Raw genomic sequence first — 57,671 nt, forward strand, 5'->3', positions numbered from 1 at the left:
ATGATAGGAATAAGGGCGTTTCTAAGAGCATGCGCGAACACGATCTTATTTCCTGAAAGTCCCTTTGATTCAGCAAGGAGCATATAGTCTGATCCTAAAACTTCGATCATCTCTGCTCTTGTAAATCGTGCAATTGAAGCCATGGTAAACATGGAAAGTGATACGGAAGGTAATACGCTTGATCCCAGAACATCCTTTGCTGAAAAGAGCATTGGAAACCAGTCAAGCTTGAATCCAAACTGATATGAAAGTGCCAGGGCAAATACATAGGATGGAACCGATACACCAATAACCGAGATTATTGTTGCAAGTGTATCCCAGACGGTATCTCTTTTGAACGCTGCAAGAAGCCCCAGCAAAAGACCTATAAGCGCCCCGATAGATACTGCAGCAAATCCAACACCGATTGATATAGGAAGTCTTGATGCGATGAGCTGTGTGATAGGAGTATTCTTGGAAATCTTGTAGCTGACGCCAAGGTCTCCTTTGAACATATTGATAACATAATGGAAAAACTGAATAACGATTGGTTTATCCAGACCATACTTAGCATACAGAGCAGCTCTTTGTGATTCATTTAGCTTCTCATCATTAAATGGTGAGCCTGGCATAAGCTGCATCAGTATAAAAAGAATAAGTGTGATTGCCAGCAAAGTGAAAATTGCTGTGATAACTCGTTTTAATACATATTTTTTCATAGCTACCCCAAAAGATAAAAGCGCGAGGAAAAAGTAATGAATCACCACCCATCCTCGCGCAGCAATTTTTATAGTTTTTAGTTCTTAGATGCGTCCTTATAAACTCTGTTAAGCGCTACTGGATGGAACTCAATTCCTGAAACGCTTGTTGAAATAAGCTCAGCATTGCACTGTGTGTAAAGAGGGAAAATAACGGCCTCATCCATAACAATCTGCTCTGCATCATAGAGTGCTGACCAACGAGCACTTGCATCCATTGCTGTCTCACCTGTTGTGCATTCAGCAATGATCGCATCGTAGTCCTTGTTGCTCCAGAAACCATAGTTGTTAGAGTTGTTTGTTACCCACATTCCAAGGTATGTCATAGGATCTGCATAGTCAGGTCCCCAACGTGTAAGGCCAAGTTCAAATTCGCCTTCCTGCATACGCTGAACTCTTTCCTTCTTTGGCATCTGTTGAAGCTCAACAGTAAGTCCTGGAAGAGTTGTCTCAAGCTGTTCCTTAACAACCTGTGCTACCTTGATAGGAGCATCGTCTGCATCGTGGATCATTGTGATAGTAACTTCTGTTACGCCAAGTTCTTCAAGTCCTTTGTTCCAATACTCTACAGCTGCATCTGCATCGTATCTGCAAACCTCTTTAAACTTCTCCTGATCAGCTGAGAAATCTGATCCGTCTGGGCCTGCAGCAAAGTCCATAGGAACTGCTGTGTAAGTAGGTGCTGAACCGTCCTTAAGGACATCTGTTGTGATAGCTTCACGGTTAAGAGCCATTGTGATAGCGTAACGAATATTTACGTTCTGAAGCTCTTTTACTTCCTGAATATTAGGGCTGATATACCAGAGATATCCAGCACCGATTGCCTTGAATGCAGGATCATCTTTGACCTGATCAACCTGCTCACCATTTACAAGAGTAGTATCAAGATCACCACTCTGATAGCTCATAAGAGCCTGCTGTGAATCCTGGATAACCTGATAGTTAAGACCTGGAAGTTTAACTCTATCTGCATCGTAGTAGTCAGGGTTCTTGGTAAGGTGAATTGTTGTAGCTGCTGGCTGATAGTCATCAAGTACAAATGCACCGTTTGAAAGAGTTGTCTCTGGGCTGGTAGCATATGTATCTGCACAACTCTCAAAGAAGGCCTGGTTTACTGGATAGAATGTTGGGAAATACATAAGGCTAAGGAAATAGCTTACTGGTACATTAAGCTTAACTTCAAGAGTCTTGTCATCAACGGCTGTTACACCAAGTTCGCTCTTATCCTTTGTTCCGTCGATGATATCCTGGGCATTTACGATCTGTCCGATATCACTGAGCATATATGAATACTCAGAAGCAACTTCTGGATCAACTGCTCTCTGCCATGCAAATACGAAATCTGCTGCAGTTACAGGCTCACCATTGCTCCAGTTTGCATCCTCACGAATGTGGAATGTATATGTAAGTCCATCCTCTGAAACATCAATGCTCTCTGCAAGAGCATTTACTGCCTGGCCATCTGCATCCATCTGCATAAGACCATCTGTGTAGTCAGCAATAACTTCAAAAGATGTACCATCTGTAGCCTGCTGTGGATCAAGTGACTCAACAGGTGTCTCAAGCATAACGTTGAGATCCTCTCCTGAACTCTCACCTGCATCGGCTGTTGTAGCTTCTTCAGCCTGAGCTGAATCTGTCTCTTCTGCAGTTGTATCTTTCTGCTCTGATACGCCGCTAACTGCAGAGCTTCCGCATCCAATCATGCTAAGCGCAAGAGCTGAAGCAAGCATGATCGATAAAAACTTTTTCTTCATTTTTATTCCTCCTCCATACTTTAATACATGTATACAATTGATATTTATTACTCATATTAAGTGCGTTTTGGGGCAAATGTCAACAAAAACTTTATCACTTTAAATAATTTATGCGTTGGCGCGTTTAATTAATAAAGCTGTTTGCTTCTTCTTTCCTTTTCTTTCTCCGGATCAGGGATTGGAATTGAGGCTAAAAGCGCCTTTGTGTAAGCATGCTCGTGCTCTGTGGCTTTTTGCTTGGGTAAATAATACATGAGAAGAGTCTTTAGCAAAATTATCTATAATTTATCGCCTGTAATAAGAAGAAGTAATGGACCCAGTACCCCCGTCCCCAGATCCACATAACAAAAAAGGACATCCCAAAGGATGTCCTATCAGTAGAGCGATAGACGGGGCTCGAACCCGCGGTCTCGACCTTGGCAAGGTCGCGCGTTACCAACTACGCCACTATCGCATATATGTGGCCGTCACAACTGTGACAACGAATTGATTTTAGAATAAATTTAGTATATTGTCAACATGTATTTACAAAAATGTGGTATATTATCTTGCGTTGGCAAATAATGATTGTACTAAGTTATCGAGAGGAATTAGATTTGGATATAAAGATTTCTGATGCAAAAGCATTTCTAAAAAGAGGACAAGGAAGAGAACTCAAGGCAGGCGGCCTTTGGGTTTATGATAATGAGATAGAAAGAGTCGAAGGCTCTTTTGAAAATGGAGATATCATCGAGCTTCATGATTTCGACGGATATTTCATGGGATACGGATTTATCAACACAGTATCCAAGATCAGGATAAGGATGATGTCCCGCAAACAGGATCACCCTGTAACCAAGGAGCTTATTGAGAAAAGAATCCGTGATGCCTGGGAGTACAGAAAGGCTGTCATGGCTACAAATGAGCCAATTGAGCAGCTGTCTTGCAGACTCATCTTTGGAGAAGCTGATTTTCTTCCAGGGATAACAATTGATAAGTTCTCAGATGTTCTGGTAATCGAGTCACTTGCTCTTGGAACAGACAGAATGAAAGAGCTGATCATTGACCTTTGCAAAAAAGTTCTCCTTGAAGATGGCGTCAAGATCCGCGGTGTGTATGAGCGAAGTGATGCAAAGGTAAGAGAGCTTGAAGGGTTAGAGAGAGTAAAAGGCTTTATTGGAGAGCCATTTGATACAAAGGTTATTATTACTGAGAACGGTGTTAAGTACTATGTTGATGTAGAAAATGGCCAGAAGACGGGATTTTTCCTGGATCAAAAGAATAATAGAAAGGCCATAGCTTCTTTTTGTAAGGGCAAAAAAGTTCTGGACTGCTTCACACATACTGGCTCATTTGCTCTTAACTGCGCGGCAGCAGGAGCAAGTTCAGTTCTAGGCGTTGATGCATCTGACCTTGGTTGCAAGCAGGCAGAAGAAAATGCTAGACTTAACGGCCTTGAGAGTGTAGCAACCTTTCAGTGCGCTGATGTATTTGAACTTCTTCCTGACCTTGAGAAAAAGGGGGAGAAGTTTGACGTAGTTATCCTTGATCCGCCTGCATTTACTAAATCCAGAGCTTCGATCAAGAAGGCTACTACAGGATATAAAGAAATCAACATGCGCGGTATGAAGCTAGTCAAGGATGGCGGATATCTTGCAACATGTTCATGCTCACACTTTATGGATGAAGAACTGTTCCTTAAGACTATTCAGGATGCTGCAAGAGATGCGCACAAGAGACTCAAGCAGGTTGAATTCAGACAGCAGGCTGCAGACCATCCAATCCTCGTTGGCGGTGCTGCGTCATATTACCTTAAGTTCGTGATCTATCAGGTTTGCGACGAGATATAAAAATATTAAAACCTCAGATGGTAACATCTGAGGTTTTGTTTTTCTAAAGCTTATGCATTTTTCATGATGCCTCTCATGGAGAGTCTGTCTATATCTCTAAAGTAAAATAGTCTTGTTATAGCCATTGAAAGAACTAATCCCAGTAATACCAGCAGGTATCCGATTCCAATAGCTACATTGATGTCCTGAGCTCCAAAAAAGTCCAAAAAGAGATATTTGGATTGAGAGCAGCCAATAAGCGGGATCACAATAATAACAAAGACTATTGTAGATAAAACAAATCCTTTATAGCACGCTGCTGAATATACAAGAAGTAAAAGAACAAGTAAACCAAGAGCATAGATGTATTTTACCTGCATGGCATATTCATCTACTACTGACATAGGGCTATCAATGCGTGAAAGATACGCGTGATAGAGTGCCAGTAATGTGTATACTATGAGAGAATAAGGGGTTGTGACCAAAAATGGAAAATAGGTCAGAGTCTTTTTCTTGATGGGTGAAGACTTGATAAGACCAGATTCGTTCGCTCCATAAAATAGCTCCATCATTGATATTGCAGGTATAAAGACATATACGCCACCCGTTACTGTTGCGCCTGTTGAGGCAACATCTAAAACGACTCCAAGTATAAAAAATATACTAGCTAAGATTATCTGCATCTTAAACTTTGGGCTAAGTGTCATAAGTTTAAAGGCTTTTTTATAATCATTTATCATGGTATTTTTCCTCCATAAAACTTCTGTCATATCTATAAAGTGTATATTTGATCATGACTCCCGTACTGAAAACAGCCAGTACAAACACTATTGGAAGCCAGTTCATTGGATCAGCCTCCCCCTGGCAGTATCTGTAAAACAGAGCAAGACTCACGATCACTCCAGCTATAGACATAAGTATTCCTGAAAAGCCTGTGTATGCTGCAAAGGTTGTTATGTTCCTTCCAATCAGGATAACAGTGGTTATAGAGGCATATACAAAGAGAATGCATACTAACGTCAAGATCCAGTCCATGGAAGTTAATTCTACCTGCAACATTTTCATAGTAATTGCATTGCAGACAATATAGATAAATACTATCTGAACAAATCTTCTGATCTGGTCGGCGATAATAGCCCATTTGATAGCATCTCTACCTTTTATTGAATTTTTGAAAATTCCTAATGGATAGTCCTTGGTGGTCAAGCCATTGAATGAATAGTAATCAGCATACATTCCTACAAACATCATTAATACAGCAAGATTAGAAACATTCAATACGTCGATGAGGGACTGCATCCAAATGTGTAAAAGAACTACGACTATCGGAACGACAATGAACATCACGATATTGTAAATGTCTCCATGAAAGAGACAATGTTTTCTGTATAATTCCTTCATTGATCATATCTCCTATTATTTGATTGCTGTAAGCTTGGTGTTGGCTCTCATTATTCCAACTGCAAGCTGTGACAACGTAGGTGTTTCTGTTATGAGATCAAGACCAGCCAGCTTATCAAGATTTTCTGAAAGACAAAGACCTTCAAATCCAAAGCTGCTTGATGTCATATCGTAAAAGAAAGGCTTAGCAGTTTCTTCATCTGCTTTATCACCCTTAACGTATGTGTACTTTTCTTTTAACTCCTCAACAAATCCCTGTTCAGCAATTGATCCGTTCTCTACGATAACAGCATAATCTGTAACATTCTCCATGTCTGCAATGTTGTGAGTTGAGAAGATAACGGATTTCTCGCCCTCTCCCGCTTCAAGATATTCTCTTATCATGCTACAGAGCTTGTCTCTCATAAGAGGATCAAGTGGAGATGCAGGCTCATCCATAAGTAAAAGATTTGTTTCTCTTGCAAATACGCCTGCAAGCATAAGCTTGATCTTATTACCATCTGATAAAGAACTGACTTTCTTATTCTTATCTTTTGATGGATCAGAAATAGCAAGTTCATTAAGAATCTGATCATATTTGTTGCCATCGAAGTCATCGAAGAGCATGTCCTGAGCTTCTTTTACCTGCTTGAGGCTCCAGTTAGGAACAAAGTAGTTGCTGGTTCCTGTGTAGCCGATGTTGTTTTTGACAGTAGGATCAGTCTCTCTGTCGCTCTCAGTATATTTATCGAAGTAACTGATGTCGCCCTCATGTTCAAGGCGAAGACCAGCAATAAGCTCTAAAAGAGTAGTCTTACCAGCACCATTTTCTCCGATAAGAGCAGTAGCAAAGCCCTTTGGGAAATCAAGGCTGTCTACCTTAAGTTCGAAGTTCTTATATCTTTTTTCTATGTTCTTACAAGATACAACTGTGTTTGTATTCATGTTCATTCCTCCTCAAAATTCTGTAATGTCTTGAGCGTTTCGAATAATTCTTCATCGCTCATTCCTGCTATCTTTGCATATTTGATAGCCTCAAGAAGCGCATCCTCAACCTTACGTCTGTGCTGTTCCTTGAGCATTTCACCGTCCTGGGCGTTGACATAGTAGCCTTTGCCTTGAACTGCTGTTACCATGCCCTCAGCTTCAAGCTGTTCATATGCCTTAATGGTTGTGATAACACTTATCTTTAGCTCCTTAGCCAGGCCTCTTATAGAAGGTAAGTACTCGCCTTGTGAATATCTTCCTTCGAGGATGTCTGTTCTGAAGCTGTCAGCAATCTGCTGATATATAGGAATTCCTGAATTCTGTGATATCTTCATCTCTTTTCCCCTTATGTATTGTTGCAACTGTTTATGTGTTATATATACACCTATAACAGTCTTATGTCAACAGTATAAAAAAATTTTATTTTTATGTTGACATATTTTTTTGATTGGTATAATATAACTATTGCTGTCGCGCAAGCGACTTTACATATATGCGATAGTGGCGTAGTTGGTAACGCGCGACCTTGCCAAGGTCGAGACCGCGGGTTCGAGCCCCGTCTATCGCTCTAAAAAAGGACATCCGGTTGGATGTCCTTTTTTTCTTTTGTGCAATGGCGAAATGGACCAAGGGGACGGGGTTAGTGGGTCATTTTTCAAATGCCCCACTAACCCCGTCCCCTTGGTCCATTTACGCCCCCTCACGAGCACTTCTCTTTTTCTTTCAGCTTCTTCTTGTTTTCGTACATAAGAGCATCTGCTTTTTCGAAAACCCTGGCGACGTCCTTTTCGCCGTTGTACCGAGCCATTCCTGCAGCTATGACCACATCATCTTTCTGGCTGTTTTCTCCATTTGTTCTTTCCCATACCTGCATTATCTTTTCAATGTTATGGTAACTTCTTCCTTGTGCAATGACGATGAATTCATCTCCGCCAACTCTATACACCGGGCAGGTCCTAAATACCTTACATATAATGTCGCATCCTCTTTTTAAATATTTATCACCTTCTTGATGTCCAAAATTGTCATTTATCTTTTTTAGACCATTGATATCAAGAACGATCATGGCAAATTCAGGAGCTCTGCTTTCTTTTATCATTTCATTGATCTGCTTTTCTGTATTTAGATATGCATTTTTGTTCTTTACTCCGGTCAGGGCATCTACATTGGCTTCATTACGAGCTCTTAGTATCATCTGCTCTGTTTGCTGTCTCTGTATTGTTGCATCTGTATCATCACTAATACCTACTATTAGCTGCCTTTTCCCTTTTTCTTCTACGAAAACCGCCTTGAGCCCTGCATACTTTATTTCACCTTCATAGACAAATCTGTATTTTAAAGTAAATGCTCCATCTTTCTCAATCTTTCTAATGATCTTTTCTTTTTTGAACATGCTATCTACATACTCCATATCTCCCAGTGCTACGTACCCTCTTCTGGAAGAAATGAAATAATTAAAAAAGTCCTCTCCTTCGGGCACTTTTTCGCTTGTAGTATTCTTAGCTTTTTTTCCATTTACTCTAATATAGTGGTCAGTCTCTATATCCACAGCAAAAATGGTAATATAATTTTCAGATAGCGCTACCAGTCTTGAATACGAACGGTTTTCCTCTTCAATCCTTTCAACCTTTTCTCTTTCCTTCATCTGAGTACTGATATTGCTTAATCCAACTATTATGCAATTGCCCTTCATTTTTATTCGTACGATCTTCATATGCACATAAATGGGCTCTTCACCCTTATTTATGCGGTATGACATTGTGAATACACCTTCATTATCTAGCGCTTTTTCAACATTTTCTTTAGTAAATGTCTCTATAAAATAATCTCTATCTTCCTCGTAGATCTCTATTTCTGCCATCTGCTTAGCATTTTCAAAAAAGCTACTGCCATGCCGTTCTATAGCGAGTTCATCGTAATCATCTCCAGAACCATATTCAATGTATTTTTCTGTATCCAGATCCACATAAAACAAATTGATATAGTCAGATGAAAGAGCCTGCGCTACATAAGAATAAGTAAGTGCTTCTCCGCCTGTCTCTTCAATTATTCCCAGAATAGCCACCACCAGTGCCCTTACACCTGTAACAGGATTAATTGCAGCTCTTCTGATCAAAACATGCATGATTGCCCCATCTACAGATCTTTCATCTATGATGATCCTTCTTCCGTCTTTTGCACACTGCACAAGCGCATTGCAAAACGCTGCGCCCCTTTTCTTTTTCATTACCTCAATATCTGCAATACCATCTATATCAAAGCCTGGAAATGTTTTCTTAAAATACTCCTTGTATGGTTTGTTGGACCTGACAATCCAAAAATTCTTGTCGCTGACTTCCATGATTGCCATCGGCAATGTATCAAAATAGTTCGTAAATAATTCTTCATCGCCTTCGGCAGACATGTGGAGATCATAAAGACTTATCTTTCCTACTGTTGTGTAATAGTCTGACTCTTTAGGATTTTCAAATCCGATTTCCATCCCCTGATTAAATCTTTCAAAGAGTTTTTCTATAGATAGCGGTTCAGTGTAATGATAGCCCTGAAGCTTAGTACATCCCACTTCTTTCAAAAACTCAACCTGTTCTAGTGTCTCAACTCCTTCTGCTACTGTTTCAATTCCCAGCGCACAGGCCATTTTGATCAACTCGGTCATGATGATCTTGCTGGAATCACCCTCATTAAATCTTCTCATGAATTGCATATCAAGCTTAATGGTATCAAAATGTATCTCCTGAAGCAGTTCAGGTGACGAATAGCCGTTTCCATAATCATCCATCCACACTTTGTATCCAAGTTCATGGAAGCGCTCTATCTGCCCTTTCATATACTCGACATCGACGCCTATGCTGCTTTCTGTTATCTCTATTGTCAGAATTTGTCTCGGTATCTTGGCTTCATCTACCAGCTTTGTGAGTTCATCTACTATATCGCAAATGTAAAAATCGGTTCTGGAAATATTGATCGACTGCTGCCCAATAAAGATTCCCCGCTCTATCTGTATCTTGACCTTTTCTATTACTTTTTGAGCAACGTACAGATCAAGCTTATAAATAAGTCTTGCATCTTCAAGGATCGGAACGAACACAGACGGCATGATCATTCCATGTTTTGGATCCTCCCACCTAGCAAGAGCCTCCTCATCACTTACTTTTCCATTTGCAGCACGGATAATAGGATGGTAAAAAACTTTGATCCATCCCTCTTCTAACGCTTTATCAAGATTTGTGACAATGTATTCTTTTTCCTCTGATGCTTTAAGCATCTCTTTATCAAAATAGCTAATGCATGAATAATAATTGTTTCGGACTGCATCGCAAGCTCTTTTTGCTCTATCACAAGCAATACTTGGAGCAACGATCTTATCGATAGGTATATACACACCTATCCTCACTGGTAAACTCCTGCCTTCATTTAAATCTTTTACTTCATCCAGGATTTCCTCTAGTTTCTTTTCCATTCCTGTTACACTGGTAAATGCGCAAAAATGATCTCCCGCAAACCTTCCACAATTATGACGCCCAAAACACTTTGAAAGCATCCTTGCGCACTCTGTCAGAAGCTTATCGCCCTCAGCAAAACTGTATTTCTGATTAAAGCCCTTCATGCCACAAAGGTCAAAAAACAGCATGCATGGCACTTCTCCGCTGTTTATAATTTCGTCTCTTCCATGAGCAGCCAGCTCAAAGAAGTAGCTCATATTGGGAAGTCCCGTCAGGAAATCATGGTTAAAATAATAAAGCTGCGTCCTTTCAAGAACTGCCTTCGAGATAACACCTGTATATGTATCCGTATTATCATTTTCGATATATGGGCCTTCATTTGCAAACCACGCATTTATCAGATCAACTCCCTCTTCTTTGTGGATAAGAACCGCGTGGAATCTAAACACCATGTACTTTCCAGCTACCATTTTTCTATACATGGTTTTTACTTCATCTTCTATCATCAAGCGCCTATACATATCAGTCATCCTCTCCAGGTCATCAGGATGACATCCGTAGTGTATATCCTTATCAAGTATCTCATAAGCCTCTTGCATGTCAGTAAAGCCAAAAAGTTCGCACAGTCCTTTGGTAATCGCTATCGCCACTGTTTGATCACCCACTCGCTGAAAAACACCAAATGGAATCAGGCTACTCTCTATTAGTTTTTTCTCTACATACTGATACTGATATCGAGTCATAGACACCTCAACCAAAAGAAATAAAAAACCAATCTAGTCCACACTGCTTTGTAATAAAATGTTATCGTATTACCGTAGACCATTCAATTTTGAAATTATTAAATATTTCTAATTTCTTTTGTGTCTTTTCTGAGCCTTTTGAGACAATGGATTCTTTAAAAAACAAATCGGATGCCCTATTTGAGCATCCGATTTCTTATCTTGATTTATAATATTACTTAAAAACTATCTCTCTTTGTATTTGATAACTTATGAAAAACAGCATCGTATCTACTATTATCTTGATCACTGTATCATTTCCACCTGTTAATCTATGGAACAGTGTGACAAGGAAAGCACTCATGAGTACCTGGCACACGGCAAGTGCCGCATACTTAAATCCACTCCTATGAAGCTCTGCTTTGGACTTAAATACGACTCTTTTGTTCATCCCAAAGTTCCATATAGCTGATATTACCCTTGCTGTTACAGTCGCAATTGAAATGTAGATATCACTTCCACCAAAACTTCCCTTAATGAGTTTGACCATAAGTGTGAAAAGAGCTATATCGATAAATGCTGATGACAGTGAAGAAAAGATAAATTTTCCAAACTGAGCATAAATCTTGATAGAGTCCCTAAGAGGATTGAAGTGTGAACTCTTATTTTCATCAATGTATATGGTCTTTATTGGAACCTCAATGATAGGAATTCCCAGCTCTTTACACATAAGGATCTGTTGCATCTCATACTCATATCGCTCGCCCTCTGCATTTACAAAAGTGGTGATAAGATCCCATGGTATAGCACGCAGCCCTGTCTGGGTATCACTAAGCTTAATGCCACATAAAAGTCTCATGACCCATCTTGTTATGGTATTTCCGAGAAAACTCCTAAGCGGAACTCCCTCTTCTTTGAATCTTCTACATCCAAATATAACAGAGTCAGGATGTGCTATCATCTCCTCTGCGCACTTAAATGTATCTTCTGTAGAGTGCTGTCCATCGCTATCTACTGTGATAACGCCCGGAACCTCCGGATAATTGTTGCGAATATGATTAAGGCCTGTCTTTATGCCTCTTCCCTTTCCCATGTTCACACAATGTCTAAGTACATCACATCCGTACACATTTTTTAGCTCATCAAAGAAATGTCTATGCTCTTCTGATGATCCATCATCTACACATACTATAGTGCGAAATCCAGCTTCTTTAAGCTTTTTTACTAGCTCTATTATCTTGTTATCCGGATTAAGACTTGGAATTAAAATAGCCGCATCTGTCGGTCTTTTTGTCATACATATCCTTCCACTAACACACTACTTATCTTGACTTTTCATAACTGTAACTTATAATAAATAGTGCATTTATGCATTATTCGGGGCATGGCTCAGCTTGGTAGAGCGCTGCGTTCGGGACGCAGAGGTCGCAGGTTCGAATCCTGTTGCCCCGACTTTTTTATTGTTCTTTTTCTTCTGATTTTACTTCTTCTGTAGCTGTTTCTTCAGTATTTTCCTCAGTCTTTTCTTCAGCCTTATCCTCTTCCGGATCTTTCTCCGTTAAATCCTCAAGCAGAATTGTCATCATATCATCATTAGTTGGGTTCTCAAGAGTTGCAACTCTTCTAGCCTGATTAGTAATGATGGTCTCAAAGAGATTTCGAACTTCTCTTGCATTTGCAAAATTGTCGATATTCTCGAGCTTTTTAGCTGTAATGAGAGCTCTGATCTGGTGCTTGATCTCCTCATCAACCTTATAGTCATACTTGTCGCAATTCATGTAAAAGATCTTTTCAAGGTCATCAAGTTCATAGTCTGGGAACTCAATGTACTTATTGAATCTGGACTTAAGCCCAGGGTTACTGTCTATGAATTTTTTCATAGGACCAGTATATCCTGCTACGATAACAACAAAGTCATCTCTGTTATCTTCCATTGCCTTAAGTATAGTATCAATAGCTTCCTGTCCGAAGGCATCGTCTTTCTGAGCAAGTGAATAGGCTTCATCGATAAAAAGGACTCCACCCATGGCTTTTTTGATCTGCTCCTGAGTCTTGATGGCTGTCTGACCAACATAGCCTGCTACAAGCCCTGATCTGTCAACTTCTACAAGCTGTCCCTTAGAAAGAACTCCTATCTGTTTATAGATTCTTGCTATAATCCTGGCAACTGTTGTCTTACCTGTTCCAGGATTACCTGTAAATACAAGGTGAAGTGATACAGGTACCGATTTAAGTCCCTGCTCTTTTCTTGCCTTTTGAACCTTTACGAATGATGCAAGTTCTTTTACATCCGCCTTGATAGTAGAAAGTCCAATAAGTCCCTCAAGATCCTCCATAGGATCTGTTTCAGGCTCTTTTTCCTTCTCAGGCTCTTCATTAACGGCATTGTCAGGAACCGGGCTTGATTTCAAAATCTCTTTTGCCTCTGCAAGGGCATCCTGAGCGTTCTTCACCGCATCATCGGTCTTATCTTTTTTTGTCACATCCGTAGTCTTGGGAGTGCTAGCAAAAAAATCGTTATACATGCTCCCCAAAAAATCTCTATCCATATTACCCCCAAATTGTAAATATGATAAAAGGCGGCATTTAACCATAAAGGTAATACCGCCTTGTAATACTTTCCTTATTAGTCGTTAAGGAACCATCCACCTCTTGAGAGGAATGTTCTGTTTGTTACAAGTGCATTTACGTCATGTCCGATTATTTCTGACGCCTTAGCCTTATATGTAGCAGCCTGTGCAGTTCCAAGGTACTTGTAGAAATCATAAGACATCTTCTTGGATCCATCGAGGTTCTTAAGACCCTGAGCGATATGGCTCTCCATCTCGTGAGCATCATCAGTCTCTCTAAACAGGATGAAGCTTGTGATGTATGGATTGTTCTCTGCCATTGTGTAAGCATATGTGATTGAAGCTGCCTGTGCATCCTCGCCAAAGCTTGATGTGAAACCGATCTCTGAAAGCGCGATGTTTCTTACATTACCATTTGGTCCGAGCATCTCTGGTCTGCACATATAATCTGTAAGTATGTATATGTTCTCCATTGTGATATAAGGAGTTGCAAGTGTTGTATTTACATACTGTGCCTGCTGCTTCCAAGCATATGGATCAAAAAGTGGTGCGTTGTAAGGATGAACTGAAAGTGACCAGTCTACGTTACCTTCACGGTTCATGTAGTAGTTGAATCTATCAAGATACTCTTTTGAAAGGAAGCATCCTGGATTAGACTTTCTGTTCCATTCCTGGTCGAATGATGTATAAATTCTGGCATTAGCATTAACTGCCTTGATCTCATTGTAGAAGATACGGAATGCCTTAACATACTCACTAACGTTGAGCTCAATGTTTGTTGAGTTCATGTAATACCACTCTGTTCTGGCATTTACTTCGTTACCAACTACCCAGTTATCAACTGTTCCATATGCTCCGCCTGAATATCTCTGAGCAAGGAATGCTGCGATAGCCTTGATATGCTGTGTACCGCCATCCTCGTCTGTGTTCATAGCGTAACCTGGGCAAACATGAGCATCTCTTGAAAGAGGATGGATAAGGTCTGCACCAGCTGCTGTCTTGTTATTGAGAACAGTCATAGTAAGCTGGAAATTATTGAGTGAGCACCAGCGAACAAATCCGTCATACTGTGCAAGTGCTGCTGTGTTGAACTGATATGTTGCACCATTATATGTGAACTCTGTTGTTGGCTGTGCTGGATCTGATGATGGTCCTACGATATCGCCCATGTAAAGGTTATAAACCATCTGTGCAACACCAAGATCTTTGAATGTCGCTGCATCTGCAGTATTTGGAAGGATACCCTTCATACCGTGATCGTTACGGGCTACTGTCTTGGTTGCTATTGCTTCTGGGTTTGTGATGTAATGTTCATCACTTACCTGACACATTGAACCGCCGCTCTTAACTGCTACAAGGAACTTCTTACTGAGGTTTGACTCAGCTGTGTAATGATTAAGTGGGAATGTAAATGTTGCATTAGAAGCTCTTTCTGTTGTTGCAACTACCTTTCCTACTGTTCCGTCCTGATATACTTCATCAGCATAGAGGTAATACTTTCCATCATCTGATGATGGAAGTGAGCTAGCTGATACGTTAACTACTACGTTGTCGCCTGAGATAGTACATGAATTGATCTTAACAACTCTGCCTGCTGCCTCAGCAACTTCCCCTGCCCCATGATTTACTATGCTATAGCTGCCTGTTGCAGTTAATACTGTAACTGCTGTCAAAGCTGCCATAAGAATCTTTTTAAGTCTAATATTTCTTTTCACAACATCCCTCCATAAAATATGACTTACTCTCAATAATATACCCAATTAAGCGCATTTTATCAAGCTTTGACTATTGCCTCTGCAAATGCTTCCACTGCATCTTCATCGCTGGAATGAAGCGCACTCTTTATTGTCAACACGTTTTCGAGTATTGTCACATTTTTAAGGTTTTGTAATTTTTCTGTCATAAGTTTTCCAGTAACTGGTGCCCAGGTTCCATTCTGAGCAAGGGCAAATGTCCTGTTCTGAACACCAAGAGCGATCATGTCATTTAAAAAGCTCTCCATTGGAGGGTAGATACCATTGTTATATGTAGGACACATGATAACCACTTTGCTGCAGCGCCACACTTCGCTGATAAGATATGAAACATCTGTGCCTGACACATCGTAAACCTTGATGTTTTTATCTGTCTTTTCTCTTAACTTAGAAGCTACTGCCTCCGCCGCACTCTTTGTATGTCCGTAAAGACTTCCATAAACCAGGAATATTGAATCTTCTTCAGGCTTATATGTACTCCACTTTTCATACTTATCAAGGAGCCACTTGATATCTTTTCTCCAAACAGGTCCATGAAGTGACATGATCATCTGGATATCAAGGCCTGCTGCCTTTTTAAGAACAGCCTGAACCTGCATTCCGTATTTTCCAACGATGTTTGCATAGTATCTTCTTGCGGACTCCAGAAAATCTTTTTCATAGTCGTATTCATCTGCAAAGATTCCGCCATCTAAAGCTCCAAAGGTTCCAAATGCATCCGCAGCAAAAAGTCCCTTTGAAACATCGTCATAAGCCATCAAGACTTCTGGCCAGTGGACCATAGGTGCTGCGATGAAACTAAAGGTATGCTTACCTGTAGATAATGTATCTCCCTCTTTCACCTCTAACTTGTTAAAAGAAGCTGCTTCTGGGAAGAACTGCTCCATGATAGTAAAGGTCTTGGCACTGCCAACCACCGTTACTTCCGGGAAAAGACTTACCACTGTACTGATAAGCGAGCAATGATCAGGTTCCATGTGAAGGACCACAAGGTAATCAAGCTTCCCTCCTGCAAGCGCTTCTTTTAAATTCTCAAGATACTGATCTGATACCGTGATATCTGCCGTGTCAAACACCGCTTTTTTCTCATCGTCGATAAAATAACTGTTGTAGGATACACCTTCAGGAATAGGAAAGATGTTTTCAAACCTCTCTAGCCTTCTGTCGCTTCCTCCGATCCAATAAATATCTTCTGTCACTTTCTTAATATTGTTCACTGTCTTTCCCTCCGTCTTTTCATTGCTTGAATTCAAGAATTGTCTTTTCAACTACCTTGATGTCAATTGGCTTAGTTACATGTGCATTCATTCCTGCATCAAAGGCATGCTGTACATCATCTGCATAGGCATTGGCAGTCATGGCAATAATAGGTATTCTCTGAGCCCAATCTGACTCAAGGCTTCTGATAGCTGCAGCAGCCTCGTAGCCATTCATTACTGGCATTTGAATATCCATTAGGATCATATCATAATCGCCTTCTTTTGCCTCTTTGAACATATCTACAACTTCCTGACCGTTGCAGCCTCGCGTAACTGTTGCGCCTTCCATATTCATGAGTTCTATAAGAATGTCTGCATTGATGTCATTATCTTCTGCTGCAAGGAACTTCATTCCCTGAAGCGGATTAACAACTTCTTTGTTATCTGTACCAGCGGCTCTGCTGGTAATGTCTTCAAATATCTGCTTAAGATTGGAGACAAACAGCGGCTTTTGAACTATTTCATTGGCGCCTGCTGCCTTTGCATCATCTTCTATTGCTGCAAAGTTCTCTGCCATCACAAATATTAGACTGTTGTTTCTTCGGTCTTTTGACCTGATCTCTCTGATGAGCTCTGCTGCTGTCATGTCGCTCAATATATCATTTATGAGTATCAGGTCCACGAGTTTACCTGCACTATTACAGTTTTCTATCGCATGGATTGCTTCAAATCCGTTCTTAGTATCAATGATCTCTATCTTGTCAGCCTCAAATGCTGCTCGCAGCTGCTCTGTCTGCGTACGATTCTCTGTTACAAACATTACAGTGCTGATTCCATGGCCTTTCCAGAAATCTACATCGTTCTCATCTACAGCTTTAAGTCTAAGGTTAACAATGAAGGTACTTCCCTTTCCTTCTTCACTCTCTACCCTGATAGTTCCTCCCATGAGTTCTACAAGGCTCTTGGTGATAGCCATACCAAGTCCTGTTCCCTGAATACTCTTCGTTGCACCTGTTTCTTCTCTTGAGAACGCATCAAAGATCTTGTCGATATATTCAGCCTTCATTCCCATGCCGTTATCTCTGACAGTAAACTCCACATTCTGGAAGCCTTCTGAGGAAGACGGCGTTTCTTTTATCAGAAACTCTATCTTTCCGCCTTCTGGAGTATATTTGATGGCATTTCCAAGAATATTCATGAGTATCTCGTTGATCCTCTGCTTGTCGCCCATGAACATGTCATGTTCCATCTCTTCAATATTTACGATGTATTCCTGATCTTTTGCTTTTGCCTGGAAACTGATGACCGAGTTGATCTCCTCAAGCAAAAGTCCAATTGCCATCTCTTTAATATCAAGAGTAGTCTTTCCGCTCTCAATCTTACTCATATCAAGTACATCATTCAATAATCCAAGAAGGTTATGCGACGCAAGACTTATCTTGTGTGTATACTCTTTTACCTTATCCGGATCGTCAGCATGCTTTTCTATCAGCAGATTAAAGCCAGTAATAGCATTCATAGGCGTCCTAAAGTCATGGGACATATTTGCAAGGAAGCTTGTCTTTGCCTTATTGGCTGTCTCTGCAGCATTAAGCGCTTCCTGAAGTTGATGATTTCTCTTTATTTCCTGAGTTCTGTCATAAAGAGCTATGGCCATTCGCTTACCACCATCGTCATAGGTACATATTACGACGCCTCGGTAAAAGAGCTGCTCTCCTGTTTTTACGTTCTCAAATTTGATCTCTTCGAGGATGATGGCTTCGCCTGACTTGATGCTACTCATGATGATATTATCAAGTTTGTCTGTTCCTTCAGCCTTCTGGGCAGTAGCTATGCTTCTTACATCTTCCTTCAACGTATCAAGTGAAATTCCGAGTACTGTTTCAGCATTGGATGTAATGAAATTACATGTATAATTCTCTACGTTTACTACTGCAAGTATATCGTTATTTCTTTCTACTACAAAATCAAACAGCCATTCTCTATAATGAATATCACTTTCCTTAGCCAAAAGATCTGCCTTATTTCTGCGATTGATTTCCTCAACCATGTCATTTAACTTAATAGCCATGGCCTGCATGGAATCAGAAAGTTCACCAATCTCATCCTTGCCTTCGTCGTTGATCCTGACATTGAGATTTCCTCTTTTGATCTCATTGGCTGCGTCATTGAGTCTTATGATCCTGTAGCTCAGTCTTCTTGAGAACAGTGTCGCTATGACATAAGCAATTATAAAGATAACTCCCGCTATAACAATATCTGAACTAAGAAGTGAGAATACGTCAGCAACCATCTCATTTCTGTCAACATAGTAGTAAAGTTTCCAACCATTTGAGATCTCGTTTGATTCCAAAAGGAAATATTGGTCACTGACAACAAAGCCTTCGCTATCTTTTTCCAATTTTTCATCTCTGATGTCCTGAATGACTGCATCATCTAAAGCTTCATTATTTAGCTTTTTCTGGCCAACAATATTCCCCTCTTCATCGATCAGCAGTATTCCGTTATTTAGATAGCTGGACTGATTGATGATACTAAAGAAATTATCCTTCTTGAGTTTGAGGGTTGCCATTCCAATAACCTTGGATGATGTATTTACATCCAAAAGGGCTTTGACTATATAGATTTCTCCCTCATCATCAACCATCCACATTGTGTCGTATTCATCATGGCATTTTTCATACCATTTCATGATAGTCTCATCTGTAGGCTTACTGATAAACTCGCCGATATGCTGTTGCTCGAGGCAATCTGAATAAAGTTTGATATTCTCAATATTGGAGTCACTACCAATGAAGTACCAGATAAGCGGCTCTATGTTTTCTGTCATTTCCTCAGTGATAGAGAATGGATCCTCTTTTGCATGTTCGATCTTGTATCTAAGTGCTTCTTCATAGGAAAAGAACTTAAGTACATCGCTTTCTCTTTTGGCATTATTATCAAGACCATTGGAAATAACGTTGACTCCGCCCTGGATTGATACCTTAGTCTGAGCATTAAGGTTATTTCTGGCTAAGATATATGAGTAAAGGCCCAGGATGACTATAGGTATTACTATAAGAAACAGAAATACCATCCTAAGCTGTGTTTTGATCTTAATATTATCTAACCTTGTAAGCTTTTGATCTCTCATCTATTATCCTCACCACAAAGTTATTCATCCTTCAGTAACTTTTTCACCTTTATATCAACCTGCATAAGTGCCATATTTGTTGTCTCTTTTCCAAGCAACACTCTCTGCAGTTCTTTTCCTAAGATCATATTGATGTTGTCACAGTTCTCTCCCCAGCTGTAATAAGGCATAAACAAGCCTTTATGTTTAAGGGCCTGTTCTATTCCATCAAATGTGTCAGGATTTGCTATAGTTAGTCCCTTTAAATAGCTCATGCTTCCAACTCGGTCATTCCATAATTCTCTCTGTCCTTCGGCACTAGCAAGGCTTGTCACTATTTCTTTTGATAATTGTCTATGATCACCGTAAGTGTTTACTGCAAATCCGCAGTCACATCCCCCTATCAGGATTGGCGTTCCATCTGCTGTTCCACAAAATGGCATTGTTCCTAGCGAAATATCGGGATTTGCAACCTTTATCCTGTTATAATCTTCAGGACCTCCCGCTAATATAAATGTTTCTTCATTTGCAAATTCCTGTATGGCAGCCTTCTGGTCCATGGTGTACATTTCAGGTCTAAAGACCTCATATGTGATGAGTTTTTCCCAATCTGACAAATAAGGATACAGATCGTTATAGAATGATGCTCTTCCGTACCCTAACCTTTCACCAAAATGGCTTCCTTCTTCTGTGTCAAAATAAGATGCCTGTAAAAAAGCCTGAGCACTTTCTGAGATATTGGCGTAATCCTTAAGCGCCGCAGAACACACCTTCATTCCAAGAGTTTCTCTTGTATATACTGCATTTTCCAGAAACTCTTCATAACTTTGAGGTACCTTTAACCCGTATTTTTCAAAAAGACCCTTGTTATAATACAAGCACTTATAACTACTGGTATTTGGTACGGCATAAATCTCATTTCCATAGGTAAAAGCTTCTCTGCTATACCTGTTAAACTCTTGCGTTATATCTGTAAGTGGTGTGATATATCTGGTCAGAGCATGCTTTCTGGCCATACCTTGATCAACATATAATATGTCTGGTGCTTCTCTGTAGGATAATTGCGAATCGATTATTGATTCATAATGATTTTTGTCTATATAAACAAATTCAAATGTGACATCTGGAAATGTTCTGGTTAGATATGATTTTAGATTTCCTAAATACTCTTCCTGATACCAGGTAGCGATACGAATTGTTATCTTACCGTTTTCTTCTACGTTCTTTGGCTTAGAATCGTCCGATGGAGCTTCAAACGTCGCTTCCTTTTCACCTGTTCTTGGCGCAGCTCCTAAAGACGCAATACTAGTAGGCTTCGGATACGATGATCCGCAGCCAGCCAGCATGCAGATGATAAATGCAAATTGCAAAATAATACTTACAAAGGTTTTTTCTAGCTTGTGGCTCTTCATAATTCCCTCGTAATACTACTTGTTTGCGTTATCTAAGCAAGATCGTCTTTACTTCTCCGATATAAACTACGTGATAGTCTCCTGCATCGTAGAAGTCTTGTTTGATCGATTCATCGATGATACCCGCTTCATCGAACTCTCTTGAGTAAATTACCTTGCATGTTATGATCTCTCTAGCTTCGTCTACAAAAGGTATTCCCTCATAATAATTTACATTCAGTCTGGCTGCGGCAATCTTGTCCTCGTCTCTTCCAGATACTGAATGGATATACTTCATGGCGCCACGATACTTTTCCTGATCCATGAAGCTTATGGAAAATTCCCCCGACTCATCTAGGAGTTCTCTTGTATATCTGCTCTTTCTGGCAAATATAAAAACAACTCTCTTGTTCCAGATATAACCTACACCGCCCCATCTTGCAGCCATCATATTGACCTTTGAGCCAGAAGCTGTCGTTACAAGTATTGTTTCCCCGACAAACTTATATGGGCCAGTCTCGATATCATCTGGGTTTACTGGTTGAAAAACATGCAATTCACTCATATGGACCTCCTTAAAAGTCGCGTATTTTGTCCTCGTCTGTTAATCCAGTATTTTCAATATTAATTATCGTTACGCCGTAACTAAAATCGTCGCTCACTTTAATAGTAACATGGTCTCCTACTTTATGTCCAAGTAATTGTTTTCCAAGCGGAGACTCGATACTGATAAGTCCCTTTAAAGAATTCTGACGCATTGTTGTAACAATTTTATACGTTTCTTCGCTGTTGTCCTCATCTAATTTTACTACTACTGTTTTATTCATGCCAACCTGATCTTCTTTGGTATCGTCATCAATAACTGTAGCAGTTTTGATCATTCTCTCCAGAAACCTGATTCTGCTCTCATTCTGGTTCTTGGCTTTCTTGGCAGCGTAGTACTCGAAATTTTCTGATAGGTCACCTTGAGCTCTTGCTTCTTTGACATGTTCAAGAAGCTCTTTTCTGACAACCACCTTGCGGTGCTCTATTTCTGCCTCCATGTCCTGAATATCTTTTCTTGTTAACTCGTTATGCATAAACCTAGCCCCCTACCTAATAATAGAAAAAAGGCGAAGCCTGTTGGCTTCGCCTTTCAGAATTGCTCTTATCAAGCCTTTCCAACTGATCCGAAGAGTTCCATCTTTTCCTTAACTGTAGCCTTGATAGCTTCAGCACCAGGAGCAAGAAGTTTACGAGGATCAAATCCCTTACCTTCGAGATCCTTACCAGCCTCAACATACTTACGTGTTGCATCAGCAAATGAAAGCTGGCACTCTGTATTAACATTGATCTTAGAAACGCCAAGTGTGATAGCCTTCTTGATCATATCTGCTGGGATACCTGTACCACCGTGAAGAACGAGAGGCATAACACCTGTCTTCTGCTGGATAGCATCAAGAACGTCGAATCTAAGTCCTGGCCATCCTTCTGGATACTTACCGTGGATGTTACCGATACCAGCTGCAAGCATATCTACGCCAAGATCAGCGATTCTCTTGCACTCATCTGGATCAGCGCACTCACCCATTCCTACTACGCCGTCTTCTTCACCACCGATTGAACCAACTTCTGCCTCGATTGAAAGACCAAGCTGATGAGCAACGTGTACAAGCTCCTGAGTCTTAGCAACGTTCTCTTCGATATCGTAGTGTGATCCATCAAACATGATTGATGTGAATCCAGCCTTGATGCACTTATAGCATCCTTCGTATGTACCATGATCAAGGTGAAGAGCAACAGGAACTGTGATTCCAAGGCTCTCGTCCATAGCCTTAACCATAGCTGCAACAGTTGTGAAGCCTGTCATGTATTTACCAGCACCCTCAGAAACACCGAGAATAACAGGAGACTTAAGCTCTTCTGCTGTTAAAAGAACTGATTTTGTCCACTCCAGGTTGTTGATGTTGAACTGGCCTACTGCATAGTGGCCTTCTTTTGCTTTTACAAGCATGTCTTTTGCGGATACTAACATTTGTTTATCTCCCTTGTTTATGTTTTATTAACAGTTAAGAACATTATATACTTGTTGCTCAAAAAAATAAAGTTAAAGTGTTAACAATCAGCCAAAGTTTAGGAAGTTGTCAGACCAGAATTCTTCTGATGTTATCGGAGCATGACTATCATATCTGAAAATCATTCCCGACAGCCTTGAAAGAGTCACGGTCAATATGCCATCTTTAACTCTGCTATTTGAAAGCTCAGTAGTGTAGCCCTTTCCATCGGTTAGAACAACCTCTTTTAACACTGCATCCTTAGGAATTCCAATCAGTGAAACATCTATCTCTTTTGTTACCTCAAATTCATTGTTATTGATAACTACTACAGATGCTGCTGTTCTATTGAATCTTCCGTAAGCAATAAAGTTATTATCTCCAGCAAGCTCTCTGATTGAACCTGTCTTGAGCTCTCTGTATTTTTTGTGTATCTTTATGAGCTCTTTGTGGTAGGCGAGCATTTCTTTATCCTCGTTGCCCCAAGGATATGTACGTCTGTTATCAGGATCTGTAAATCCACAAACACCTGCTTCGTCGCCATAGTAGATTGTTGGAGCGCCTGGCCATGTCATCTGTATCATGACTGCCTCTCTCATTACAGGCTTCTTAATACCTGTTTCTGCAGACGCTGGCATAAGTGTATCGCATCGTCCGACCTTCTGGCTTGTCCTCGTGAGGAATCTGGAATGATCGTGATTAGAGAGCTCATTCATTGCTGTATAAAGAGATGGCATGCTGAAGTTCTCTCCACCTGCATATAACATGGTGTCAAAAAACTCTCTGGCGTTGCCTACTCTTATAGGCTTAAACTCATCGCTGTGCTTCTCCATACCAGTAAGGAACCAGGTTACAGGCTCCATGAATGCGTCATAGTTCATGACTGTATCCCATTCATCGCCCTGAAGCCATTCCTTGGCTGGTCCATAGTGCTCAGCTAAGATAATTGCATTAGGATTAGCTTTCTTGACCTCTTCTCTGAATCTCTTAAAGAATTTGTGGTTATACTCTGGAGAATGGCCAATATCTGCAGCCACATCAAGGCGCCATCCATCGGCATTATATGGCTCAGAAACCCATTTTTTGGCAACTCCGAGAATATATTCTTCCAGTTCCTTGGATCCTTCGTAATTTAGCTTAGGAAGTGTATCATAGCCCCACCATCCATCATAACTATTGTTATATGGCCATGAGCTATCCTTAAATGAGAAATAATCGTGATAAGGACTATCCTGCGCTATGTAAGCTCCTTTTTTAAAGTCCTTGCTGTTTTCATATATTCTTTCTTTATCAAGCCACTTATTAAATGATCCACAGTGATTAAATACGCCATCAAGAATGATCTTAATACCGCGTTTGTGAGCTTCGCTTACAAGCTTTGCAAAGAGTTTATCACTAGCTTCTAAGTTCTTTGCACTGGTAACTCTTTTGATATGCCTTGTAGCATGGGTATTGTCACTGTCTCCATTTTTGAGAAGATTTCCACCATCTTCAATAATGACACCAAAATGTGGATCTATGTGGTCATAGTCCTGAGTATCATATTTGTGGCATGAAGGAGAAACAAAGATAGGATTAAAGTAAATCGCTTCTATTCCTAAATCCTTGAGATAATCAAGCTTATCAATAACGCCCTGCAGATCACCACCGTAGAATTCGTTAAAGTCCCTCTTTGGATCAGGATACTGACTCCACTCAGTTATCTGCTTAGCTAAGCTTCCATTATAGAAATATTCCCCTGAAAGGACATCATTGCTGGTATCTCCGTTATTGAATCTCTCAACAAAGATCTGATACATAACAGCACCTTTGGCCCAGTTAGGAGTAGAAAATCCCGGAAAGATCTTAAAGCACATGCTGTCACTTATATCTTTGACAGCACCTCTTTTATCATAGAAATACACAGAACCATCAGTTCCTTTTATTTCAAAATAGTAGCTCTGTGGTACAGCGCCAACGCTAAAGGAAGCATCATAATAATCAAACAATCCTTCCTGCTCAGAAAGATTCATTGAATGTCTTTCGCCGCCAAAAACAAGTGTCACTTCACTTGCATCCCCGCTTTTACATCTAAAACGAAAGTCTGTGATTCTGTTTTTATCAGGCTCTGTTGGCCTTAAATAATCCATGGTCATATCATGGAAAAGATATCTTGTGTCCATAAATCCCCTATAATGCAAAAAAGACAGCGGAAGCTGTCTTTTTTAGAGAAGGTATTTCTTTCTTATGGGGTATAGCAAAAAACTATATAATGTATTGGGGGGTTACGCATATTATACTAACATCCACCCAAACCCGCGTAAAGACTAATACTTCACAAATATGTCAAAAACAGCTTCTCATTTTTGTGCACATTGCACAATTATATTTCTAATTCAAATTCTTCAGAAATAGCTTTTCCTTCGAATAATTCTTCGAATTCTTTTCTGCCAATCTTTTCTTTTTCTACTAAGAGCTTTGCGCTACTGTGGAGAACGTCTTCATACTGAAGAATGATCTCTTTTGCTTTAGCATAGCACTTGTCGATGATAGCCTTAACTTCCTTATCGATTTCGCCTGCTATGAGCTCACTGTGATTCTTCTTGTGAGAAATATCGTATCCGATAAATACGTCCTCTTCATTTTCATCATAGTTGATAACTCCGATATTTGAAGACATACCATACTTTGTAACCATGCTTCTGGCTTCCTGAGTAGCTTTTCTGATATCACTTGATGCTCCTGTTGTGATATCACCAAAGATGATCTCCTCAGCTATTCTACCGCCAAGAGATACCATGATATCCTCAAGCATACGATTTCTTGAAAGGAACATATCATCCTTGTCAGGAAGTGGCATAGTGTAGCCCGCTGCCCCAAGTCCTGTAGGAATAACAGAAATAGTGTGAACAGGTCCCACATCTGGAAGCACATGCATAAGGATCGCATGTCCAGTCTCATGGTAAGCTGTTATCTTCTTTTCCTTATCAGAAACGATCTTACTATGCTTCTCTGTACCAATACCGATCTTGGTAAAAGAACTGTTGATATCACTCTGCGTAATAAATTTTCTATCACTAGTAGCTGCAAGGATCGCAGATTCATTTAACAGATTCTCAAGATCTGCACCTGTAAATCCTGCTGTAGTCTGAGCAACCGTCTTGAGATCAACATCATCTGCAAGAGGCTTGTTACGAGCATGAACTTTAAGAATTGCTTCTCTCTCACCAATATCAGGTCTGGTAACAGTTATCTTTCTGTCGAAACGTCCTGGACGCAGGATAGCTGGATCAAGAATATCTACCCTATTAGTAGCTGCCATAACGATGATGCCTTCGTTTACACCAAAACCATCCATCTCTACGAGCATCTGGTTAAGAGTCTGCTCTCTTTCATCGTGTCCACCGCCCATACCTGTTCCGCGGCGTCTTGCTACTGCATCGATCTCATCGATAAATATGATACAAGGCGCGTTCTTTTTGGCTTCTGCAAAGAGGTCTCTTACTCTTGATGCACCAACACCTACGAACATCTCCACAAAATCTGAGCCCGAAATGATAAAGAATGGAACTCCAGCCTCACCGGCAACTGCTCTTGCAAGAAGTGTCTTACCTGTACCAGGGGCACCCTCTAAGAGAACGCCCTTAGGAATCCTTGCGCCAACTCTGGTGAATTTCTCTGGATCTTTCAAAAACTCAATGATCTCTGAAAGCTGCTCTTTTTCTTCCTTAAGTCCTGCTACATCATCGAGTCTGATCTTGTTGTCTTCACTTGAAGACATTCTTGCTCTACTCTTACCAAAATTCATCATACGATTATTGCCTGAACCGGAAGCCTGCATATTGGTAAACATAGTGAAAATGAATACCATTACCACAAGGCCTACGATTACAGGAATAATGCCTGTGATGAGAATATTGTCTGATGGAACATCCTCTACTTCATGTTTTATTCCATTGTCTGTCAAAAGCTTCTCAATGACTGTAACATCAGTTGTATAGAAAGTTACTTCTTCTGTTCCGTCATTAAAATTGACTTTTACTGCACCAGTTGGAGTCTCGGCGTTAGGCATTATCGTTGCATATGCAACTTTGCCAGCCTTTATATCTTCTGCAAAAGAAGTTGTAGAATAGGCTCCTGAATTATTAGAAATAAATCCCTTACCATATTCGATAAATACTACTATGAGAAGTAAAACTACTACAAATGCGAAAATCGAGTTATAGCCTTTTGAACGATTCAATTAGTTTTCCCCCTTTATTAGTAGTTAATTAAACTCAACAACTCCGATATATGGAAGATTACGGTATCTCTGATCATAATCGAGACCATATCCAACTACGAATTCATCTGGAATCTCGAATCCTGTGTAATCAACCTTAACATCTGTTACTCTGCGCTCAGGCTTATCAAGAAGTGTGCAGAGCTTAATGCTTGCTGGTCCCCTGTCGCCAAGCATCTTAAGAAGATATGAAAGTGTTCTTCCTGAATCTACGATATCCTCAACTACGATAACGTGTCTGTCCTTAAGAGGCTCATCAAGGTCCTTAACGATCTTAACTACGCCGCTTGATTTAGTTGAGCTTCCATAACTAGAAGCAGACATGAAATCCATTGTTACAGGGATTGTGATTCTCTTTGCGAGCTCGCACATAAAGAATACTCCACCCTTTAATACACATACCAGGTGAACTGTCTCTCCCTGATAATCTCTACTAATAGCTTCTCCAAGCTCCTTAATACGCTTGTCAACCTCTTCTTCTGTGAGAAGTACACGAACTGATTCAGCCAATTTCTTAATCTCCTTTACTAATTGATATAGCCAATATTTTTTGGGTTTTTTTGCAAATTTTAAAAGAACTGCTCATTCTATATCCAGGAATCCATAATACGTGGTTTCCCTCTGCAAGAACATAGATATTATCCCTGCGAGATGCAGGAATCTTCTCATCTGTCATGAATTTGGACAGTTTTTTCTTGTGACTTGATTCGCCCTGTTCGATATAGATATAGTCTTCCGGCTGTCTATATCTAAAAATGACTTCTTGTATTCTATCACAATCAAACCATTTAGTATATGTATCACTTGGAATAAGCATCTTTTCATTATAAGAAATCACTTTTACATTTGCTACGCCAAGCTCACCAAGATCATATACATATTCACTGCCTGGTTCGAGATTGCTGATCTTATAGATGACTTGCTTTTTTGAAGGCTCTGCTTCTCCTTCTTTTTTGAAAAAGAGCTTATCATAGGCCCTTTCGATCCTGATTCCGTAAGGAAGATTGAGACTAGCACTGCCATCAGTGCTCTCCATGAGATTTATGATCATATCTACATGGGTTGAAGTAATATCTTTTCTTCCTGGAACAATAAGTTCAAAACACTTAAGGATCACATAGCGCCTGATGATCTCTGGCTCTTTATTCAACATATCCAGATCGATCCTGATTTCTTTTGCGGTATCCACGCAGCACTTATCAAACACTCTGTCTGCCTGCCCTCTGATATAGTCATAGGCCTGGCCAATCTCCCTGCTGGCTCTGACTATATGATCTACCGCTGCACTGTTTACCTCTCCCTGAACAAAAGGAAGAACCACGTTTCTAAGCTTGTTTCTGGTGTGATCATTTTCCTGATTGGTTGAATCCGTACAGTAGTCAATACCCTTTTCTCCAAGATATGCCTCTATCTCTGCTCTTGATACGCACAAAAGAGGTCTGACGATGTTATCTCTGACAGGTCTTATTCCGCTTCCGCCCCTGATACCCGTTCCTCTGAATAGATTTAAAAGAAATGTCTCCGCCGCATCATTCTGATGATGCGCAACTGCGATCTTATCTATTTTTTTATCCTTAATAAGCTCTGAAAAGACATTGTATCTTACTACTCTTCCAGCCTCTTCCTCAGTAAGATGCATCTTTTTGCTATATTCAGGAACATCTTCTTCAAAAAGATAAAATGGAATACTTTTTTTTTCACAATACTGTCTGGAAAAAGCTGCATCTTCCCCAGCTTCTGGCCTGATCATATGATTTACATGCGCTGCAAAAAGACTGATCCCAAGAACCTCTTTCAGCTCATATAACACAGTCATAAGAGCCATGGAATCTGCTCCACCTGATAATCCCACAAGGACAGACTCTCCCTCTTTTACCATGTGGTTATCCCTTATGAAGTTTAAAACTTTGCTCTCAAATGCGTTCATGTACGTATTCCATCAAAAATAAATTAAAGCGCAGACTCAATCTTGATGTCTGCGCTATTAATTACTTATCCTCGTTTTTAAAGATAATTTCTCCCGGATAAACAAGTCCAAGTTTCTCTCTTGCTGTATCCTCTATATACTTACGCGTCTGTGTGTATCTCTCGAACTCAGCGATTTCTTCTGATCTGGCCATCTCCTGCTCGATCTGCTGCTGAAGAGCTGCCTCTTTAGCCTCATAATCCTTGGCTTTCTTCATAAGTCCCACACTCTTGATAGAAACAACTGTCACAAGAATGAGTACTACAAAGCTTGCCCAGATTACGCCTGCTTTGTTCTGAGAACGACGCCTTTTATAGCGTGCTCTTGTTGCCATTATTTACCCCACTCATTTTCATAGAATGTCTTATTTAATTACATTTTAATACATGCAATAAAAAGCTGTCAAATATAGCGATACAGGTTCGTTACATCTTCTTTGTGAACTGTTTCCTGAACATCCAGCACTTCAACATTCACATCCTTGTTACCGAAGCCTATTGTAATCTTGTCACCCACCTTAACATCTGTAGATGCCTTGGCTGGCTTACCATTAATCTGAACTCTTCCAGCATCACAGGCTTCATTTGCCACTGTGCGACGCTTGATAAGTCTTGTTACTTTTAAATATTTATCCAGTCTCATTTAATCTTCTCCTGATGCCGTACTTGCAGCATCTCCTGCCTTTTCTGATTCTTTAGTTGTTTTTCCTGTTCCAGCCGCAGTAGTACTGCCTTCTGTCCCAGCACCATGTTCCTTGCTGCTGGCTTTATCAGAAGCTTCTGCCGTAGAACTTTCTGATGAAGCTTCTGTCGGTGACTCTTTTGAAGCTCCGGTTGAAGCTTCAGAGGAGGCCTCTGTACTAGCATTTCCACTAGAGGTTGATCCGTTTGATCCGGAAGAAGATGTGTTTCCAGAAGAGCTGGACTGCTCTTCAATCTTAACAAGACCTGGGAACTCATACTTAACGTTATCTTCTTCTTTGTCGATCTTGACCCTGTAGCTCTTGGTCTGGTAACCGTCCTGTTTGAGGATAATCTCGTGGTTACCTGAGATCTTTGGAACGCTGGTAGGAACTACTCCTATGTAACTTCCATCAAAGTACACTTCTGCACCGTATGGCTCATCAAAATATATGTAATATCCCTTTATTACTTGATTAACACTTGAGGAAGCGGAACTGTTGCTACTAACTGTTGATGCAACAGAAGCTGCACTTTTTTTGCTGCTGGCAACATCACCATGGCTTGTTCCCATGCTGGTCTTGCTGGTGCTATTGTCTACTGAACCTGAACTTGTAGAAAGAGAATTTGTCGACGATTCGCTTCCATCATCCTCTTTTTCCAGTTCTATATTTACTACAGACTTTGCTGTTCCAACCTTTAAATATCTGTTCTGAGTAATGTATCCATCAGCCATGATCTTGAGGTTATGATAACCATACTTAACAGACTGAGGAATTCCTGTAAGAACCTTTTCTCCATCCACAAAAACTTCTGCAGATTCAGGTACGATCTGAAATGTAACAAGGCCCTCTTTTGGCTTGTTGATCGTGATCTCGCTTGTATCTACAACAGTTTCCTGATTTCTTGAAATGCTGACTTCTGATTTGTAATTTGCACCATTTCCAAGGATCTGAAGGTTATAGTCTCCTTCTGGAGCGCTAAGCAGCATGTTTGGTGATATCTTGTAGATTACTTCATTATCAAGTTCTATCCATGCACCTACAAGACTCTGATCTTCTACTATATCAGAAGAAAGACTTACATAGCCGTGTCCACTTGTAACAACAACGCTGTATATCTCTTTATCTATACCGCAGACTTTGATCTTGTCTGTTGCAAGGATATTGTCAGCAAGTGCTGGCTCTCCATCAGCCATGATAAGAGTTCTGGCATCCATCTTGTAAGATTCACCCTTAACTCTTGCTGTTCCATCTCCTCGAACTAGGTCATGATCTCTGGTACTGTCTATTGTCCAGGCCTGTGCTGAAACATTGAGCGATGTAATATGCTTGGTACTCTTTAGGAACTTAACATCTACTATCTGACCTACTTCTAATAAGCTAGGGGAAAGAACTGTTCCTCTCACATCGTACATCATGCTGGTATTGTCATAGCTTAGTGTATATGTCTTACCTGTCGCATGATTTCTAAAACGTATCAGTTTTTGCTCTGTATCGATAGCTCTGATTGCAGCTGTATCCGCCGAATCATATTTATCGATCATCGATATTGATATCTTGTCACTGTCACTACTTGCATAAACTGTAGTGCTGGCGGTAGCCATCACCATAGCTGCTGCCACAATTACAGATATAGATTTTTTCAAGCATTTACCAAAGCTTCTCATGATTCACCCCTCATTTATCTGATCCATCAAGAATGTCTTCTTTAGGCGCTCCGGCTCTAACAAATATTCCTTGCTGTTGTGTTCAGGATTATCCAGAACATCATCAAGCATGGCACTTAATATCTCACCTATCTTTTTACCTGGTGTCACACCAAGGCTGATGAGATCTTTGCCATTAACAGCAAGATCCTTTAATGTTACACAATCCTTTTTTGCAAGGATCTCTTCATATACCTTTTTAGTATCCTCTATCAGCTGTAGTTTCTCCTGGCGATAGTACATACTCTGTGCCATAGTATCAGCGTATCTGACTTCCAAAAGATATGGAAACTCATCTACACCCACTCTGTTCATTGCTCTGCGAACAGCCTTTGGAGTTGCAGGAAAGCGATCATCATGATATCTGATCAGATTGCACGCTCTGTCCATGGTGTCTCTGTCAAATTTAAGTCTTCTGAATATAGAATGAGCCATCTGAACGCCGAGTTCGCTATGACCTTTAAAATGGCACACACCTTCATCATCTACAGTAATTGTAGCAGGTTTTGCGATATCATGCATCAGCATCGTAAGTCTCAAAACCTTATCTGCCCTGATATTCTCCATAGAGCAAATAATGTGATCACCCACATTGTACATGTGATGTGGGTTGTTCTGAGCTGTTTCCATGCATTTATCGAATTCAGGAAGTATCACTTTTGTCACGCCAAGCTCATAGGCTGTTTTTAGCTTTTCTGGATGATCAGAAGTAACCAGCTTAACGAGCTCTGTCTGTATTCTTTCAGCACTTATCTTGCTAAGGTTCTGCGCCAGCTCTTTTACCGCTTCTTTGGTTTTTTCTTCTATTTCATAATCAAGCTGCGCTGAGAATCTGACTGCTCTCATGATCCTAAGGGCATCCTCTGCAAACCTTTCCTTTGGATCTCCGACGCATCTGATAACTTTACCCTTAATGTCATCAAGACCGCCAAATCTGTCTATTAAGCCTTCCTCTTCATTGTAGGCCATGGCATTTATTGTAAAATCCCTACGCTTCATATCTTCTGTGAGGTTTTTGGTAAATGTAACCTCGCTTGGATGCCTACTATCCTCGTACTTGCCATCAATTCGATAGGTTGTTACTTCATATCCTTCTTTGCCTATCATTATAGTAACTGTACCATGCTCTATTCCGGTATCTATCGTTCTTCTAAAGAGCTTTTTGGTCTCTTCCGGAAGCGCATTTGTTGTAATATCCCAGTCCTGAGGTTCTCTTCCCAGAACGCCATCTCTAACGCATCCGCCGACAACATATGCCTCAAAACCAGCACCATGCATGGTATCCAGTATAGTTTTTACATTCTCTGGTAAAATAATCTTCATATCATCATCATATCCTAAACACTTATTATTGTGAACAATTCGCTGGGATTTTTCTTTTTTTCGATATATACTAGTAGCATGGAGTATAAAATCAATCGTAAAATCGTAGTAGCACTGATCTCACTGCTACTTGCGGCCGGGGTGATCTTTTTAACAACTTTTTTACACATAGCACCTACCCCAAGCGCCCCCATCATCAACTTAAATGATTGGGAAATTTCATTAAATGGAAATATTCTTCCTGTACGGAGCCTGAAGGATGCCAATACCGGTATCATAGACGACTCTGATGTTATCGTGCTTACTACCACAGTACCAGAGTTAAAGTATATTGAACCTTCCATATATTTCCGCTCTGTTCATGCAATTACTGAGATCTACATTGACGACGACCTCATCTACACAACTCGCGATGAGGACACAGAAAACAGTAACTTTTCCATTCCTAAATATTATAATAATGCCCCATTAAGCTGCTCATATGCAGGCAAAAAGCTTACTATCACAATTTCCGGAAGCAAAGAGCTTCCTTCTTCCGGGCTTTCAAATGTTTATATCGGAGAACGCAAGGATCTTTTTTTCTATAATCTATACACCATGGGAATCTACTTCCTGGCAGGAGCATTCTTCTCTTTCCTTGGTTTTCTTTTGATGATCCTTTCTCCTTATCTGATCATATACCACGACAATGACTTAAGACTCTTCTTCAGCGGTCTTATCTCCTTGCTCCTTGGAACATATATCCTTGCTTATTATGGCATTTTAGGTCTTATTGTCGATGATTCATATATCAATACCATCGCAGAATATGCCGCATTATACAATATTCCAACAGCTATCCTTGGATATTTTGCTTCACTTTTTTCAGGCAAAAAGAAAAAGGTATTCTTGAGCCTGTTTATTCTTGATGTCATTTTGTTCTTTTCATCGATCATACTTCACTTTTCAGGCCTGCTGCCATTCTCTATGTTTTCTATAATCCTACATGTTGTAGCCAATGCAGAAGCCATTATTACTTTTGCACTTATAATCCATGAGCAGCTTAGCCACAGAAATTCAAAGGAAAGACGAGTTTCTCCGTCAGATTCCATCTTCCTTATTGGGCTTGTCATATTCATCATACTTGCTATATCCGATATCTTTCTATTTAACTTCAATAAATACTTCAGATCGGAAGGCGAAGCAAACACAGATCTGATCGGATTTACAATTGGTTCATTTGTTTTTGTTTGCTGTCTTTTAGTAAGTTATCTTTATTACAATGTATACAGCAATAACTTTGCATCTATGCAGAGCCACATCAAAAGCCTTGCATATACTGATGCTCTCACTGGTCTTGCCAACAGAGCCCGCTGCGAGCAGGTTATGAACATGCTCTCAGAAGAAAAAAACATCTATACCCTGATCAGTTTTGACCTTAACAGATTAAAACATATAAACGATACCCTCGGTCATCACGAAGGCGACCGTCTTCTGACCGGTTTTTCAACTATCCTTTCTGAATGCTTCTGGGACGCAAATCTCATTGGTAGAATGGGCGGAGACGAATTTATAGTAATCCTGATCGAGGAACACTCTCTTAACTGCACTAAGCGAATCCACGAGCTTTATTCCATCCTTGAAGAATGGAATCGTAAGGAACAGGCATTTACCTATAGTGCTTCTTATGGTTATGCCTACAGTTATGAAGTTCCTAGCGGTTCAGCCAAAGAAGTTTATATGCTTGCAGATTCCAGAATGTATGAAATGAAGAGAGAACACCACGGCGACGAAAAGGAGGATAGCAGACATGCGTAAATTCACTTCATTCCTCAGCCTCGCTTTAGTCCTGATAACAGTATTTTTTATGTCTCTATTACACATTCTCTTTTTCAATCCACAATTTGCCTTTATGACACTAGATCGCGGCTGGATAGTAACTTATCGCAATGAAAAATATTTAAATACTAATCTCGAGACCTTAAGCTCACAGGTAGGCTCCACCTTCACAAAAGGTGATGTAGTAACCCTCAATTACAACAGACCAATAGAGCAGATAAATGAGCCTTTCCCATATCTCATGTTCAAGACCCAGCACTGCGCCTACGAAGTTTTTCTTGATGGCGAGCTTATCGCTTCAGCTGATACTAATGCCAGAACCGACAACTCTTTTGTTGGAATAGGCTATAACTTAGTACCTCTTGGCTCTGATTATGTTGGAAAAAAGCTGTCAATAAAACTCTACGTTACTGAAAACGGAACAAGAAGTGATCTTGTAAGCCCTAAGCTTGGAAATTTCGACGACCTTGTAAGATATCTGGCTCACTCAGTAATGTTTCCTTTTTTGACCAGCATTTTTCTTATCGTATTTGGAATCGTATTTTTTGCTATCTCCCTTTTGTTCTATCTCCGAACATCAGGTGTATTTCCGCAGCTTATCAGTTCCATCATATGCATTTTACTAGGACTGTGGATGATCACCGCTTTTGACGTATCAATCTTTTTCATGAACAAGACTATAAGCACAACAGTTGAATATACAGCAATGTATCTTATTGTTCCTTCAATGTATCTTCTTGTTCAGCAGCTTCACAAACGATTAGACAGCTTTCCGATCCTGCTGCTAGGAGCTTCAACTTTTGCCTTTAGCATTTTCTTCCTCTTGCTGCACGCTTTAGGCTTTGTTCATCTTATCCATTTTGCACATGCTTATTACATTTTTGCTCTTATCAGCATTATAGTTATTCTGTGTTACGACTTCTTTGATTTTAGGAGCAAGACCAAGAATTATTCTATAAAACTGACTATGTTTGGATTGACCGTTTTATGCGCTTCTCTCGTGATCTATCCGATCATAGACATCTCTTATAAAGTGGTAGACTATAGGCAGCTTCATATTGCAAAGATACTCATACCTTTTGGATCTCTATTTTTTGTCTTTACGCAGCTCCTTAACTACTTCATCTTCATGACCAGATCTTATGCACAGAGAAAAGAGTATGCTTCTCTCGCTCAGATTGCTTATGTGGATAACTTAACTGGCCTTCCCAACAGAGCCAGCAGCGATAAAAAGCTCATGGAACTTAGTAATTCCAACAAGGATTACAGCATAATCAGCTTGGACCTTAACGGATTAAAAGATGTCAACGATAACTCCGGTCATCCGGCAGGCGACAGACTTCTTAAAGACTTTGCCGATGCTCTTTCTTCTACCTTCAAAGATACCGGAGAATGCTTCCGTATCGGCGGAGATGAATTTATCGTCACTACAGATTTTACTGACAAAAACAGATTAGATGAACTTCTAAAGATTCTTACAAATAAATTAGCTGAGCTAGATGACACTGATCCCGAGATCAATCACAGTGTCTCCTTTGGTTACGCCAATAATACAGAAACAGAAGAAAAAAATAGCCACACAGTGCTCATGCTAGCCGACAAGAGAATGTACGACTATAAGCGCAAGCACTATGCAGCTATTTCTGATAAGGCATGAGCTTAATTAATAAGCTCTGCCCCAATAAACCATCTTCTTAGCAGGCTTTCCGCATACTACACATGTATCGGAAAGCTTTTCCTGTTCAAATGGGATACAACGGCTTGTTACGTTGAACTCCTCTTTGATCTTGTCTTCACACTCGCGGCATCCACACCACATAGCCTTTACAAAGCCCTTTGTCTCCTTGAAGCTCTCTGCAAACTCATCCTTGTTGTGAGCTGCAAATGTGTGTGCTTCGAGATGCTTCTTTGCTCTGTCAAACATATCCTTCTGGATCTGATCAAGAAGTTCTCCAACCTTTGTATGAACATCGCTGATTGCACATTCAATCTTCTCTCTGGTATCACGTCTTACAAGAACGCACTTTCCAGCTTCAAGATCTTTTGGTCCGATCTCGACACGAACTGGAATACCTCTCATCTCCTGCTCAGAGAACTTAAATCCTGGAGTTCTGTCTGTATCATCAGTCTTAACTCTGAAATCAGAAAGGCTCTTAGCAATATCATAAGCTGCATCAAGAACGCCTTCCTTCTTCTGCTGAATAGGAATAACAACAACCTGAATTGGAGCGATCTTAGGAGGTACAACAAGTCCTGAATTGTCGCCGTGAACCATGATCATAGCACCGATTGTACGTGTTGTAAGTCCCCATGATGTCTGACATACATAGTGAAGCTGGTTGTCCTTACCTGCATACTGAATGCCAAATGCCTTAGCAAATCCATCGCCAAAGTTGTGGCTGGTAGCACTCTGAAGCGCTCTGCCATCATGCATAAGAGCTTCTACTGTATATGTAGCCTCTGCTCCAGCGAACTTTTCTTTATCTGTCTTCTGTCCCTTGATTACTGGGATAGCCATATCGTTCTCAAGGAAATCAGCATATACATTGAGCATCTGCTGTGTACGAGCTTCAGCCTCTTCCATAGTTGCATGAGCTGTGTGGCCTTCCTGCCAGAGGAATTCACGGCTTCTAAGGAATGGTCTAGTCTCTTTTTCCCAACGAACTACGCTGCACCACTGGTTAAGAACCTGTGGAAGATCTTTGTATGAGTGGATCTCTCCCTTGTAATAATCACAGAAAAGAGTCTCTGATGTAGGTCTTACGCAATATCTCTCTGTAAGTGGCTCAAGTCCGCCATGTGTTACCCATGCTACTTCTGGAGCAAAGCCCTCTACATGATCCTTCTCCTTCTGAAGAAGTGACTCAGGAATAAACATTGGAAGGTATGCGTTCTGTACGCCAGTTTCTTTAAATCTAGCATCAAGGTGCTTCTGAATAAGCTCCCAGATTGCATATCCTGCAGGTTTGATAACCATGCACCCTTTGATGTTTGAGTAGCTGACAAGATCAGCTTTAATACAAACGTCTGTGTACCATTGTGTGAAATCCTCATCCATAGATGTGATCTCGGCTACAAGTTTCTTGTTGTCTGCCATTTCTTTTCTCCTCTTTCTTTTATGAAGTGGATACGAGGCTTATAGAGAAAATAAAAAGAGCCTTCGCATCCCTAATAACAGGGACCGAAGACTCGGCGGTACCACCCTATTTAAATCTGTTTACATTCAAAACAGATTTCACTTCATTATCACCCTTAACGCGGGACACGCTGTACTTATGCAAACGCTTTCATACAGGACTCCAAGGCTGGTTCGCTTTTTTATCGTAAGAGCTTCACACCAACTGCTCTCTCTCTGGGACGTTTATTCTAAGCTACTATTCCTCTTCAACGTCTATTTTTTTATTTAAAAAAGATTTTATTCACATTATCTTTTATTGTCAAGCCTGCCCAAGTCATTCGTTACCATGAACTGTGAACGGTAACAGTCAATATTTTCAACATTTTGTACCATGTAAGCACTTTCAGAGCCTATATTGATGGGTTACAATCAGTATATCAGATGCGGATCTGACAATTTATATAGTCGATTTACGTTCGCCATAACGTATTTCCTTTATAAAACCTCTAACAATTTGGTAGGAATTTCCGGTTCCTACCCAAAAAGAAGACTGTCCCCAACAGTCTTCTTTTTCTTTATACAGATCTTGAAGTATCTCTGTCATTATATTTGGACAGTACAACTTTTCCCTGTGCCAGAGTTTCTGGAACATTTATTACTCTCTGATTAGAAGATCCTCTAAATCTAAGCATCAGGTCCTTCTTATCCAGCATAAACTCGCCATCCACAAGAACATCAATCATAGAGAGTATCTTGTCTGTATCATCACTGTGACAGCGCTTATTGTTTGCATCTGTAAGTTCTTCCCAAGTATAGCCAGAATATATCCAGATAGTAGCTTTAGGAACCTCTTTTTTAATGCGCTCAATAAAAGGCCTTAATACCTTCTGATTTACTACTTCCATTGGTTCGCCGCCAAGGATCGTCAAGCCATCAATATAATCAGGCTTCAAAGTTTCAATGATCTCATCCTCAACTTCTCTTGTAAATGGCTTACCATAGTTAAAATCCCAGGTCATTTCGTTAAAACAACCCTTACAATGGTGCGTACAGCCAGAAACAAAAAGCGAAGTCCTGCAACCTATTCCATTTGCTACATCTGTATAAAGAATCTCTCCGTAATTCATAGTGACCTCTCTGCTTACAGGAAAGTTTAAGCCAGGAAATAATCCTGGCTTAAACTTAATCTATTTATACTTTTTCATACCCTCATAATTTAATTTTTGGAATTAGACATATGAAGAACTCTCTCTTTGATCTCCTGTGTTCTTCCCTGATTCCAGAACTGTGTTCCGATATAACCACATGTACGTCTTGCTACATTCATCTTGTCCTGATTGCGGTTACCACAGTTAGGACATTCCCAGATAAGCTTGCCGTCTGTGTCTGTAACGATCTTGATCTCTCCATCGTAGCCACAGCACTGACAGTAGTCTGACTTAGTATTAAGCTCAGCGTACATAATGTTGTCATAAATGTACTTCATTACTGAAAGAACTGCCTCAATGTTGCTGTTCATATCAGGAACCTCAACGTAACTGATAGCTCCTCCTGGTGAAAGAGCCTGGAACTCAGATTCAAACTTAAGCTTTGTAAACGCATCGATCTGCTCAGTTACATGAACATGATAGCTGTTTGTAATGTAGTTCTTGTCTGTTACTTCAGGGATAATGCCAAATCTCTTCTGAAGTGACTTTGCAAACTTATATGTTGTAGACTCAAGTGGAGTTCCATACAAGCTAAATGATACGTTTGTCTCAGCTCTCCACTTAGCACACTTATCATTAAGGAACTGCATAACCTTAAGAGCAAAATCTTTACCCTTAGGATCTGTATGAGAAACACCCTTCATGTATTTTGTACATTCACAAAGACCTGCATAACCAAGAGAAATAGTTGAGTAATTACCAAATAACAATGGATCAATAACTTCACCTTTAGCAAGTCTTGCAAGTGCTCCGTTCTGCCAAAGAATAGGAGCAACATCTGAAGGAGTTCCAAGGAGTCTGTTGTGTCTGCACATAAGTGCTCTCTTACAGAGCTCTGTTCTCTCTTCCATGAGCTGCCAGAACTTCTCTTCATCTCTATTTGAAGAACAAGCAACATCAACAAGGTTAAGAGTTACAACACCCTGATTGAAACGTCCGTAGTACTTATGATCTCCCTCTTTGTAGTTCTGAGCATGAGCTTTGTTGCCTGCGTTACAGAAACCTTCAGGAACATTCTCATTATCAGGTGTAAGGAACGATCTGCATCCCATACAAGGATATACATCGCCGCCTTTGAGCTCTTTCATCTTCTTAGCAGAGATATAATCAGGAACAAGACGCTTAGCTGTACATTTAGCTGCAAGCTCTGTTAAGTACCAGTACTTAGAATCCTCATGGATATTGTCTTCATCAAGTACATAGATGAGCTTAGGGAATGCTGGTGTAATAAGCTGTCCCTTTTCATTCTTAACACCAAGGATACGCTGCTTGAGCATCTCCTCGATCACCATTGCAAGGTCTTCTCTAGTCTGTCCTTCTGGTACCTCATCAAGATACATATATACTGTAATGAAAGGAGCCTGACCATTTGTAGTCATAAGAGTGATGACCTGATACTGGATAACTTGGCATCCTCTCTCGATCTCTTTTCTAACACGCATCTCTGCGATTTCATTTACCTGCTTCTTGTTGATCTTCATTCCTGCTGTCTCAAACTCGAGAGCAACTTCCTTACGGAACTTCTGTCTGCTGACATCAACAAATGGAACCAGGTGAGACAATGTAATACTCTGTCCGCCGTACTGTGAGCTGGCGATCTGAGCAATTGCCTGTGTTGCAATATTACAAGCTGTTGAAAAGCTCTTTGGACGCTCGATCATGGTCTCAGAAATAACTGTACCATTCTGGAGCATATCCTCGAGGTTTACAAGACAGCAATTGTGCATATGCTGTGCGAAGTAGTCTGAATCATGGAAATGGATAAGACCTTCTTCATGAGCCTTAACTACATCTTCTGGTAAAAGAAATCTCTTAGTGATGTCCTTAGAAACTTCTCCCGCCATGTAATCTCTCTGAACGCTGTTAACAGTAGGATTCTTGTTAGAATTCTCCTGCTTAACTTCCTCATTGTTACACTCAATAAGAGACATGATCTGCTCGTCAGTTGTATTAGACTTTCTCACAAGAGCATGCTTGTAGCGGTATGTTATGTACTTTCTTGCAACTTCAAACTTACCAGACTTCATAAGGTCATCCTCAACCATATCCTGGATTTCCTCCACGCTGGCAGCACGAGTAAGAGATGCACACTTACTCTCAACGCTTCTCTCAATGTCGCTGATCTGACCTGCTGTTAACTTCTTCTCGTCAGTCACCTCATTGTTAGCTTTTTCGATAGCAGCAAGAATCTTATTCCCGTCAAATGTAACTTCTTTACCGCTTCTCTTAATGATCTTCATAAAAGCCCCCTAATAAAAAATATAAACTAATTTTTTGACCCAAGCTTTTGAATCACAATATCTTGTGGTCATGATTTAATGATAGTACATTATATTGTTTAATTCAAGTAACTAAATTATTAATTTTTTCTTACCAATTCCAGTCTATTATGCAGTCTGCATATGTGTTCTAGCGTTTTCGGGTCCTCAACTTTTTTTCCTGAGAAATAAAAATCCGTATTACACTGGCACAACATATTGTGGTAGTCTTCAAAATAAATCTCTTTATCTTGATCTGATGACATATTAAGTCCAAGAACGTCTGCTAAATGGTGGATAGTTCCATAATTTCCATCAATCAGAAGCGTATCCTCCCCAAAGTATCTCCTATACTCTGGCTTGAAATAGTTGAAATGTGTGCACCCAAGAACCAGTGCGCAGTATTTATCTTTATCGAAGGCAGAGAATTGCTCCTCGATATATTTGTGAACGTCCTCCGAATCAAACTCCTCACGCTCAGCAAACTCTACTAGTCTAGGCATGGCAAGAAGGTCTACTCTGTGCTCTTCATCAACTCTGTGAAGAAGATCCTTGAGCTTATCTTCTCTTATTGTGACCGGAGTCGCAATGACCATTATACGCTTTTTATCTGTCACTTCAACAGCCGGTTTTACAGCAGGTTCCATACCAAGAATCGGTATGTCAAATCTCCTTCGAAGCTCCTTGATCGCCACGCTGGTAGCTGTATTGCAAGCCACAACGATTGCCTCTGCTCCCTGATCGATCAGGAATTCTGCAATATTAATTGCGTAGCCTGTTATCTGTTCAGGAGTCTTAAGACCATAAGGCACATGCTCTGTATCTGCGTAAAATATGTATTTTTCATTTGGCAATCTGTGATAAGCTTCATGCAAAACAGACATTCCGCCTATACCAGAATCGAAAATGCCAATCTTCATAATTGTTTCCTCTTTTGCTATACTAATGATATGAGCGAGAAAAAATTTGACGAATTACAAAAATTATATGACAACACAAAAATAGGATCTCTTGTACAGGAGATCTGTGAGTACTATGCAACTAAGGATGGTTACGAGGAAAATTCATATCAGGATGAGATTGAGCCTCCTGAAATAGTGGAATCTATCTACATTCTATTCTGTCTGCAGTCAAGAGAGCAGATCCTTGACGAATTCTCTCTGGTGCAAAAGAAATATCCTACACTATACACATCTATAAAGTCACTGCACGGAACTCTTCTGGTAAACATGGATTACCAGTCATTAGAAAAAACTTGTGCTCAAAAAATTGCTGATCACGCCAAGGATACCAGTGTGGAAGAAGTTCTTTCCCACGCCGATACCTTCTCACGTTCTAGTAATACTCTTTCAGAAGCGCAGGACAGGTTTTATTCCTGGCTTCATTCCAGAAGTAGATAATTTATTCTTTAAGGTATTTCATGGATGCGTAAACCTGCTGGCCCTCATATTCCACAAGAGCCCAGGAACCATCCTCTGCTACAGCTATTCTCTTAAGCTGTGTTCCCTCGTCAACAGTTCCAACCTTTGCACTGTCTGTACTTGGGCCAGAACGCAGGTTAAGAGATGATGCACCTGTCACAGTTACCGTATCATTCTTTTCTACAAATCCGCTTGGAAGCGCAGTCACTTCTGTCTGCTGCTCATCTGGATCATTTAAATATTTATCGATCACTTTCACCTTAACAGTAAAAGCAATCATAGCCAAAATGAAAACACCTGTAATGATAGAGGCAATCCTAACAAGGAGTTCAGGAGTTATTCCGCCACGCTCCTCATCTTCTCCTTCCTCTTCGTCGTACTCTTCCTCATAATCCTCTTCGTCGTACTCATCTTCAGGATCTTCACGACGTTCTTCTCTGCGAGGCTCTTCCCTTCGTGGTTCCTCTCTTCGTGCATCTTCTTTGTGATGCTCTTTTTTAGTCTCTTCCAAAGACTCCTTTTGTCTCTCTTTGAAGTATTCTTCTCTTTCCTCAGCGTTAAAGAAATTATACGGATCCACAATCTCGATATTATTGATCTCTGTAGTTTCTGAAAGATCTTTTTTCACTTCTTCGTTTTTTTCAGACTCTCTTTTCTTGTAATCTGAAAAATTAGCAATCTTATCAGCCAAAACTTACTCCTATCAATTCTGATTAAACTAAAGTGCTGACCTATTAGGCCAGCACCTTGTCTATAATTCCTTGTAATTTTGATTTATTAAGTGCTCCAACTGCTGTCTCAACAACTTCGCCATTCTTGAAGAAAGCAAACATTGGAATAGACATTACATTGTACTTCTGGGCCACATCAGGTGACTGGTCTACATTTATCTTACCAACCTTGAGTTCCCCCTCATACTCTTCAGCAAATTCATCGATCATTGGGGCCATCATCTTGCAAGGGCCGCACCAATCAGCTGAAAAATCAACCAATACTGGCAATTTGCTCTTTAAAACTTCTTCTTCGAAATTCTGGCTGTTTAATGTGTAATCCATTACGTTGTCCCCTTTCTGCTTACAATATATTTATATATTGGGTTGCCAATTGATGAGAACTTCTCTTCATACTCCGTCATCACGTTACCCTCATTCATGGTCTCATCGTGATGAAGATCGTATGTAACAGCATCTAAGTTCCAACCTGCTGGCTCAACCTCATCAAGCGCGAACTGGAAAAGATCCTTGTTATCAGTCTTAAACTCTACAACTCCGTCCTTTTTAAGGATCTTGTCATATCTTCCAAGGAACTCCCTTGAAGGAAGTCTTCTCTTAGCATGTCTGTCCTTTGGCCAAGGATCTGAGAAGTTAAGATAAATCTTACCAACTTCAGATGGAGCAAAAACATCAGTGATATTCTCTGCTTCCATTCTGATAAATTTCACATTAGGTAAAAGAAGCTGTTCCTGCTTCTGGATCGCTCTGAGAAGTACACTGGAATACTTTTCAATTCCTACGTAATTGATATCAGGATTGAGAGCTGCCATATCCATCAGGAATCTTCCCTTTCCCATACCAATCTCGATATGTATTTCGTTGTCATTTCCAAAGACTTCTTTTTTCCAAAGTCCTTTTTTCTTCTCTGGATCCTTGATAGTAAACTCACTATCAGCGATTACCTCTCTGGATCCCGCGATATTTCGTAAACGCATTCCATTTCCTACCTGTAATTCTTATAAAAGAATTTTACAACATTTGCTCCAAGTTGAAAAGTTCTGTTCAAATATTGTATGATTTACATGTTATGATTTTATCTTTATTTACTAACAAAAAGAACTGCATATTTAAGATAATCTCAGCTCTTCTGACGTTTACGATCTGCGCATGTGCCTTTACGCTTGATGTTCATGCTGACACGCCCAATTACGAAGAAGCTGCTGCCCAAAGGAAGGCCCTTCCTATCCAGAGCAACGGCACTCCTAACTGGCCCGAAGGTCCGGAAGTATCCGCTGAATCAGCTATTGTCATGGAGGTTAACACCGGTACGATCCTTTATGCCAAGAACATCCATGAAGAGCTCTATCCAGCCAGCACTACCAAGATCATGACTTGCCTTTTAGCAGCTGAAAATGCGGCCCTTAGTGATATGGTGACCTTTTCCCATGATGCAGTATTTAGTGTTCCTCATGATGGTTCCAGCATTGGCATGGACGTAGGCGAATCCATAACCCTTGAGCAAGCCCTCTACGGAATCATGGTTGGAAGTGCCAATGAAGTTGCAAATGCTGTTGCAGAACATGTAAGCGGCAGTATAGACAATTTCATCAAGCTCATGAATGACAAGGCAAAGTCCCTTGGTTGCACCAACACACATTTTGCTAACACAAATGGTCTTCAGGAAGATAACCACTACACTAGTGTTTACGACCTTGCTCTTATCTCTTCGGAGTTTTTTAGTAATGAACTGCTTTGTAATGTGGCCAACACTCCCAGGTACCATTTTGAACCGACAGCCACACAGCCAGATGAGTTCTATCTAAATAACAAGCACAAGCTCATAACCGGCGAGATCAAATACGACGGAATAGTTGGAGGTAAGACTGGTTACACAGACCTTGCAAGAGAAACACTTGTTACCTGTGCTGAGCGCGATGGCATGAAGCTTGTGTGCATAGTATTCATGGAAGAGTCACCTACACAGTTCACTGATACTGTTACGCTTTTCGACTACGCCTTTAACAATTTCCATCTGGTGAACGTTGCAGACAACGAGTCACGATATATGCCAAATGATTCATTGTTCTTTGAATCAGAAAATGACGTTTTTGGTAAGTCAGGTAACATCCTTAGTCTTGACGATACCAGCTCCATCATTTTGCCAAAGACCTCATCTATTAACGATACAAGTTACGCTGTGTCCTATGACCTTACCGCTCAGGAAAAAGAGGCATATCCTACAGCTCTTGCCAAAATAAGCTATACGTACAATAAAGTGCCTGTCGGTTACGCAATGCTGTGCTACTCATTGTCAAAAGCACCAAGCGATGCCACTCTTGGCGGCATGCACACAATCTACATAGATGTCAGGATCCTGCTTATAATTGCTGTAGCAATAATCATACTCCTTACCATCTTTGGTTCCGTAGGATCCAGAGCCTTCCATCATCGAACATTTAGCAGCAGGAGTGACAAGATACGATACAGACGTAGAAAAAGAGAATTCAAACGCGGCCGACTCAAGAACAAGTTCAAATAAAATAAAGAGGTAGAATCACTGAGGATTCTGCCTCTTTTTTACTTTCCGTTGCTTATTCTTCATATCCTCCATATCTTCTGGAGAGATAAACTTACAGGTCTTAACTACAAATAATCTTCCATTCTCAGCTTTTTTGATCCTGACCTTAGCCTTCATAAATCCATGCTTGTCACAATAAGCCACAGCATAATAATGCTTACCATTTGGAGAAAACCACTTTATCTTGCGTCTTAGATTCTTGTGGCAGATATAACACTTAGTGCTCATGATCTCCATGTTCTCTAAGACATCTTCCTTGGTATCAAACTCGCGTGAAATGTATTTCTCGTAGTTATCAAAGACGATCCTTATCTCCTGTTTCTTGGACTTTGGCGTCACATAAGTATCAAAGGAAATTCGCTTTAATACCCTCTCATCAAAGGTCTTAAAGATTTCTGCAGTGTATGCCGCATCTGCAAGCGCCCTGTGAAATGGTATATCACTGTCTAGCTTAAGTTCTTCAACCGCTGTAGAAAGAGCCTTTCTCGTGCGTCCATCATCATAAGCCAGACTGTACATCTTCTGAGCATCATAAAAAGCTATTGGTCTGTCAGCTAATAGAGGAAGTCCAAAGAAATCCAGGTTACTCTGAAACTCTCTTAGATCAAGCGGCCCCCAACTACAAAACTTAGGCTCTGGACCACACCACTCCAGGAAATCTCTGGCAACATCCTGAAAGCTTCCACCATTTTCAAGGTCTTCCATGGAAAGATGGATGAGCTTACCCGTTATCTTGTGCATTTCCTTGAAAACCTGAGGTTTGATAAGCCTTGAAAACTCGCCGATCTTTTCCCTATTCTCATTAAGTTTTACTGCACCAATCTCGACAATCTCGAAGGTAAGAGTCTTACCGTCAAGTGTTGCTGGCGTCTCGCCCTGATTCCACTCAAGGTCAAAAACAATAAAATTACTCATATAACGATTCTTTCTTTAAAAGAACTTTTTTAACCAGTTAGTAGCAAGGTCTATCCACACTTCTACTTCTGGAACCACTTCATTTCCCCAGTTACTAAGGGTAAGATCATTTGCAAGCGAAAGGCCATGCTCACCCTCTGGAAAAATGTGAAGCTCAGTATTTATATTCTCTCTTTTAAGAGCAGTAGCAAATAAAAGGGAATTCTCAACAGGAACGCATCCATCAGTAAATGTATGCCAGATGAAAGTCTTTGGAACGTCCTTGTTTACGCATTTTTCTAAAGAAAGTTCTTCTTTCTTTTCTTCGTATTTATCGCCTAGGAGATGTTCAAATGAACCCTGATGAGCAAACTCTCCTGAAGTGATAACAGGATAACATAAAAGAAGTCCATTGGGACGAAGCTTTTCTTTTATCTCATCTGATGTATTTCCCAAAAGAGCCTTAGAAACAAAATCTCTCTTCCACATGCAAGCATAGTTTGCTGCAAGATGTCCGCCTGCAGAACATCCTTCTACAATTATAGCATCTTTGTCGACTTCCCATTCATCAGCATGTTCTCTGATGATGAGAATAGACCTTCCAAGCTCCAAAAGAGCTGTTGGAAAAACTGCTGGAGCACATGAATATCTAAGTACTGCCGCATTAAAGCCCTTTGCCATAAAGCTAAGTGCCATTGGCTCAGCTTCTCTATCTGATGTGTATTCATAACCACCGCCTGGGCACAAAAGAACCAGCGGCCTCTTTGTAATCTTTAATGAATCTGAAGGCTGCTGAATATATACTGTGAGCTTTGCATAGTCTAATGAGCCCTCTTCTGTTATAGAAAATTCTTTGTAGATCATCTTGTAACCCCCGTAATATCTAGTCTGTCCTATAAACTATAAAATGACAAAAAAATAATTGCAATATATATTGACATTTTAGATTGTGTACAATATAATTACATTAAATTAAATGATTGATTGCGCTTACTTTTATAAAAATGGAGGTAAAAATAATGGGTTTCTATGATTATTCAGTAACTGATGCTCAGGGAAACGAGTTCTCTCTTGAGAACTACAAGGGTAAAGTTGTTCTTGTTGTTAATACTGCCACTGGTTGCGGATTCACTCCTCATTACAAAGACATTGAGCAAATGTATGAGCAGTTCCATGAGCATGGCTTTGAAGTTCTTGATATTCCTTGTAATCAGTTTGCAGGCCAGACTCCTGGTACTGATGAAGAGATTCACGAGTTCTGCCAGCTTCATTACAACACCAAGTTCCCTCAGATGAAAAAAGCTGATGTAAACGGTGAGAATCAGCTTCCTGTATTTAAGTTCCTCAAAGAGCAGAAGGGCTTTGAAGGCTTTGGTTTTGGACCTGCTGCCGTTGCAATGAATGTCATGCTCAAGAAGATCGACAAGAATTACAAGAATAATCCTGACATCAAGTGGAACTTCACAAAGTTCGTAGTTGACCGCGAAGGCAATGTTGTTGCCCGCTTCGAGCCAACTGAAAAAATGGAAAAAGTTGCTGCTTGCGTAGCAGACCTCATCTGATATTTCTTAAATAAACTTCTTAACTGATACAAAAAGGCGTCCTTTGCGTGTTACGTTTTGTTGTCCCAGGTAGATAAATTTGCCATGGCCACGGACTGACACCCGGGCGCCTTCTTTTAGATCATAGCCTCCGCTGTAGGCTGTCCTTCCATCAATAAAAACTGATTCAGACTCAATAAGCTTTTGAGCTTCCGACCTTGATAAATGGTACACAAATGCCAGGATTGCATCTATTCTCTCAGAAGCAACGCTTCCTTGTATCTCTTCAAACTCTGGTCTGATGTCACATTCACTGGCGTTTACAATTTCGCACTTAACAGAAGTGTGCCTGATCCTTATGAGCTCTTTACATATCATCTGAGCAATCTCAGGTGTTGCAAACACGTAGGCCTGCTTGTCTCCAGATAAGATATCTCCTATCTGATCTCTTTCTATCCCAAGATTCATAAGGCTTCCAAGATAATCTCTGTGATTTAGATCATCTGAAAACTTACTGTTTACCGGCTTAATGCTGACACAGCTTAGAACTGTCTGCTCACTTTTTTCTGATAAAAGAAATGTCTCTTCATCCATGTATTCTGGTAAAAAGCAGACCATCGCTCTTTCAGCGTCATCAAATCCGCCGTATATGACATACCTTGCTCCGCAGTATTCATGCACGTTTGAAGATACTCCTTCGCTGGCAAGGATCTGATGAAACATAGCGATTTCTGAAACAGACAAAAAGTCTGTATGCGTTATAAAGTTATTCATATATGCTCTGGTAGCAAGATCTTTTACCCTACCAGCCAGAAAATCCTTTGATTTTTCTTCCATTTTATCCAATCTCTTCAAGCATCTTTTTGTAGTCCAGTTGTTTTCCGTTAAGAACCGCTTCTCTTAGCTTGTCATTAACATCATAGGCCATCTTAAGAGAAAAGAACTTATCGCTTTCTTCCATGAGCTTAAAGAAGATCTTGTCTCCCTCCCACAGATTAAGGCCGTATACATCCTTCTTTTTTACCCACTCAAGTTTGCCCTCATCACACTCTTTTGGCTCTCCACCTGGACATTTGGCTGTGAAAAGAGACATAAGCTCATAGTCACCTCTGTCAGAAATAAATGTGATGATCGCGCGATACGCAATCTCATCTAGCGGAATGTCATATCCTGACTCTTCAAATATCTCCCTTTTGATGCATTCTTCCGGACTCTCATTATCCTCAAAATGTCCGCCCACACCAAGCCACTTATCCTTACTAAGATCGTTCTTCTTTGAAATTCTATGAAGCATCAAGTATTCATCATCTCTTTCTATGTAACAAAGAGTTGTAAGTCCATCTCTTTTTGCCATGATAACCCTCCAATAATCTACTGTCTTTACATCATAATATACATTTCCTGATAATTGCACAGTTTTTCTTAATTATTATATAATTATTGCTAGACAATTTGCTTTATTACGTTTCATTTAGGAGGCATTTATGGAAAATAGACCTGTTGGTAGAAAGAAAAACGTAGGAACAGGTGGCTCCGGCGTCCACAAACGTGGCGAAGGCCTTGGAACCGGACCTGTTGGAAATAGTTCAGGATACTCATCCGGACCATCCTCATTTGGCGGCGGTCCTAAGAGATCTGGTGGCAGAAGCCCTCTCTTTATGCTCATCGTTCTGGCAATACTGATCCTTGGCGGTGGCGGAGGCCTCACTTCACTCCTAGGTGGAGGTGGCTCAGGCTATTCAGACTCATCAACCACGCAGCAGTACTCAAACACAAATAGCCAGACTTCAACTGGAAGCGGCACTTCATCACTCTCAACTCTTAGTCAGCTCTTTGGCGGATATGGTTCATATTCAGGCGGAAGCTCAGCATCGGCAGCCTGGAGCGAAACTCCCAACACTGGCAAACTGGACACTTCTGTAGCTTCAAACGCCCGCGCTAAGAGAACTGTCATAAAAGGTAACGGCGAAGACACAGTTACTATCATGGTCTACATGTGCGGTGCTGATCTTGAATCCAGAAGCGGAATGGCATCCAAAGATATTCAGGAGATGCTAAAGGCTGACCTTGGAAATAACATAAATCTCCTCATCTATACAGGTGGTGCTAGGCAGTGGCAGAACAACGTTGTTTCAAGCACTACAAATCAGATCTATCAGATAAAGAACGGAAAACTCAATCTCCTTGTTGATAATGTTGGAAACCTTCCAATGACCAAGCCAGATACACTTTCCAGCTATATCAAATGGGCGGCTACTAACTACCCTGCTGACAGATTTGAGCTCATCTTTTGGAACCACGGTGGCGGTTCAACAGGCGGATACGGTTATGATGAGAAGTTCACATCAGCTGGTTCCATGTCCCTTGCAGGTATCAACACAGCTCTTAAGGATGGCGGCGTAACCTTTGATTTTGTTGGCTTTGACACATGCCTCATGGCAACTGTAGAAAACGCCCTTGTAGTTTCAAACTACGCTGATTACCTTGTTGCATCTGAAGAGACAGAGCCTGGCATTGGCTGGTACTATACAGATTGGCTCACATCCTTTGGAAGAAATACTTCCATGGACACTCTGGAGATTGGCAAGAACATCATCGACTCCTTTACCAATGCCTGTGCTCAGACATGTCCCGGTCAAAAGACAACACTTTCTCTTATTGACCTAGCTGAACTCTCACAGACAGTACCTCAGGAGCTTGCAGACTTCTCCAAAGATACTGCAAACATGATCAACAGCGACGAATATTCAGCAGTATCTACAGCTCGTAGCAGTAGCCGTGAGTTTGCTTCATCCTCAAGGATCGATCAGATAGACCTTGTAGATTTCGCCAACAGAATGGGAACTACTGAGGCAAAAGAACTTGCAAATGCCCTTAAGAGCTCTATCAAATACAATAGAACAAGTTCAAACATGACCAATGCTTACGGCCTCTCAATCTACTTCCCTTACAAGCAGAGCAGCAAAGTAGATTCTATGGTCAACACCTATGAAAACATCGGTATGGATGAAGACTACGCAAAGTGCATTCAGAGTTTTGCTACCATGGGAGTTGCCGGACAGGTTGCATCAGGTGGAACTTCAACTCCTATGCCATCTCTTTTTGGAGAACTTTCTCAAGGAAGTGGCAGCGGTGACGCTACTGCTGAGATGATATCTCAGCTCCTTACAACCTTCCTTTCAAGTGACTTTAGCAGTATTTCTGGACTTTCATCCTCCAATACTTCTTTCCTTGGTAAGTCTCTTGATGTAGAAAAGGCTGCAAATTACATCGCAGCTAACCAGTTTGATACTTCAAACCTCATCTGGACTCAGAATTCAGATGGTCAGGATGTAATAAGCCTCTCAGAGGATCAGTGGTCCCAGGTAAAAGACCTTTCTCTTAACATGTTCTATGATGACGGAGAAGGCTACATCGACCTTGGACTTGATAATACACTTGAGTTTGATTCAGACGGAAACCTCATTGCCCCATCAGATAAGACATGGCTTGCAATCGACGGTCAGATTGTTGCTTACTATGTGATCGACGTTCAAGGTGATGAGAATAGCTACGCTATCACAGGTCGCGTTCCTTGCCTCTTAAACGGCGAAAGAACTAATCTCATCCTTGTATTTGATTCTGAAAATGAAGATGGATACGTTGCCGGAGCCAACTACGATTACGTGGAAGGTGAAACAGATACTGTTGCCAAGAACCTCACAGAAATAAATGAAGGCGACACCATCGATTTTCTCTGCGATTACTACAGTTATGACAAGACCTATGAAGACAGTTATTACCTTGGAGAACAGATGACTGTTTCACATCCAATGTCTGAAATGGTCATCAACAACCTCCCTGTAGGTGATGGTGATGTTCTTGTAACTTACCGTTTTACAGACCAGTTTGCACAGAACTACTGGACTCCAACAATTAAGTACTAATTTCCGTATAATTTATGCTATACTAGTCCCATGAGAAAAGCTTGAAAGGGGATTTACAACATGATTAACGGAATGAGTCTTATCACAGGTCTTATTGTAGGTGCTATCGCAGGATGGATTGCAGGAAAGCTTATGAACAGTGAAGGAAGCCTTCTTAGAAACATAATTCTTGGTATTGTAGGTGGTTTCGTGGGTAACCTGGTTCTTGGCCTTGTTAATATCCACGGAAGCGGCATCCTCGGCAACATCGTTGTAGGTGTTATCGGATCTTGCATCGTAATCTTTGGTGGTAAGAAATTACTTAAATAAATATTTCTGTCAAAAAAGCCTCCCCGTGGGAGGCTTTTTTATTCTTCCTTCTTTTCATTAAGTATCTTATTTATTTCATCTGCTTCTTTTTTTTCAATAGAAAAGTTATGCTTATAACCCATAATATATATTGGTAATGCTATGCAAAATAATTTAATTACCTGACTGGTCTCAAAAGTGAACCAATTAAACAAAACTCCAAACGCTAATAAAAATACAAAATAAGCGCAAAATGAAAGGCAGTGATATGAAAAACTATATTTAAAATCAATACTTCCTAAAAATATATCGATTGCATGACATAATATTACATATAAAAACAATCCTACAAGGAACCTGTTCTCTGTCTCTGTTTTTCCTATAGCCAAGTTCCAAATCATACATATAATAACCGCTAGCGTATAGTAGAAAGCAATTGATTCAAAAAACCTTTTAATACGATGAGTTGTGTTTTTCATATTCTATGTCCTCTCACTTACTCATAATTTTATCTTTTAATGTACTGATATATTTTCTTGATACCACCAGCCATTCTCCATTTGATATCTGAGCCTTCATCCTATGATTCAAAAATGGTTCAACACTTTTTAGATAAGAAACATTTAACAAGCAGTTTTTACTAATCCTCACCATTGGTGTATGTTCTAATTCCTTTTCTACATATATTAGCTTCTGCTTACATTCATATACTTCATTGGCGCAGTATACAAATGTCCTATTATCTACTGTATCAATATATAAAACCAAGTCTATCGGCACCTGAAATGTTTTTCCATCTTTAATACAAGATATTTTTACCATGTACTGCTTAATATATTCAGATATTTTTTTTATATTCTCGTCAATGGCGTTACACTTGATAATAACAATGGGCTCTTTATCAGCAGTTCCTTCTTCTATTTGAAGTTTCATCACACTACACCTCAAACTTATTTTTTATCAATCTTTATAGCTACGAGAAATTCTTTCTACTAGTATTTCATATTTTTATCTTCATAACCTTCTGATATTGGGTGATTTGGATTTGATAGATCCAAATAATATGGCTTACCTTTGAAGAATAAGCTAATTATACCATTCTCAACAAGCATACTCTTTATCCATCTTCTCTACTAATTTCTTTTTTGTTTCAGTAATACAACACAAATACTCAGAGGGTTTTTCAAAAGATTTGTTTTCTTGGAAAAATAAAGCTGGACAATAATTGCATATTTTTCTATTATCACAATCAACACATTTTTGTTTTATAGAATACTGTTCCATCATTTTTAAAAATACGTCCCTTTTTGGTGACTATGATACATAATGATATCCTCCATTAATAAAAGAGTATATTACCCTCTTTTTTCGCTTTATTGATAAACACTCTAAACATGACAATACCTGTAATCAACCAAATAATTGAAATCAGTATTAACTGGAACAAATTAGTTACTACGTTTTCTCCAACAATTTGCCTTCTTATGAGTATATTGCAAATCGTTAATGGAATACCTTTTGAGATATTGATGAAATGGTCCGTTGCAGAAACTGTATCCGTCAAAAAAAGTAACAGCAATTGAATTATGTACGTTATCGCGCCAACCCTTTTATAAAAAAGTGCAGCGCCTGCTATACATAAACCTAACCCATACATTCCAAGCACACATATCAAAATTGGAATACCTATCTCAAAATGTATTTCTATATTCAGTTTTCCAAATATAATTCCCACTACCGCAACTATAATTGCTACTAAAACTTCAACAATCAACGCTGCTATGAACCTTCCAAATAGCAGTACTTCTAAAGGGCACCTTGAGTTGAGTTTTCTATAAAATGTTCCTTGCCTCAATTCCCCTGTTACAATCTGTGCAATTGATGAAATTGCACTTACTGAGAAAAACCAAGCTATATACCCTGCAAAAAATAACTCACGGTAGTTTTCATATCCATATATATTTGAATAACTTTTCCCCGTTCCTGAATATAAAAAGAATAAAAGAAGAATAGAATAAACCACTATATCTGAAATTGTTCCAAATTTATATCTTAAAGTACTAATCAGGTCCATTTTTATTTCGCATAGCAAGCTTCTAAACAGCATCATATGTATTATCCTCGTTTAACTTTTTTCATATTGTTCATGGTACTTTTCTTTAAATTCTTCCAGACCAACTCTTCCGCACTCAGATACAAATGTACCATTCTTAAGAAAAATTGTTCTGTCAGAGATATCAGCTATAAAATCATGATCATGCGACACTAAAATGATGATAGTTTCATCTTTAATCCGCTTTAACACTTTCTTTATCTCATTAATATGTTCTTCATCAAGGCCCTCTGTTACCTCATCAAGTAAGATACATTCTCGATCTATCAACAATGATGTCATAAGCGCTACTATTCTTTTTTGGCCATAGGACAGTTTCTCAACAATTATATTTTTAAGATCTATATAATCAGGAAATATTCTCATTAACTGTTCTATTTTTTCTTTAATTTCCGAATTTGAATATCCGTTTATAATGCCAAAATACTTCATGTTTTCTTCAACTGTATTTTTTACATATAAGTTTTTTTCACCAGCTAATAAAATGGATACCCCTTTATTAGTATTCGTAATGTTATATTCTATGCATCCTTCATCAGGTAGAATCATACCGGATATAACATTTAATAAAGTGCTCTTACCTGTTCCATTTGGAGCAACAATGGCAGTTATTTCCCCATTTCTAAAGATTTCTGTCACATGATCTAATACGACGTTTGTCCCAAATATTTTGGTTATATTATCTAATTTCAACGTTTTCATTTTTTTCCTCATTGTCTCCTGCTTCCTCAGTATGACAAATAGGATAAGTGCGTTCAATAATACACATAGCCAAATGCCTTTTTAGCTATGTAAGATGCCATATTTTTGTTTTAATTTGAATAAAACGGATTGCTTTTAAAAAATAAGCTTAATCAAGCGTATTACTAAAGCATCAATTTAGTTTTATATTTCAATATTGCTTCTCAACTCAAGCACAAATTGATATACATAAAATGCAATCCGTTGTACTCTAAATTCATAAGCTCGATATAGGCCATATCTGAGAATTGACATCAAATAATATGCTAGGAGAAAAAATATGTTAGATATGAAATCTATAGGAAAAAAGATAAAAGATGCACGTACAAAGAAAAACATGACACAGCTTGAACTTGCTGATATCGTTGGCGTAAGCTATCAGGCAGTTTCTAATTGGGAAAGAGGAAATACTATGCCTGATATCACGAAGCTTCCTGATATTGCAAAGGCTCTTGAGCTTAACATTGCTGATCTACTTGGAGATAATGAAGCAGCAAATGCTGTCAATAAAGTAACTTCAGACGATGATACTCCACTTTCAGCTTCAGAAATTGCAGAAATAGCTCCAATATTGCCACCACAGGTCATTACTGATAATGTAAAAAAGACATCAGAACAGGCTCCTCTTAATATTGAAGTTCTCTTAGAACTTGCTCCATTCTTGGACGATGAATATCTTGATGGGCTTGTGCTTAATTCAGAGATTACTAATATAGATGATATTGTTGAACTAGCGCCCTTTATTTCAGATTTCGCTCTCGATAAACTCGTTGAAAGAGCAAATCCAGATAACCTTGAAGACTTAATAGAGCTTGCTCCATTTCTTTCTCGTAACGCATTAGATCTTGTTGTAGATAAAGCTATTGCTAATGGAAGTACCTCTGATTTAGTCGCTTTCGCACCATTCCTTGAAAAAAAGAGCATGAAGAAAATTGTTGATTGCTTACTTCATTCCAATAATCCAAAGGATATAAGCTCTTTTGCACCATTCTTATAATAAAAAAATACGCAAAAAAAATTAGGGAACTTTTTGAGTAAAAACATATCAAAAAGTTCCCTAAATTTTTTGTCATTTATCTATAGGTCTTATCTCACCCTTATTCACAAGTCTAAAGAACGCATCCACAACCTCAGGATTAAGCTGGGTTCCGGAGACTTCACGGATTGTAGCTAGCACATCATCAAAATCCATTCGCTTGCGATATGGTCTGTCAGAATACATTGCATCAAAGCTGTCTGCAACTGCAATAATTCGGGCCACATCCGGGATTTCATCACCTGAAAGCCCGTTAGGATAACCTTTGCCGTCATATCTTTCATGATGGGCTCTAGCACCTATTGCTAGTTCTGGTACAACGCTTATGTCCTTAAGTACATCGTTTCCCTTCACGGTATGGGATTTGATCAAATCATATTCTTCCTCTGTAAGTTTTCCCGGTTTATTGAGCACAGCTTCTGGGATTCCGACTTTTCCTACATCATGAAGTAAACCAATGCGATAGTACTTTTCTACAATTTCATCGTCATATCCCATCTCTTTGGCAATCATGGCTGTATACTTGGCTACTCTCTCCGAATGTCCGTTGGTATACTTATCCTTCATATCGATAACTTTGGCAAAAGCTTCTGATATCTCAGATGCAAGCGCAGCACTTTCCTTCTGCTTCTTTTTAAGAGAATCGATATGGTCCTGATACAGATAGATTCCCATAAATGCAGTAAACAGCACTACTCCAATACGTGTAAATGTCAGACTTCCGTAGCTCTGGAAAAAGTAATAACGTGTCAGATCTATTCCTGCGCCTAAAATACTGACACAAAGGCCCCACATCATAGTACGTAGAAGTGTAGGCTTGATCATTTTCTGACGTATAGCCCTAAAGACGATCACAGCAGCTATCATAAAGGCAACTACTATAATGAATTGAGAAACATAAACAAGATGGTAATAGTCTGATAATCTGCTTTGTGTTAGTCCAACTTGAATGAAGAAATTCAAAAAACATACTATTAACATTCCAAACAAAAGCTTTGAATGTGATTCTCCTGTTGTACTGGAAAAAAATGAAAGCAGTTGGAAAGGTACAAATATCAGGCATGCATACTCCGCAACTCTGATAATTTCAGGGTGACCTGTCAGCACCTGAAGTAGAAGCGTATCATTAAGTCCTATAAATCCGACCAATAAGCAGGTTATACCAAAGGATATGAAGTCAATTCCTG

Annotated in this window: 50 protein-coding genes, 3 tRNA genes and 1 other annotated feature (2 of these 54 only partly in view); of the genes, 11 read left to right on the top strand and 42 right to left on the bottom strand. The window is 39.9% G+C overall.

The genetic code is table 11. The features are described from left to right. The 3 genes from bhn_RS14130 to bhn_RS14140 form a co-directional block, all read right to left on the bottom strand. On the bottom strand, positions 1-698 hold the 5' portion of the coding sequence (locus bhn_RS14130; RefSeq protein WP_071177292.1) for an ABC transporter permease. 238 nt of this gene lie to the left of the window's left edge; the window shows 698 of its 936 coding nt (coding positions 1-698); it begins with the start codon at positions 696-698; the stop codon falls past the left edge of the window. Between the two features lie 77 nt (positions 699-775). Continuing rightward, positions 776-2,494 carry a peptide ABC transporter substrate-binding protein gene (locus bhn_RS14135; RefSeq protein ID WP_148661959.1) on the bottom strand — a complete coding sequence of 573 codons (1,719 nt, stop codon included), beginning with the start codon at positions 2,492-2,494 and terminating at the stop codon, positions 776-778. A 381-nt stretch (positions 2,495-2,875) separates the two neighbouring features. Then, positions 2,876-2,948, bottom strand: a tRNA-Gly gene (locus bhn_RS14140). A 154-nt stretch (positions 2,949-3,102) separates the two neighbouring features. Here bhn_RS14140 and bhn_RS14145 point away from each other — a divergent pair. Then, entirely contained in the window at positions 3,103-4,323 is a 1,221-nt protein-coding gene (locus bhn_RS14145) for a class I SAM-dependent rRNA methyltransferase (RefSeq protein WP_071177557.1), read from the top strand. 50 nt (positions 4,324-4,373) lie between these two features. On the opposite strand, the gene bhn_RS14150 is transcribed toward bhn_RS14145, so the two are convergent. Genes bhn_RS14150 through bhn_RS14165 form a run of 4 tightly spaced genes read right to left on the bottom strand, consistent with a single transcriptional unit; the run spans position 4,374 to position 7,004 of the window. Further along, entirely contained in the window at positions 4,374-5,042 is a 669-nt protein-coding gene (locus tag bhn_RS14150; protein WP_071177294.1) for a hypothetical protein, read from the bottom strand. Then, a complete protein-coding gene (locus bhn_RS14155) occupies positions 5,032-5,703 on the bottom strand; it encodes a hypothetical protein (protein WP_071177295.1) in 672 nt (223 codons plus the stop codon). The genes bhn_RS14150 and bhn_RS14155 overlap by 11 nt, the downstream gene beginning before the upstream one ends. A gap of 15 nt (positions 5,704-5,718) precedes the next feature. After that, positions 5,719-6,627, bottom strand: a complete 909-nt coding sequence (locus bhn_RS14160; protein ID WP_071177296.1) for an ATP-binding cassette domain-containing protein — start codon at positions 6,625-6,627, stop codon at positions 5,719-5,721. Between the two features lie 2 nt (positions 6,628-6,629). Further along, complete coding sequence (locus tag bhn_RS14165) at positions 6,630-7,004, bottom strand: GntR family transcriptional regulator (RefSeq protein ID WP_071177297.1); 375 nt, start codon at positions 7,002-7,004, stop codon at positions 6,630-6,632. A 160-nt stretch (positions 7,005-7,164) separates the two neighbouring features. On the opposite strand from bhn_RS14165, the gene bhn_RS14170 reads away from it, so the two are divergent. Further along, a tRNA-Gly gene (locus bhn_RS14170) sits at positions 7,165-7,237 on the top strand. Between the two features lie 132 nt (positions 7,238-7,369). On the opposite strand, the gene bhn_RS14175 is transcribed toward bhn_RS14170, so the two are convergent. Then, positions 7,370-10,855 (bottom strand): sensor domain-containing diguanylate cyclase, encoded by a 3,486-nt coding sequence (locus tag bhn_RS14175; protein ID WP_071177298.1) that lies wholly within the window; start codon positions 10,853-10,855, stop codon positions 7,370-7,372. Positions 10,856-11,069: 214 nt separating this feature from the next. Then, a complete protein-coding gene (locus bhn_RS14180) occupies positions 11,070-12,131 on the bottom strand; it encodes a bifunctional glycosyltransferase family 2/GtrA family protein (RefSeq protein WP_071177299.1) in 1,062 nt (353 codons plus the stop codon). Positions 12,132-12,212: 81 nt separating this feature from the next. Between bhn_RS14180 and bhn_RS14185 the strand changes: the two genes are divergently transcribed. Next, positions 12,213-12,286: transfer RNA gene (locus bhn_RS14185), tRNA-Pro, on the top strand. A gap of 5 nt (positions 12,287-12,291) precedes the next feature. Here bhn_RS14185 and bhn_RS14190 read toward each other — a convergent pair. The 16 genes from bhn_RS14190 to bhn_RS14265 form a co-directional block, all read right to left on the bottom strand. Next, the gene (locus bhn_RS14190; RefSeq protein ID WP_236845937.1) at positions 12,292-13,383 is read right to left on the bottom strand and encodes an AAA family ATPase; all 1,092 of its coding nucleotides are present in this window, start codon (positions 13,381-13,383) and stop codon (positions 12,292-12,294) included. Positions 13,384-13,460: 77 nt separating this feature from the next. Then, positions 13,461-15,119 (bottom strand): DUF5722 domain-containing protein, encoded by a 1,659-nt coding sequence (locus bhn_RS14195; protein ID WP_071177300.1) that lies wholly within the window; start codon positions 15,117-15,119, stop codon positions 13,461-13,463. A 59-nt stretch (positions 15,120-15,178) separates the two neighbouring features. After that, on the bottom strand, positions 15,179-16,375 hold the full coding sequence (locus bhn_RS14200) for an FprA family A-type flavoprotein (RefSeq protein ID WP_083386030.1): 1,197 nt from the start codon (positions 16,373-16,375) through the stop codon (positions 15,179-15,181). A gap of 19 nt (positions 16,376-16,394) precedes the next feature. Continuing rightward, on the bottom strand, positions 16,395-19,490 hold the full coding sequence (locus bhn_RS14205; RefSeq protein ID WP_071177302.1) for a response regulator: 3,096 nt from the start codon (positions 19,488-19,490) through the stop codon (positions 16,395-16,397). Between the two features lie 20 nt (positions 19,491-19,510). Then, positions 19,511-20,881 carry an ABC transporter substrate-binding protein gene (locus bhn_RS14210; protein WP_071177303.1) on the bottom strand — a complete coding sequence of 457 codons (1,371 nt, stop codon included), beginning with the start codon at positions 20,879-20,881 and terminating at the stop codon, positions 19,511-19,513. A gap of 28 nt (positions 20,882-20,909) precedes the next feature. Then, positions 20,910-21,425, bottom strand: a complete 516-nt coding sequence (locus tag bhn_RS14215) for a flavin reductase family protein (RefSeq protein WP_071177304.1) — start codon at positions 21,423-21,425, stop codon at positions 20,910-20,912. A 10-nt stretch (positions 21,426-21,435) separates the two neighbouring features. Further along, on the bottom strand, positions 21,436-21,939 hold the full coding sequence (gene greA / locus bhn_RS14220) for a transcription elongation factor GreA (RefSeq protein WP_071177305.1): 504 nt from the start codon (positions 21,937-21,939) through the stop codon (positions 21,436-21,438). Between the two features lie 71 nt (positions 21,940-22,010). After that, positions 22,011-22,874, bottom strand: coding sequence for a class II fructose-1,6-bisphosphate aldolase (gene fba, locus bhn_RS14225; protein WP_071177306.1), 864 nt, complete (start codon positions 22,872-22,874; stop codon positions 22,011-22,013). An 87-nt stretch (positions 22,875-22,961) separates the two neighbouring features. Next, entirely contained in the window at positions 22,962-25,055 is a 2,094-nt protein-coding gene (locus tag bhn_RS14230) for an alpha-glycosidase (protein WP_071177307.1), read from the bottom strand. A gap of 200 nt (positions 25,056-25,255) precedes the next feature. Next, complete coding sequence (gene ftsH / locus bhn_RS14235) at positions 25,256-27,115, bottom strand: ATP-dependent zinc metalloprotease FtsH (RefSeq protein WP_071177308.1); 1,860 nt, start codon at positions 27,113-27,115, stop codon at positions 25,256-25,258. Positions 27,116-27,139: 24 nt separating this feature from the next. Further along, positions 27,140-27,664: a hypoxanthine phosphoribosyltransferase gene (gene hpt, locus bhn_RS14240; RefSeq protein WP_071177309.1), complete on the bottom strand. Its 525-nt coding sequence runs from the start codon at positions 27,662-27,664 to the stop codon at positions 27,140-27,142. A gap of 4 nt (positions 27,665-27,668) precedes the next feature. Then, entirely contained in the window at positions 27,669-29,081 is a 1,413-nt protein-coding gene (tilS, locus tag bhn_RS14245) for a tRNA lysidine(34) synthetase TilS (protein ID WP_071177310.1), read from the bottom strand. 61 nt (positions 29,082-29,142) lie between these two features. Beyond that, positions 29,143-29,454, bottom strand: coding sequence for an FtsB family cell division protein (locus tag bhn_RS14250; protein WP_071177311.1), 312 nt, complete (start codon positions 29,452-29,454; stop codon positions 29,143-29,145). A gap of 68 nt (positions 29,455-29,522) precedes the next feature. Next, on the bottom strand, positions 29,523-29,762 hold the full coding sequence (locus bhn_RS14255) for an RNA-binding S4 domain-containing protein (RefSeq protein ID WP_071177312.1): 240 nt from the start codon (positions 29,760-29,762) through the stop codon (positions 29,523-29,525). Next, the gene (locus tag bhn_RS14260) at positions 29,763-31,469 is read right to left on the bottom strand and encodes a PEGA domain-containing protein (RefSeq protein WP_071177313.1); all 1,707 of its coding nucleotides are present in this window, start codon (positions 31,467-31,469) and stop codon (positions 29,763-29,765) included. Positions 31,470-31,472: 3 nt separating this feature from the next. Further along, on the bottom strand, positions 31,473-32,831 hold the full coding sequence (locus tag bhn_RS14265; protein WP_071177314.1) for a CCA tRNA nucleotidyltransferase: 1,359 nt from the start codon (positions 32,829-32,831) through the stop codon (positions 31,473-31,475). Between the two features lie 78 nt (positions 32,832-32,909). Between bhn_RS14265 and bhn_RS14270 the strand changes: the two genes are divergently transcribed. Together bhn_RS14270 and bhn_RS14275 are read left to right on the top strand one after the other, a co-directional pair. After that, on the top strand, positions 32,910-34,628 hold the full coding sequence (locus tag bhn_RS14270; protein WP_071177315.1) for a GGDEF domain-containing protein: 1,719 nt from the start codon (positions 32,910-32,912) through the stop codon (positions 34,626-34,628). Between the two features lie 49 nt (positions 34,629-34,677). Then, a complete protein-coding gene (locus bhn_RS14275; RefSeq protein ID WP_161487334.1) occupies positions 34,678-36,306 on the top strand; it encodes a GGDEF domain-containing protein in 1,629 nt (542 codons plus the stop codon). Between the two features lie 6 nt (positions 36,307-36,312). Here bhn_RS14275 and proS read toward each other — a convergent pair whose 3' ends face one another. The 4 genes from proS to murI all read right to left on the bottom strand — a co-directional run bounded on the left by proS (position 36,313) and on the right by murI (position 42,153). After that, on the bottom strand, positions 36,313-37,746 hold the full coding sequence (gene proS / locus bhn_RS14280; RefSeq protein ID WP_071177317.1) for a proline--tRNA ligase: 1,434 nt from the start codon (positions 37,744-37,746) through the stop codon (positions 36,313-36,315). Between the two features lie 76 nt (positions 37,747-37,822). Further along, positions 37,823-38,046 (bottom strand) — a binding site (T-box leader). 296 nt (positions 38,047-38,342) lie between these two features. Continuing rightward, positions 38,343-38,894: an anaerobic ribonucleoside-triphosphate reductase activating protein gene (gene nrdG / locus bhn_RS14285; protein ID WP_071177318.1), complete on the bottom strand. Its 552-nt coding sequence runs from the start codon at positions 38,892-38,894 to the stop codon at positions 38,343-38,345. Positions 38,895-38,983: 89 nt separating this feature from the next. Beyond that, positions 38,984-41,215 carry an anaerobic ribonucleoside-triphosphate reductase gene (gene nrdD, locus bhn_RS14290; RefSeq protein WP_071177319.1) on the bottom strand — a complete coding sequence of 744 codons (2,232 nt, stop codon included), beginning with the start codon at positions 41,213-41,215 and terminating at the stop codon, positions 38,984-38,986. 119 nt (positions 41,216-41,334) lie between these two features. Beyond that, a complete protein-coding gene (gene murI, locus bhn_RS14295; RefSeq protein ID WP_071177320.1) occupies positions 41,335-42,153 on the bottom strand; it encodes a glutamate racemase in 819 nt (272 codons plus the stop codon). 30 nt (positions 42,154-42,183) lie between these two features. Between murI and bhn_RS14300 the strand changes: the two genes are divergently transcribed. Then, the gene (locus bhn_RS14300; protein WP_071177321.1) at positions 42,184-42,633 is read left to right on the top strand and encodes a hypothetical protein; all 450 of its coding nucleotides are present in this window, start codon (positions 42,184-42,186) and stop codon (positions 42,631-42,633) included. 1 nt (position 42,634) lies between these two features. Here the strand turns inward: bhn_RS14300 and bhn_RS14305 are convergent, their stop codons facing one another. The 3 genes from bhn_RS14305 to trmB are packed head-to-tail and all read right to left on the bottom strand — an operon-like array spanning position 42,635 to position 44,362. Next, the gene (locus tag bhn_RS14305) at positions 42,635-43,345 is read right to left on the bottom strand and encodes an SH3 domain-containing protein (RefSeq protein WP_071177322.1); all 711 of its coding nucleotides are present in this window, start codon (positions 43,343-43,345) and stop codon (positions 42,635-42,637) included. A gap of 43 nt (positions 43,346-43,388) precedes the next feature. Continuing rightward, on the bottom strand, positions 43,389-43,709 hold the full coding sequence (gene trxA / locus bhn_RS14310; RefSeq protein ID WP_071177323.1) for a thioredoxin: 321 nt from the start codon (positions 43,707-43,709) through the stop codon (positions 43,389-43,391). Then, positions 43,709-44,362 (bottom strand): tRNA (guanosine(46)-N7)-methyltransferase TrmB, encoded by a 654-nt coding sequence (gene trmB / locus bhn_RS14315; protein WP_071177324.1) that lies wholly within the window; start codon positions 44,360-44,362, stop codon positions 43,709-43,711. The genes trxA and trmB overlap by 1 nt, the downstream gene beginning before the upstream one ends. A gap of 92 nt (positions 44,363-44,454) precedes the next feature. On the opposite strand from trmB, the gene bhn_RS14320 reads away from it, so the two are divergent. Beyond that, the gene (locus bhn_RS14320; RefSeq protein ID WP_148661960.1) at positions 44,455-45,906 is read left to right on the top strand and encodes a D-alanyl-D-alanine carboxypeptidase family protein; all 1,452 of its coding nucleotides are present in this window, start codon (positions 44,455-44,457) and stop codon (positions 45,904-45,906) included. A 15-nt stretch (positions 45,907-45,921) separates the two neighbouring features. Here the strand turns inward: bhn_RS14320 and bhn_RS14325 are convergent, their stop codons facing one another. Together bhn_RS14325 and bhn_RS14330 are read right to left on the bottom strand one after the other, a co-directional pair. Next, positions 45,922-46,860 (bottom strand): 3'-5' exonuclease, encoded by a 939-nt coding sequence (locus bhn_RS14325; RefSeq protein ID WP_071177325.1) that lies wholly within the window; start codon positions 46,858-46,860, stop codon positions 45,922-45,924. A 15-nt stretch (positions 46,861-46,875) separates the two neighbouring features. Beyond that, the gene (locus bhn_RS14330) at positions 46,876-47,703 is read right to left on the bottom strand and encodes an alpha/beta hydrolase (RefSeq protein ID WP_071177326.1); all 828 of its coding nucleotides are present in this window, start codon (positions 47,701-47,703) and stop codon (positions 46,876-46,878) included. Between the two features lie 155 nt (positions 47,704-47,858). Here bhn_RS14330 and bhn_RS14335 point away from each other — a divergent pair, with 155 nt between their 5' ends. Continuing rightward, the gene (locus tag bhn_RS14335; protein WP_071177327.1) at positions 47,859-48,401 is read left to right on the top strand and encodes a glutathione peroxidase; all 543 of its coding nucleotides are present in this window, start codon (positions 47,859-47,861) and stop codon (positions 48,399-48,401) included. Between the two features lie 6 nt (positions 48,402-48,407). Here the strand turns inward: bhn_RS14335 and bhn_RS14340 are convergent, their stop codons facing one another. Then, positions 48,408-49,217, bottom strand: coding sequence for a YlmH/Sll1252 family protein (locus bhn_RS14340; RefSeq protein WP_071177328.1), 810 nt, complete (start codon positions 49,215-49,217; stop codon positions 48,408-48,410). Between the two features lies 1 nt (position 49,218). Continuing rightward, positions 49,219-49,734, bottom strand: coding sequence for an NUDIX hydrolase (locus tag bhn_RS14345; protein WP_071177329.1), 516 nt, complete (start codon positions 49,732-49,734; stop codon positions 49,219-49,221). Positions 49,735-49,864: 130 nt separating this feature from the next. Here bhn_RS14345 and bhn_RS14350 point away from each other — a divergent pair, with 130 nt between their 5' ends. Further along, on the top strand, positions 49,865-52,306 hold the full coding sequence (locus tag bhn_RS14350) for a clostripain-related cysteine peptidase (protein WP_071177330.1): 2,442 nt from the start codon (positions 49,865-49,867) through the stop codon (positions 52,304-52,306). Between the two features lie 60 nt (positions 52,307-52,366). After that, positions 52,367-52,615 (top strand): GlsB/YeaQ/YmgE family stress response membrane protein, encoded by a 249-nt coding sequence (locus bhn_RS14355; RefSeq protein WP_236845938.1) that lies wholly within the window; start codon positions 52,367-52,369, stop codon positions 52,613-52,615. A gap of 38 nt (positions 52,616-52,653) precedes the next feature. Here the strand turns inward: bhn_RS14355 and bhn_RS14360 are convergent, their stop codons facing one another. The 5 genes from bhn_RS14360 to bhn_RS14375 form a co-directional block, all read right to left on the bottom strand. Next, positions 52,654-53,073 carry a hypothetical protein gene (locus bhn_RS14360; protein ID WP_071177331.1) on the bottom strand — a complete coding sequence of 140 codons (420 nt, stop codon included), beginning with the start codon at positions 53,071-53,073 and terminating at the stop codon, positions 52,654-52,656. A 13-nt stretch (positions 53,074-53,086) separates the two neighbouring features. Then, complete coding sequence (locus tag bhn_RS14365; protein WP_071177332.1) at positions 53,087-53,527, bottom strand: LytTR family DNA-binding domain-containing protein; 441 nt, start codon at positions 53,525-53,527, stop codon at positions 53,087-53,089. Positions 53,528-53,695: 168 nt separating this feature from the next. Beyond that, complete coding sequence (locus bhn_RS15740) at positions 53,696-53,881, bottom strand: hypothetical protein (RefSeq protein ID WP_161487335.1); 186 nt, start codon at positions 53,879-53,881, stop codon at positions 53,696-53,698. Positions 53,882-53,933: 52 nt separating this feature from the next. After that, the gene (locus bhn_RS14370; protein WP_071177333.1) at positions 53,934-54,704 is read right to left on the bottom strand and encodes an ABC transporter permease; all 771 of its coding nucleotides are present in this window, start codon (positions 54,702-54,704) and stop codon (positions 53,934-53,936) included. A gap of 15 nt (positions 54,705-54,719) precedes the next feature. After that, entirely contained in the window at positions 54,720-55,421 is a 702-nt protein-coding gene (locus bhn_RS14375) for an ATP-binding cassette domain-containing protein (protein ID WP_083386031.1), read from the bottom strand. A 307-nt stretch (positions 55,422-55,728) separates the two neighbouring features. On the opposite strand from bhn_RS14375, the gene bhn_RS14380 reads away from it, so the two are divergent. Further along, positions 55,729-56,445 carry a helix-turn-helix domain-containing protein gene (locus bhn_RS14380; RefSeq protein WP_071177335.1) on the top strand — a complete coding sequence of 239 codons (717 nt, stop codon included), beginning with the start codon at positions 55,729-55,731 and terminating at the stop codon, positions 56,443-56,445. A 72-nt stretch (positions 56,446-56,517) separates the two neighbouring features. On the opposite strand, the gene bhn_RS14385 is transcribed toward bhn_RS14380, so the two are convergent. Beyond that, on the bottom strand, positions 56,518-57,671 hold the 3' portion of the coding sequence (locus bhn_RS14385; protein WP_071177336.1) for an HD-GYP domain-containing protein. 592 nt of this gene lie beyond the right edge of the window; the window shows 1,154 of its 1,746 coding nt (coding positions 593-1,746); its start codon lies off the right edge, out of view; its stop codon occupies positions 56,518-56,520.

This window comes from Butyrivibrio hungatei (assembly GCF_001858005.1).
GTDB lineage: Bacteria > Bacillota > Clostridia > Lachnospirales > Lachnospiraceae > Butyrivibrio > Butyrivibrio hungatei.

Bases quoted from the DNA above. Each gene is read 5' to 3' on its own strand.
- bhn_RS14135 (WP_148661959.1), bottom strand. From the start codon at position 2,494: ATGAAGAAAAAGTTTTTATCGATCATGCTTGCTTCAGCTCTTGCGCTT.
- bhn_RS14150 (WP_071177294.1), bottom strand. From the start codon at position 5,042: ATGATAAATGATTATAAAAAAGCCTTTAAACTTATGACACTTAGCCCA.
- bhn_RS14155 (WP_071177295.1), bottom strand. From the start codon at position 5,703: ATGAAGGAATTATACAGAAAACATTGTCTCTTTCATGGAGACATTTAC.
- bhn_RS14160 (WP_071177296.1), bottom strand. From the start codon at position 6,627: ATGAATACAAACACAGTTGTATCTTGTAAGAACATAGAAAAAAGATAT.
- bhn_RS14165 (WP_071177297.1), bottom strand. From the start codon at position 7,004: ATGAAGATATCACAGAATTCAGGAATTCCTATATATCAGCAGATTGCT.
- bhn_RS14175 (WP_071177298.1), bottom strand. From the start codon at position 10,855: ATGACTCGATATCAGTATCAGTATGTAGAGAAAAAACTAATAGAGAGT.
- bhn_RS14180 (WP_071177299.1), bottom strand. From the start codon at position 12,131: ATGACAAAAAGACCGACAGATGCGGCTATTTTAATTCCAAGTCTTAAT.
- bhn_RS14190 (WP_236845937.1), bottom strand. From the start codon at position 13,383: ATGGATAGAGATTTTTTGGGGAGCATGTATAACGATTTTTTTGCTAGC.
- bhn_RS14205 (WP_071177302.1), bottom strand. From the start codon at position 19,490: ATGAGAGATCAAAAGCTTACAAGGTTAGATAATATTAAGATCAAAACA.
- bhn_RS14210 (WP_071177303.1), bottom strand. From the start codon at position 20,881: ATGAAGAGCCACAAGCTAGAAAAAACCTTTGTAAGTATTATTTTGCAA.
- bhn_RS14215 (WP_071177304.1), bottom strand. From the start codon at position 21,425: ATGAGTGAATTGCATGTTTTTCAACCAGTAAACCCAGATGATATCGAG.
- greA (WP_071177305.1), bottom strand. From the start codon at position 21,939: ATGCATAACGAGTTAACAAGAAAAGATATTCAGGACATGGAGGCAGAA.
- fba (WP_071177306.1), bottom strand. From the start codon at position 22,874: ATGTTAGTATCCGCAAAAGACATGCTTGTAAAAGCAAAAGAAGGCCAC.
- bhn_RS14230 (WP_071177307.1), bottom strand. From the start codon at position 25,055: ATGGACACAAGATATCTTTTCCATGATATGACCATGGATTATTTAAGG.
- tilS (WP_071177310.1), bottom strand. From the start codon at position 29,081: ATGAACGCATTTGAGAGCAAAGTTTTAAACTTCATAAGGGATAACCAC.
- bhn_RS14250 (WP_071177311.1), bottom strand. From the start codon at position 29,454: ATGGCAACAAGAGCACGCTATAAAAGGCGTCGTTCTCAGAACAAAGCA.
- bhn_RS14255 (WP_071177312.1), bottom strand. From the start codon at position 29,762: ATGAGACTGGATAAATATTTAAAAGTAACAAGACTTATCAAGCGTCGC.
- bhn_RS14260 (WP_071177313.1), bottom strand. From the start codon at position 31,469: ATGAGAAGCTTTGGTAAATGCTTGAAAAAATCTATATCTGTAATTGTG.
- bhn_RS14265 (WP_071177314.1), bottom strand. From the start codon at position 32,831: ATGAAGATTATTTTACCAGAGAATGTAAAAACTATACTGGATACCATG.
- bhn_RS14270 (WP_071177315.1), top strand. From the start codon at position 32,910: ATGGAGTATAAAATCAATCGTAAAATCGTAGTAGCACTGATCTCACTG.
- bhn_RS14275 (WP_161487334.1), top strand. From the start codon at position 34,678: ATGTCTCTATTACACATTCTCTTTTTCAATCCACAATTTGCCTTTATG.
- proS (WP_071177317.1), bottom strand. From the start codon at position 37,746: ATGGCAGACAACAAGAAACTTGTAGCCGAGATCACATCTATGGATGAG.
- nrdG (WP_071177318.1), bottom strand. From the start codon at position 38,894: ATGAATTACGGAGAGATTCTTTATACAGATGTAGCAAATGGAATAGGT.
- nrdD (WP_071177319.1), bottom strand. From the start codon at position 41,215: ATGAAGATCATTAAGAGAAGCGGTAAAGAAGTTACATTTGACGGGAAT.
- murI (WP_071177320.1), bottom strand. From the start codon at position 42,153: ATGAAGATTGGCATTTTCGATTCTGGTATAGGCGGAATGTCTGTTTTG.
- bhn_RS14300 (WP_071177321.1), top strand. From the start codon at position 42,184: ATGAGCGAGAAAAAATTTGACGAATTACAAAAATTATATGACAACACA.
- trxA (WP_071177323.1), bottom strand. From the start codon at position 43,709: ATGGATTACACATTAAACAGCCAGAATTTCGAAGAAGAAGTTTTAAAG.
- trmB (WP_071177324.1), bottom strand. From the start codon at position 44,362: ATGCGTTTACGAAATATCGCGGGATCCAGAGAGGTAATCGCTGATAGT.
- bhn_RS14320 (WP_148661960.1), top strand. From the start codon at position 44,455: ATGATTTTATCTTTATTTACTAACAAAAAGAACTGCATATTTAAGATA.
- bhn_RS14325 (WP_071177325.1), bottom strand. From the start codon at position 46,860: ATGAGTAATTTTATTGTTTTTGACCTTGAGTGGAATCAGGGCGAGACG.
- bhn_RS14330 (WP_071177326.1), bottom strand. From the start codon at position 47,703: ATGATCTACAAAGAATTTTCTATAACAGAAGAGGGCTCATTAGACTAT.
- bhn_RS14335 (WP_071177327.1), top strand. From the start codon at position 47,859: ATGGGTTTCTATGATTATTCAGTAACTGATGCTCAGGGAAACGAGTTC.
- bhn_RS14340 (WP_071177328.1), bottom strand. From the start codon at position 49,217: ATGGAAGAAAAATCAAAGGATTTTCTGGCTGGTAGGGTAAAAGATCTT.
- bhn_RS14345 (WP_071177329.1), bottom strand. From the start codon at position 49,734: ATGGCAAAAAGAGATGGACTTACAACTCTTTGTTACATAGAAAGAGAT.
- bhn_RS14350 (WP_071177330.1), top strand. From the start codon at position 49,865: ATGGAAAATAGACCTGTTGGTAGAAAGAAAAACGTAGGAACAGGTGGC.
- bhn_RS14355 (WP_236845938.1), top strand. From the start codon at position 52,367: ATGATTAACGGAATGAGTCTTATCACAGGTCTTATTGTAGGTGCTATC.
- bhn_RS14360 (WP_071177331.1), bottom strand. From the start codon at position 53,073: ATGAAAAACACAACTCATCGTATTAAAAGGTTTTTTGAATCAATTGCT.
- bhn_RS14365 (WP_071177332.1), bottom strand. From the start codon at position 53,527: ATGAAACTTCAAATAGAAGAAGGAACTGCTGATAAAGAGCCCATTGTT.
- bhn_RS15740 (WP_161487335.1), bottom strand. From the start codon at position 53,881: ATGATGGAACAGTATTCTATAAAACAAAAATGTGTTGATTGTGATAAT.
- bhn_RS14370 (WP_071177333.1), bottom strand. From the start codon at position 54,704: ATGATGCTGTTTAGAAGCTTGCTATGCGAAATAAAAATGGACCTGATT.
- bhn_RS14375 (WP_083386031.1), bottom strand. From the start codon at position 55,421: ATGAGGAAAAAAATGAAAACGTTGAAATTAGATAATATAACCAAAATA.
- bhn_RS14380 (WP_071177335.1), top strand. From the start codon at position 55,729: ATGTTAGATATGAAATCTATAGGAAAAAAGATAAAAGATGCACGTACA.